The following is a 57214-nucleotide window of genomic DNA, read 5'->3' as shown; positions in this document are numbered from 1 at the left end:
GAGGCTCCGGCCAAGCTCTTCGTCACCGCGACGCCGGAGGTACGCGCGGCCCGACGCCACAAGGAACTGGCCGGGCGCGGCGAGCTTGCCACCTTCGAGGGCATCCTGGCCGATATCAGGCGCCGCGATGCCCGTGATTCCGGCCGCAGCGATGCGCCGCTGAAGGCGGCGGAGGATGCGGATATCCTCGACACCTCGGCGCTGACAGTCGAAGAGGCGGTCGCGGCCGCGATCGCCATCGTGGACGCCCGCCGCGCGGGCTGAGCCTGCCGATAAATCAATCTTGGCGAGAGCCGAAACGAGGTGCACACTTCCGCCGCGCCCTGATGGCGGAGGTGGCGATGCGGCACGTGCTGTTCGGTCTCTTGAGTCTTGCGGCGGCCGGCTTCTGGACGAGCACGGCGTCGAATGCGCAGCCGGCGGCCACCCCGCCCGACGAGGTCGATCTCGCCCTCGTGCTGGCGGTCGACATTTCCTACTCCATGGATCTCGACGAGCTCGCGCTGCAGCGCGGCGGCTATATCGAGGCCTTTCGCTCGAAACAGCTGCACGACGCCATCGCCAAAGGCGCGCTCGGCAAGATCGCCGTGACCTATTTCGAATGGGCCGGCGGCAATTTCCAGCATATCGTCAAGCCCTGGACAGTCATCGACACGCCGCAATCGGCCATCGCCTTTGCCGAGGAACTGGGCGAGGCCCAGACGCGGCGCGGCCGGCGGACGTCGATTTCGGGCGCGATCGATCTCGGCATGCAGTTGCTCGAGCAGGCCAATGTCACCGCGATGCGCCGTGTGATCGACATCTCGGGCGACGGCGCCAACAATGACGGGCGCCCCGTTACCGCCGCGCGCGACGATGCCCGCGACAAGGGCATCAGCATCAACGGCCTGCCGGTGATGCTGAAGCAGGCGAGCTATTTCGATATCGACAATCTCGACGTCTATTACGAGGATTGCGTGGTCACCGGCATCGGCGCCTTCGTGATCCCGATCCGCGAGCGTCACCAGTTCGTCGATGCGACCCGCACCAAGCTGGTGCGCGAGATTGCCGAAACTCAGGCTGCCGAGGCTACCATCCAGAAGGCGCAGTCCAAGGAGCCGCGCGTGTCCTGCCTCTCGGGCGAGAGACAATGGCGCGACCGGATGGGAAATTGAGGGGACCTCAGGTGCCGCGCGGCTTCGCTCGCGTCGTCGGCAAAGCTGCGGCCGGATCGTCCGGCCAGAGATGGCGGGGATATCGGCCCTTCATGTCGGCCTTCACTGCAGCCCAGGAGCCGCGCCAGAAGCCCGGCAGATCGCGGGTCACCTGGATCGGTCGATGCGCCGGCGACAGCAGCTCCAGAACGAGCGGCACGCGGCCGGCCGCGAGCGAGGGGTGCTGGGCGAGCCCGTAAAGCTCCTGCACGCGCACCGAGATAGTCGGCCCTGCCTCGGCCGCGTAGTCGACGGCGAGATGAGAGCCGGTCGGTGCGGCGAAATGCGTCGGCGCCTCGGCATCGAGCCGGCGTTTCAGATCCCAGGGCAGCAGGCTTCCCAGCGCCGCGTCCAGGTCAGCCGGCTCGATCGCGGCAAGCGAGGTTCGCCCCTCGATATGGGGCGCCAGCCAGAGTTCCGGCTCTGCCGCGAGCCCGGCATCGGACAGGTCTGGCCAGGGATTGTCGCCGGCAGAGCCGGCCGCGGCCTGCTGCAGGAAGGCAGTGCGTTCGCGCAATTGCTGCTGTGCCTTCGTCCATGGCAACAACCCGACGCCCAGCGTCGCGACGCCAACGGCCAGCACCGCAGCGTTCTCCGGCGTCCCCCCAACCGGAAGCGGGCGCTCGGACAGGCTGATCGCGCCATAGCGCCTGATCGCGCGCGCGCGCAGGGCGCGGGCATTGCGGTCGAAGATCGTTTCCGTCCGCTCCTCCAGGCCGAAGGACGCGAGGCCCTCGGCGGCCTGACGCAGGACTTCGTCTTCACCGATCGCGGCACCGCCGAGGATTCGGGCCTGCTGTGCCATGCCCGTCATGTCCGCCACGACGATCCAGGGCTCGCGGGCGAGGCGCTGTGTCGGCTCCAGCGCCGCACCACGGCCATTGGCCAGGAGATACTGACCCGAACCCGGTGTGCGAAGCCTGGCGATTCGATCGGGATAGGCGAGCGCGAGCAGGAAACCGATGGAGCCCGGGGCGTCGCGGCCCGGCGGGCTCGCCTTCTGCGCCAACCGGGCCCAGCCCTCCGCGAGGCGACGCATATCGGCGGCGCGACCACCGCGCTCCCGCCCGAAGCGCTCGGCCCGCTCGGCGAGATCCGTCGCATCCCCGCCGAGCCCCCGCTCGACCAGCAGCGCCGCCAGTTCCGCCGCTGCCCTGGCCTGGCCGAAACGCGCGGCGACGACGACCATACGGGCGAGGCGTGGCGGCAACGGCAAGGCCTGCAAGGCCCGGCCGTCGGCGGTGATGCGGCCATCCTCGGCGAGTGCGCCAAGATTGAGCAGCAGCGCCCGCGCCTCCTTCAGGGCAGGGGCTGGCGGCTGGTCGAGAAAGGCAAGCGATGTCGGATCGGCGACGCCCCAGGCCGCGCAATCAAGCAGCAGCGGCGCGAGATCCGCAGAGAGGATTTCGGGCCGGGCGAAGGCTTCCAGCGCGCCGGTGCCAGCCTCCTCCCAGAGGCGGTAGCACACGCCCGGTTCGGTGCGGCCGGCGCGGCCGCGGCGCTGGTCGGCGGCGGCGCGACTGACCCGGCGGGTCTCGAGACGGGTCACGCCGATATCCGGCTCGTAGACGGGGACGCGCGCGAGGCCGGAATCGACCACCACACGCACCCCCTCAATGGTGAGCGAGGTCTCGGCGATCGAGGTCGCCAGCACGATCTTGCGCCGTCCGGCCGGCGCCGGCAGCACGGCGCGATCCTGCTCGGCCTGATCGAGCGCGCCATAGAGCGGCGCGATCTCGACCGCAGGATCGCGCACCCGTTCGCGCAGCCGCTCCTCGACCCGCCTGATCTCACCCTGTCCTGGCAGGAAGACGAGGAGCGAACCCGGTTGCTCGTTCAGGGCCTGCTGCACGGCCTCGGTGACCTGGTCCTCGATCCGCTTCAATGGATCTCGGCCGCGATAGCGCGTCTCGACCGGATAGGCCCGGCCCTGCGATTCGATGACCGGCGCGGCACCGAGCAGATTTGCGACCCGCGCCCCGTCTAGCGTGGCCGACATCACCAGGATGCGCAGGTCCTCGCGCAACCCGCCTTGCACGTCGAGCGCCAGGGCGAGACCGAAATCGGCGTCGAGCGAGCGTTCGTGGAATTCGTCAAAGAGCACGGCGGCGATGCCGTCGAGCGCCGGATCGTCGAGAATCATCCGGGCGAAGACCCCCTCGGTGACGACCTCGATCCGCGTCTTCGGCCCAATCTTCGATCCGAGCCGGACACGCAAGCCAACCGTGTCGCCCACGCGCTCCCCCAGCGTCTGCGCCATGCGGCCGGCAGCGCCGCGAGCCGCGAGCCGGCGCGGTTCGAGGATGATCAGCTTGCCGCCAGCCGCCCAGGGCTCGTCGAGCAGGGCGAGTGGGACACGCGTGGTCTTGCCGGCGCCGGGAGGAGCGACCAGCACCGCATTCGGGCCAGCACGGAGCGCCGCGGCGAGATCGTTCAGGACGGCATCGATCGGAAGCGGGGTATCGAAATCGCGCATGGCGCGATGTGACGCAGCCGGCGCGCGGACGCAAGCGATGGTGGACTCAGGCTGCCTGCCGAAGCCCGACCTCGAAGGGGCTGACCGTGATCGCGCCTGATTTCACCGACACCATCGAGTTGCATCCGAGCGCCTGCCAGCAGTCGCGCGCGGCATCGACCGGCTCGGACGCGACGACGATGCTGTCGCTGCGGTTGCAGATATAGAGCGTCGGCGGACGCGTATCGGACGACCAGCGCACGGCATGGATCGTCTCGCCATCGGCGAGCGCGGCGGCACAGCGCAAGGGCTCGCGAATGCCGGCCGCCTGCATCAGGGCCAGCGCCTCGCCCAAGGTCCAGGCCAGCGCTTCGCTGGGCGAATAGCCGTCCGCCATGCGGGCGAGCGCCAGCAGGAAGATCGCTTCCGAATCCGTCGTGCCGACACGGGCGGCATAGAGCGAATCGGGAATCAGGCTCTCGAGCTTGCGGCGGATCAGGGCGTAGCCGCCGATCTGGCCATTATGCATGAAAAGATGCCGGCCATGGACGAAGGGATGGCAATTGGCCCGCGTCGTCGCCGTGCCAGTCGCAGCACGCACATGCGCGAAGAAGAGATGCGAGCGCACCTGACGGGCGATCGAGAGCAGGTTCTCGTCGGACCAGGCCGGCCGGACCTCGCGATACTGCCCGGGCTCCGGCTTCTCGCCATACCAGCCGACGCCAAACCCGTCGCCATTCGTGCCGGTCTTGGACTCTTCGGCATGGAGCGACTGGTGAATCAGGGAATGGCAGGGCGAGGCGACGAAATCCTCAAGAAAGACCGGAACGCCGGAATAGGCGAGGAAACGGCACATGGTCGGTCCCGAATCAGGCTGCGGGCGGGACGCCGCATCGAGGAGATTATTCCACGAGAATGAACCGTGACATAACAAATCTTCCCCGAGCTCTACTCGCTGCAGGAAAAATCCAGCTTCGCTTCCTTGCGGCTCCTGCCGACCTTCACCTCGATCTCGAGCGGAGCGCAGGTGGCGCTGTCGAGCAGGAAGGCCTTGTGGATGCGTCCCTCCTCGCCGAAGAGGAATCCGCCATAGACGCGCCGGAGCAGGATCTTCTCGCCGGTCTTCGCCTTCTGCCTGACGGTGAGCGAGGCGAGGTCGCGGGCGATCTTGTCCGAGGATTTGGTGTTCTTCGCGCCGGTGAAGGCGAGCGTCACCAGGAGCGCATCGGCCGGCTCGCCGACCTCGCCCTCACCGATCACGGTATTGTGGAGCGCCTTCTTCGTCCCGACCAGGTCGTCCGAGAGCCTGCCGGTGCGCTCGAGGAAGAGCTGGACCTTGATCCCCTCGACCGCAACCTGGGCGAAAGCCGAAGACGAAGACGCCGCCAGAAGGCCTAGGCCGAACAGTGCGGAGAAAGCCGGTTGCATCGTCGAGGCCCCATCTGAATCACGCCCTATCGGCAGGATTGCGCAGCTATGCCATTTCGCCGTGAGGTTGCTAGCCCTCCGATCAGCCTTTACGCGACAACACAACCGGGCGATGACGGAAACCGCTCGATATCCGGATGGGGGGAGCGGGTCCGTGAAGACAGTGATTTCGCTTGCGGGCGCAGCTTTGGTGCTGTGCCTCATCCCCAGCCTCGCATTCGCGGCGGGCGATATCGGCGGGGCGACGCTCGGCGCGGCCTGGGCGCTCCCCTTTGCCGGCATGCTGCTTTCGATCGCGCTGGGTCCAATCCTGTTTCCGCATTTCTGGGAACTCAATTACGGCAAGTTCGCAGCCTTCTGGGCAGCGCTCGTGCTGGTGCCCCTCGTCCTCTTCCGCGGCTTCGATCCGGCGCTCGGATCACTGCTTCACACCGCGCTGCTCGAATATATCCCGTTCATCATCCTGCTCTTCGCGCTCTTCACCATTGCCGGCGGCATCCTGGTCACCGGGAATCTTCATGGCACGCCAGCGACAAATACGGCTCTGCTGGCGATCGGGACCGCGATGGCGAGTGTGGTCGGCACGACGGGGGCCTCGATCATCATGATCCGGCCGCTGCTGCGCGCCAATGACGACCGCCGCCACAACGTCCATGTCGTCGTGTTCTTCATCTTCCTGGTCTCGAATATCGGCGGCTCGCTGACTCCGCTCGGAGATCCGCCGCTCTTTCTCGGCTTCCTGCGCGGCGTCAGCTTCTTCTGGACGACCCAGCACCTTCTGCCGGAGACCAGCTTTGCGGTCGCGGTGCTGCTGGCACTGTTCTTCGCGCTCGACAGCTATTTCTTCAGCAAGGAAAAGGGGGCTCCAGCCCTCAAGGATCCGACGCCGGACCGTGCCATCAAGCTCTTCGGCAAGGTCAATATCGCGCTGCTCGGCGGCGTCATCCTCGCCATCCTGATGTCGGCGAACTGGAAGCCCGGCACTGTCTTCGACATCCATGGCGTTCATGTCGAGCTGCAGAATGTGGTGCGCGACGCGATCCTGCTCGGCCTCGCGGGACTCTCGCTCGCATTGACCCCGAAGCCCGTGCGGGCCGGCAATGAATTCAGCTGGGGGCCGATCAAGGAGGTCGCCAAACTCTTTGCCGGCATCTTCGTCTGCATCATCCCGGTGCTGGCGATGCTGCAGGCCGGCAAGGACGGGGCGTTCGCATCGCTCGTCGCGCTGGTGACGCATGCGGACGGAACGCCGAACAACGTCGCCTTTTTCTGGCTGACCGGCCTCCTCTCGTCCTTCCTCGACAATGCCCCGACCTATCTGGTCTTCTTCGAACTTGCCGGCGGCGACGCGAAAGCCCTGATGACGACGGGCGCGTTGACGCTGACCGCGATCTCGGCCGGCGCGGTCTTCATGGGCGCCAACAGCTATATCGGCAACGCGCCGAACTTCATGGTCTACGCCATCGCCAAGGATCGGAAGGTCAATATGCCGAGCTTCTTCGGCTACATGATGTGGTCAGGCGCGATCCTGATCCCGCTCTTCCTGCTGCAGACGGTGATCTTCTTCAGGTAGCCCGCAGCCTTGTGCGGCAGCGCGGCCCCGTGCCGGGCGCCCGCCGTCCTATGACGCGTGTCGCCGGTCGGCCGGACGAGGTGAGAGGATCGCTCCGCGCGCCCCCGCCCCCATGGCTGCGAGGCGCTAGGGCCGTCCCGTCGGCACGCCGTCGCGAATCCTCTGCGAAAACGCGGGATCGTCGAGGGAAAGCGTGCGCGCCCGTTCGCTGATCCGCCCGCGTCGAATCAGCTCGTCCAGCGGCATGTCGGATCGAATCGCGCCGATGCGGGCGAGATAGCCCGGCAGGTAGCCCGAGAGCAGCACGCGCGGATCGAGCGGCAGCGAGAAGGTCCAGCCCGGCGCAACCGAACCGACGAGATGATAGACCACCGTCGTGCAATTGGTCGTCAGCGTGTTGTACCAGCGCGGCTTCTTCGCCAGCCGGTTGATGTCGGCGGCATAGGCCAGCAGCACGTCGCGGGCCTGGGTCGGGGTAGCGGCGAGCCGGAAGAGCCTCACATCCTCGCCGCGCGCATGGGTGCGCAGGCCGACGATGTCGCGCTCGTCGGCGGCGACATAGGCCATCTCATAGGTCCGGAAGAAACCGGCCAGCGACGACCATTCCTCACCCTTCTCGCGCCGAACCTCGATCGAGAAGGTCAGCGGCAGGGAATCCGAGAAGGTGAAGCTGACGAGCAGATGCGCGATCGCCTCGCCGGACCAGTAGGACAGGAAGAGATCGGCGCCCTCGATCTTCGACAGGTCGAAGCTGCGCGTTTCCCAGTGCTGATCGTAATCGGTTTCGGTGCGCCAGCGGAAATGACGCAGATTGGTGACGGAGATGCGGTCGCCCTCGCGCGCGATCTCCGGCAGGCGCGCAAGCTCGGGGATCCAGTCGCGATCATGGGATGGCGACATGCTGTTCCACCAGCCGAGCAGGCCGAGGAACACGACGGCGAAGCCCAGTGGCAACCGCAGCGCGCCGGTCCAGATGCCGATCAGCCCGGCCAGAGCGGCAAAGCCGAAGGCGATGGCACCCATGATGGCCAGCGCGCCATTGAGGCGGAACAGCAGGAGACCGATGCCCCAAAGCCCCGCCCCGACGATGACGAGGGTGGTGAGAAGCTTCAGCAGAATCAAAAAGAGGCGGCTCATCGCCGCCTCTCGTAACACATCAAACCGATTCGGGCGTCACGCCGCCAGCGAACTGGTCGGCGCCGCCGCCTTCACGGCATCGTCCACATGGCTCTCGAAGCGCTTGAAGTTCTCGCGGAACATGGCGACGAGCGTCTTGGCGGTTTCGGCGAACTCGGCCTTATCCTGCCAGGTCTTGACGGGATAAAGGATATGCGGCTCGACGCCCGGCACCGAGGTCGGCACTGCGAAGCCGAAATACGGATCGCGGCGGAAATCGGCACGGTTGAGCGAGCCGTCCAGCGCCGCCGACAGCAGGCGGCGGGTGACGCGGATCGGCATGCGCCGGCCGGTACCGTATTTGCCACCGGTCCAGCCGGTGTTCACCAGCCAGCAATCGACATGGTGCTTGGCGATGAAGTCGCGCAGCAGATTGGCGTATTCGGACGGGTGGCGCGGCAGGAAGGGCGAGCCGAAGCAGGTCGAGAATTCCGGCTCGACGCCGACAAGGCCGCGCTCCGTGCCGGCGACCTTGGCGGTGTAGCCGGAGAGGAAATGGTACATCGCCTCGGCCGGGGTCAGCTTGGCGATCGGCGGCATCACGCCGAACGCGTCCGCCGTCAGCATCACGATGTTCTTGGGCGTGCCGGCCCGGCCGGTGCGCGACGCATTCGGGATGAAATCGAGCGGATAGGCCGAGCGGGTGTTCTCGGTCTTGCTCTGGTCGTCGAAATCCACGACGCGGCTGATCGGGTCGAGCACGACGTTCTCGAGCACGGTGCCGAAACGCTGTGACGCGGCATAAATCTGCGGCTCGGCCTCGGCCGAGAGCTTGATCGTCTTGGCGTAGCAGCCACCCTCGAAATTGAAGATGCCGTCCTTCGACCAGCCATGCTCGTCATCGCCGATGAGCGTGCGGTCAGGGTCTGCCGACAGCGTGGTCTTGCCGGTGCCGGAGAGCCCGAAGAAGATCGCCGGGTCTTCATTGCGGCCGACATTCGCCGAGCAATGCATCGGCACGACACCCTTGGTCGGCAGGATGTAGTTCAGATAGGTGAAGACCGATTTCTTCATCTCGCCGGCATAGGCGGAGCCGCCGATCAGCACGATCTTGCGGGTGAAATCGATGGCGACGACGGTCTCGCTCCGGCAGCCGTGGCGCTTGGGATCGGCCTTGAAGCTCGGGAGATCGACAATCGTCATCTCCGGCACATAGCTCGGAATCTCCTCCGGAGCCGGGCGGATCAGCAGATTGCGGATGAAGAGCGAGTGCCAGGCGAACTCCGTGAAGACGCGAGCCTTGACGCGATGCACCGGGTCGGCACCGCCATAGAGGTCCTGTGCGAAGAGTTCCTTGCCTTCGGCATGGCTGATGAAATCAGCGAGCAGGATCTCGAACTGCGCCGGCGTGATCGCGCCGTTGTTCTCCCACCAGACGGTTCCTTCCGTCAGCGCGTCCTTGACGACGAACTTGTCCTTCGGAGACCGGCCGGTATGGCTGCCGGTATCGGCGCAGAGCGCACCACCATGGGCGATCTCCGACTCGCCGCGCCGCAGCGACTCCTCGTAAAGGCGCGCCGCTTCGAAGTTCCAGCGCACCGCCTTGAGCTTACGGAAACCGAATGTGTCGGCGCCGCAGGCGGTGTTGAAGTGACCAATGGTCTCCACAGGCATTCTCCCGAACGGCGCCCTTCGACGCCTTGTTTCGACATGGCGGACTGTGCTTCCGCCACCGTGGGCGAGATCAAGTGCGGCGCTCTTTAAGCGCATGACGACGCCGGCTCAAGTCACCGACGAAACTTGAGCAGGCACAAACTTCCCTAAATCGATTGAATGAACCGAGCCCCCCGGCACAGCGTCATCAGGCCGCAGCACGGGCCTTCTGGGCCAATGCCACCAGGGCGGCACGCAGCGCACCGGGGCTGGTGACGCGCTCGGGAAAGACAAGGCGCGCCGCCGCATCGCCGCAGACGAGATCGAGTCCTTCGGGATCGAGACCGGTCGCCCGCCAGCGTCCCTCCGGCTCGCCCAGCAGCCGCGTCGCATAGAGTGCGAGTGCCTCGGCATGGTCTTCGTTCATATGCGCGACGGCGCCCTCCTCGGCCTCGATCAGCGCATCGCACCCCGTCAGGTCGAGCAGGACGTCACCAGTCGCGATTTCGGCTGCGCGGGCAAACCCGCCATTGGGATGGAGCCCGGAGACCTCGAGCCGGAAGAGCGAGAAATCGGGGAAATCGATGTAGAGCTTCGACTTGGGGTGACGCGCCAGGAACCGGCGGCGTGCGCGCGAATCGTCGGTGCGCAGGGCACGGCCGGCCACGCTCACGCGCTTCGAGTTGGCCATGGGGTCGCCCTTCCCCAGCGCAAAGCACAGGATCGAGCAGCGCGGATCGGCATCGAGATTGCGCGTGTGCAATGCGAGCTTCGAGAGCAGAAGCAGCGGCGTTCCATCGACATCGGTCGCGACATTCACCAGAGTCGACAACGGAAATCCGCTTGCCGGGTCGAGGGTCGCCAGCGGTGCCGTGCGAGCAATGCGCAGCAGCTCGCGCGCCATCGCGACCGCATCGAAGGAATCCGGTGCCGTGCCCCCGAGTTCGACACCGCGCGGCGTGATCGCCTGTCCCTCAACCTCAGACATCGCACGCTCCTCACTCTCAAAATCGGCCTTGGCGAACCGCGCCGGCCGAAGCCGCCAACAGCCGCTCGGGACCCTTTCGGCATAACAACGCGTTAGGCTGTAGCGAAACCGTCACGGCACCGCTAGATTGCAGCCACGGTTTGGCCGCTCTCTCGCGAGAGTGGACCCGTCATTGCAACGCGGCCAAGAGACGTAAAGCCCATGCCAACCATTGCGCTGGTCGATGACGACCGCAACATCCTGACCTCGGTCTCCATCGCGCTCGAGGCGGAGGGATACCGGATCATGACCTATACGGACGGGGCATCGGCGCTCGATGGGCTGAAGCAGAACCCGCCGGATCTGGCGATCTTCGATATCAAGATGCCGCGCATGGACGGGATGGAGCTGCTTCGGCGGCTCAGGCAGAAATCCGACCTGCCGGTGATCTTCCTGACGTCGAAGGACGAGGAGATCGACGAACTCTTCGGCCTGAAGATGGGGGCGGACGACTTCATCCGGAAGCCCTTCTCGCAGCGGCTGCTGGTCGAGCGCGTCAAGGCGATCCTGCGCCGCGCCGGTGCCAAGGATGTCAGCGCGCCAGCGCGGCCGGAAGATGCCAAGGCCCTGGAGCGTGGGCAGTTGCGCATGGACCCGGAGCGTCATACCTGCACCTGGAAGGGCGAGCCGGTCACGCTGACCGTCACCGAATTCCTGATCTTGCAGTCGCTGGCGCAGCGTCCTGGCGTGGTGAAAAGCCGCAACGCCCTGATGGACGCCGCCTATGACGACGAGGTCTATGTCGACGACCGCACCATCGACAGCCACATCAAGCGGCTGCGCAAGAAGTTCAATCAGGTCGACGCCGAGTTCGACATGATCGAGACGCTGTACGGTGTCGGTTATCGCTTCAAGGAGATGTGAGAATAGCGATCGATGCCTTGACCTGCTCCGAGGGACACTTAACCGCCTTCGTGGAATTGGAACGCATCACGCATGGCGACGATTGAACAGGACAGACCCCGCGCCGAAGGCAGCCGAAGCCGTCCGGCGCTGCGGCGGCGCGTAGCGCTGGCGGGACGGCATGCCTGGCGCGCCATCTCGTCACGCGCCGCCTCCAGCCTGACGCGTCGCATCGTCGTCCTCAATCTCGCCGGGCTCGTGGCACTGCTGCTCGGCTTTCTCTACCTCAATCAGTTCCGCGAAGGGTTGATCGAGTCCCGGGTGCAAAGCCTGCTGACGCAGGGCGAGATCATCGCGGCCTCGATTGCGGCCTCCGCGACGGTCGAGACCGACGCGATCACCATCGACGCCGATAAGCTGCTGCAGCTGCAAGCAGGTGAAAGCGCAGGCATTGCCGATGATCCGCTCGATTTCTCGATCAACCCCGAGAAAGTGGCGCCGCTGCTCAGGCGCCTGGTGACGCCGACCAAGACCCGTGCCCGCGTCTATGACAAGGACGGGATGCTGACGCTCGACTCGCGCAATCTCTATTCGCGCGGAGACGTGCTCCGGCTCGACTTGCCGCGCCTCGGCGAGCCGGACGAGGCGCCCTTGCTCGAGCGCACCTGGAACATGCTGCGCAACCGGCTCGGGCGTGCCGACGTGCCGGCCTATGACGATTTCGCCAATGCCAATGGCAAGTCCTATCCGGAGGTGGCACGCGCCTTGAGCGGCGTTCCAGCCAGTGTCGTGCGCGTCAATACGCGCGGGCAGACCATCGTCTCCGTCGCCGTGCCGGTCCAGCGCTTCCGGACCGTACGCGGAGCGCTTCTGCTCTCGACCCAAGGCGGCGATATCGACGGCATCATCGCCGGCGAGCGCTATGCCATCATCCAGGTTTTTGCGGTCGCTGCGGGCGTGATGATCGTGCTCTCGGTGCTTCTGGCCGGCACGATCGCGGAGCCCATCCGCAAGCTCGCCGACGCCGCGCAGCGCGTACGCAAGGGCGTGAAGTCGCGCGAGGAAATTCCCGATTTCACCAATCGCCATGACGAGATCGGACACCTGTCGGGCTCGCTGCGCGACATGACAAAGGCGCTCTACAACCGCATCGAAGCGATCGAAAGTTTCGCCGCCGATGTCGCCCATGAGCTCAAGAACCCGCTCACCTCACTGCGCAGCGCCGTGGAAACGCTGCCGCGCGTGAAGAACGACGATTCCCGCGGCCGGCTGCTCGCCGTGATCCAGCATGATGTCCGGCGCCTCGACCGCTTGATCTCGGATATTTCGGATGCATCTCGGCTCGACGCGGAGCTGGCGCGCAACGATGCCGCTCCCGTCGACATGGCCCAGGTCCTGGAAGCGGTGGTCGGCTTGCAGAACCAGACGCGCCGGGATGGCCAGCCCGGGATCGAACTTTCGGTCGAGCGGCGCGGGCAGCGCCCTGGCGGGCGTCAGGACTTCCTGGTGATGGGCCATGATTCCCGGCTCGGCCAGGTCATGGTCAACCTCATCGACAACGCCCGTTCCTTCTCGCAGCCCGACAAGCCCGTGCGCGTCATACTGTCGCGCGTCGGGCCCGATGTCCTGATCAGCGTCGAGGATGACGGGCCGGGCATCCCGCCCCACGCCATCGAGCGCATCTTCGAGCGCTTCTATACCGACCGACCGGACGAGGGCTTTGGGCAGAATTCCGGACTCGGCCTCTCGATCTCACGCCAGATCGTCGAAGCCCATCGCGGCAGCATCCGCGCCGAGAACCGGCTCGACCGCTCGACGGGAGCGGAAGACCCGCCGCGGCTCGGTGCCCGCTTCGTCGTGAGGCTGCCCGCCGTTCAGCACATCGCCTGAGTTGCCTGCATGGACAAAGCCAAGAAGGCCGGAACCAGCGAGCGCGTGCATGCCAGCACGATTGCGATTGGCGAGGCAGGAATCATCATCCGCGGCCCATCCGGCGCCGGAAAATCAGTTCTGGCTCTGGCCTTGATTGCCCTCGCCAGGCAGGACGGCCTGTTCGCGCGGCTGGTCGCCGACGACCGGACCGAGCTCAAGGCAATTGGCGGCAGGCTGGTCGGCCACCCGGTCTCCCCGCTCGAGGGACTGGTCGAACGACGCGGTCTCGGCCTCACTCCCGAGCCCCACTTGCCCGGCGTCGTGATCCGGCTGATTGTCGATTGCAGCGGCGAGGAGCCGGAGCGCATGCCTGAGCCGGAAGCCCTGGTGGAACGCCTGGCAGGTATCGACCTGCCGCGGCTGACCGTAGAGGGCCGGGCCGGCGACGAGCGGCTTGTCCTCACTGCCCTGCGCCTGTTCATGGGAGATACGTGAGCCTTGTTTTCGACAAGATTCCATCCAGCTGTCTTGCCTAACCCGCGCGCCTGCCGCATAAACCGCGACCTTGTCCGGGCGCCTGCAAGCGCTCTCCGGTGCGATAGTGAATGATCGGACTCGTCCTTGTGACGCATGGGCATCTGGCGACCGAGTTCCGCTCAGCGCTCGAACATGTCGTCGGCCCCCAGCAAAGCCTCGCCACCATCGCCATCGCCCCCGATGACGACATGGAGGCCCGTCGACGCGACATCATCGCGGCGGTCGAAGCCGTCGAGAACGGCAAGGGTGTGATCGTTCTCACCGACATGTTCGGTGGCACGCCCTCGAATCTGGCCATCTCGGTGATGGAACCCGGGCGGATCGACGTCGTGGCCGGGATCAACCTGCCGATGCTGATCAAGCTCGCCAGCGTGCGCGAGGAGAAGACCCTCGACGAGGCCGTAACCAGCGCGCAGGATGCCGGCCGAAAATACATCACCGTAGCCAGCCGGGTTCTGGCGGGAAAATAGGATGAGCGGCCAGGTGAGCAGCAGCGAAGACGATTGTGATTGCCCGGAGACGGCGATCCCGAACGGCGCGCTTTATTGCGAACTGCCGATCGTCAACAAGAAGGGCCTGCACGCCCGCGCCACCGCGAAATTCGTGCAGTGCGCCTCGAATTTCGACGCGGACATTACTGTGACCCGCTGCGGCGAGACCGTCGGCGCGACCTCGATCATGGGCATCCTGACGCTTGGTGCCGGCATCGGCTCGACCATCACCGTCGTCGCCAAGGGCCGCGACGCCCAGGAGGCGCTGAAGGCGCTCGAAGCCCTGGTCGCCGACAAGTTCGGCGAAGGCGAATAGGCTGAAGCGCCGACAGCGCTTTCCTTGCAGGCATCTTGAGGTCAGATTTCGCTGCGCCCAGTCTGAGGTACGCAGGGGCAAACCGGCCGCATCGTCTGTTCCCGGCTGTGCGACAACTCCCAAGGGGTCGCCTGATAGGTGAGGTTCGCGCCTGCCGCGCCGCGCTCCTTCCCGACGCATATAAAGACATCTTTATATCTTTGATTGCGTTCTGACGCCGTCACTGCTAGAGAGCCGCGCGTCATTCAAGATCAAGCCATTGGAGCAGCCCCGTGTCGAAGCACGATTACGTCGTCAAGGACATCAGCCTCGCGGATTACGGCCGCAAGGAAATCAACATGGCCCAGGACGAGATGCCGGGCCTGATGGCGATCCGCGCCGAGCATAAGGGCAAGGCCCCGCTCAAGGGCGCCCGCATCGCCGGCTGCCTGCACATGACCATTCAGACCGCCGTGCTGATCGAGACGCTGAAGGAACTCGGCGCCGACGTGCGCTGGTCGTCCTGCAACATCTTCTCGACCCAGGACCATGCCGCCGCCGCGATCGCCGCGACCGGCACCCCGGTCTTCGCCATCAAGGGCGAGACGCTGGAGGAGTATTGGGAATACGTCCTGCGCACCGCGACCTGGGGTGACGGCGGCACGCCAAACATGATCCTCGACGATGGCGGCGACCTGACCATGCTGATCATCCTCGGCGCCGAAGCCGAGGCCGGCAAGGCCGAGTTCCTGGACAAGCCGGGCAACGAGGAAGAGACGATCTTCTTCAAGCTGATCAAGCGGGAGCTCAAGGCCAATCCGGGCTGGTTCACCAAGACCCGGGCCGCGATCAAGGGCGTCTCGGAAGAGACCACCACCGGCGTGCACCGCCTCTACGAACTGGCCAAGGCCGGCCGCATGCCCTTCCCGGCGATCAACGTCAACGACTCCGTCACCAAGTCGAAGTTCGACAACCTCTATGGCTGCCGTGAATCGCTGGTCGACGCCATCCGCCGCGGCACCGACGTGATGATGTCCGGCAAGGTCGCGGTCGTCGCCGGCTATGGCGACGTCGGCAAGGGCTCGGCCGCTTCGCTGCGCCAAGCCGGCTGCCGCGTGCTCGTCACCGAGATCGATCCGATCTGCGCGCTGCAGGCGGCGATGGAAGGCTACGAGGTCGTGACCATGGAAGATGCTGCGCCCCGCGCCGACATCTTCGTGACCGCCACCGGCAATCTCGACGTCATCACCGTCGAGCACATGCGCGCCATGAAGCACCGCGCCATTGTCTGCAATATCGGCCATTTCGACTCGGAGATTCAGGTCGCCGGCCTGAAGAACTTCAAGTGGGACAACGTCAAGCCGCAGGTCGACGAGGTCGAGTTCCCGGACGGCAAGCGCATCATCCTGCTCTCGGAAGGTCGCCTGGTGAATCTCGGCAACGCCACCGGCCACCCGTCCTTCGTGATGTCCTGCTCGTTCTCGAACCAGACGCTGGCCCAGATCGAGCTCTGGAACCACCACGCCAAGTACGAGAACAAGGTCTACACGCTGCCGAAGCATCTCGACGAGAAGGTCGCAGCCCTCCACCTCGCCAAGGTCGGCGCCAAGCTGACCGTGCTCAACGACGCGCAGGCGAAGTATCTGGGCCTGGCGCCGACCGGCCCGTTCAAGCCCGAGCTTTACCGCTACTGACACGCCAACAGGCGTAAGGTTGAAGAAGCCCGGCGTTCGCGCCGGGCTTTTTTGTAACCGACTGGCCTCTCATCTTCGCAAGAAGACACCACTAATAGACATCTTCGCACGACCGGGCTCAATTTGTTGATTTCTTAACCTGGGGCGGCACTCGGTCGCGATTTTCCCCGCATTTACCAGCCATTAAGCACTTCCTGCCGGACTCCACCGGTGATTAGAGTGGAGCTGATTCGGGCCCGCTGCGTTCGCGCGAGGTCGAGCAAGCTCAAACGGGTTGGTGTGGTGGTGTGCGTGCGTCCGGTCCGGGCTGCGGCGCCTCGATCGGCTTTCGACCTTGGTGGTTCAACGCCAAGGTCGGGTTCAGACTAAGTGACGGAAGCAGAATGAGACGAGCGGGGCAAAAGAGACGGAACGGAGATGCGGGGCGCCACAGCGCACTGCTCCCAGGCCTCGCCGTCGGCAGCATCCCGCTTCCTGTGCTCGCACAGACCGAGATCATGGCGCCGCTGCCGGCAGGCGCGCTTGGCGCAGGCAGCCTTTCGGTCGTCCTGGCCGGGCTTGTGGTCTTCGCGGCAACAACCTCGATCATCTATGTGCGCGAGCGAGGACGCTGGCAGCGCCGCGAAGGAGAGCTCGCGAGCGAGCTGGAAGCGGCCCGCAGCCACCAGGAACGCCTGGCCGCGCTGCTCGCCTCGGACGCCCAGGTCGTGGTGAGCTGGAATGGAAAGAATGCCGAGCCGATCTTCGAGGGCGACAGCGGCTTTCTCGGCGCGCCCGGCGCCGCCCTGGCCCTTGCCTATGGCAGCTGGGCCCCGCCGGCCGACTCCAAGCGTCTGGAACTCGCCACCGACGCATTGAAGGAGCGCGGCGAAGCCTTCGGCTTCACCCTGAGGAGCCGCTCCGGCCCGTTCATCGATGTCGAAGGCCGCCCTGTCGCAGGGCGCGCGGTGATCCGTTTCCGCGAGGTCAGCGGCGAGCGGGCCCGGGTCATGGCGCTGCAAAGCGAGCTTGAGCACGTCACCGCCGATCATGCCGCGCTCTCGACCTTGCTCGCAGGCCTGCCGCAACCGGTCTGGACGCGTAGCGCCGACGGACGTCTGAGCTGGGCCAACACCGCCTATGCCCGTGCGGTCGAAGCTGCGGGCGGCAGCGAGGCGGTCAAGGGCGGCCTCGAACTGCTCGACCGCAATGAACGGGAAAATGCGGCGAAGGCGCGCAACGAAGGGCGTCCGTTTGCAACGCGCGCTCCGGCTGTGGTGGCTGGGCAGCGGCATACGCTCGACATCCTGGAAATGCCGACGCCGGCGGGCTTTGCCGGCATCGCGACCGACATGAGCGAGCTTGAGGCCGTTCGTGCCGACCTGCAGCGCCAGATGGATGCGCATGTGCGCACGCTCGACCGGCTGAAGACGGCGGTAGCCGTGTTCGATGCGTCACAGCGGCTGGTCTACAGCAATTCCGGGTTCGAGACGCTCTGGTCGCTCGACTCCGCCTTCCTCGAAGGCAAGCCGAGCGATAGCGAAATTCTCGACCGGCTGAGGGCCGAACGCCGCCTGCCTGAACTCGGCGACTACCGCAGCTGGAAGGCTGCGGTGCAGGCCACCTATACAAGCCCGCGTGCGAACGAGGACTGGTGGTATCTGCCCGACGGCCGGACGATCCATGTCGTCTCGAGCCCCAACCCGCAAGGTGGCGTCACCTATCTCTTCGACGACGTGACTGAACGGTTCACGCTCGAATCCCGCTTCAACGCGCTGTCGCGCACGCAACGAGAAACGCTCGACTCGCTGCGCGAGGGCGTCGCGGTGTTCGGTTCGGACGGCCGGCTCAAGCTCTCCAACCCGGCTTTCGCCCAAGCCTGGAAGATCCATGGCGATCTGGCCGGAGCCACACCGCATATCGACGAGGTGGTCCGGCTCTGCCGGCCGCTCTATCCGCATGACGATGTCTGGACCGAGCTGCAGAGTGTCATCACCGGCGTGCGCGACGCGCGGGAGGACTATGGCTGCCGGATGGAGCGTCGTGACGGCTCCGTGCTCGATTGCGCCGCCGCTCCGCTACCGGACGGAGCGACGCTGATCACCTTCGCCGACGTCACCGCAAGCGTGAATGTCGAACGTGCCCTGACCGAGAAAAACGAAGCCCTGGAGAAGGTCTCGCGGCTGCGCGAGGATTTCGTCCACCACGTCTCCTACGAACTGCGCTCGCCGCTGACCAACATTATCGGCTTCGCGCAATTGCTCGGCGCCGAGACGATCGGTGCGCTCAACGAGAAGCAACGCGATTATACCGGCCATATCGTGCGCTCGTCCGGCGCACTGCTCGCGATCATCAATGATATTCTCGACCTCGCTTCGATCGACAATGGCGCTTTGGCGCTCGAATTTCAGGAAGTCGATGTCGCCGAGACCATTGCCCAGGCGACGGCCGGGCTGCACGACCGCCTGATCGACAGCAAGCTGACACTCAAGATCGATATCGCGCCGCAAACCGGCCCCTTGCGCGCCGATGGCCGTAGATTGCGGCAGGTGCTGTTCAATCTGATCTCGAATGCGATCGGCTTCTCCGCTGCCGGCCAGACCATCGGGGTCACGGCCGGGCGCATCGGCGGCGATGTGCGCATCACCGTGATCGACGAAGGCCGCGGCATCCCGGCCGAGGTCAAGGACAAGGTGTTTGACCGCTTCGAGAGCCATTCTCTCGGCTCCAAGCATCGCGGCGTCGGACTTGGTCTCTCCATCGTGCGTTCGATCGTCGAGCTGCATGGAGGCCATGTCGAACTCGATTCCGCGCCCGGGCAGGGCACGCGGGTCACCGCGGTGTTTCCCTCGGAAGGCATCCCGCTCTCGGATGCCGCTGAATGACAGAGGATACCGTGAAGACAGGCGGGCATCGGCTGACGCTAGCCGGTGAAGCCGCCACGGTGCGGCTCGGCCGCGATCTCGCCGCCATCCTCAAGCCCGGCGATATCGTGGCGATCTCCGGCCATCTCGGCGCCGGCAAGTCGCTGCTGGCGCGCGCCATCCTGCGCGAGCTTGCCGACAATCCGGACCTGGAGGCCCCGAGCCCGACCTTTACCCTGGTGCAGAGCTACGACACGCTGCGCGGCAGCGTGATCCATGCCGATCTCTACCGGGTGCGGTCCCCTGACGAGCTCGATGATATCGGGCTGATCGAGGATCTCGACCGCATCATCACGCTGGTCGAATGGCCGGACCGAGCCGGTACGCGTCTGCCCGCAGGCCGGCGGCTCGACATCGTGCTCGACGTCGACCCAAAGGCGCCCGAGACCGGGCGGATCGCCAGTCTCGCGGGCGGTGTGCTCTGGCGCTCGCGCCTTGCCATCGCGATCGCGGCGCGGCGACTGATCGACGCCGCCGGATGGGGAGGGGCCAAGCGCGACTTCATGCTCGGCGACGCCTCGACCCGCGCCTATGAGCGGCTGACGCGTCCGGATGGACAAACCGCCATCCTGATGATTTCGCCGCCGCGCGCGGACGGCCCTGCGATCCGCCTGGGCAAGCCTTACAGCGCCATTGCGCATCTGGCGGAATCGGTCGATGCCTTCGTCGGCATGGATCGCGGCCTGCGTTCGCTGACCTATTCGGCTCCCGACATCTTTGCCCAGGACCTCGAGACCGGCCTCCTGCTGATCGAGGACCTCGGCGATGAAGGCGTGCTCGACGAGAGCGGACCGATTCCCGAACGCTATGAGGCCGCCGCACGACTGCTGGCCGACATGCATCGCCATACCCTGCCGGCGATCCTGCCAGTCGCCGATGGGCGCGACTATATCGTGCCGGACTATGATCGGGGTGCGCTCTCGATCGAGACCGAACTCGTGCTCGAATGGTACGCCCCGCATATTGCCGGCGTGACCTTGCCCGCGGTGACACATGCCGAGTTCCACCGCATCTGGGGCAAGCTGTTCGACGAAATCCTCGCTGCGCCATCGACCTGGACGCTCCGCGATTTCCACTCCCCGAACCTGATCTGGCTGCCGAAGCGTGAGGGGCACGCCAAGCTCGGGCTGATCGATTTCCAGGACGCCGTGCTCGGCCATCCCGCCTATGACCTGGTCTCGCTGGGGCAGGACGCGCGCGTGGATGTTCCGGCAGCGCTCGAACTCAAGCTGCTCGCCGCCTATGGCTCGGCGCGGCGGGCGGCGGACGAAAGCTTCGATCTCGCCGGCTTCGCCCGCGCCTATGCGATCCTGGGCGCGCAGCGCAACACCAAGATCGCCGGCATCTTCGCGCGCCTCGACAAGCGCGACGGCAAGCCGGCCTATCTCAAGCACCTGCCGCGAATCGAAGCTTACTTGCGGCGCAACCTCGAGCACCCTGCACTCGAAGAGCTGAAGACCTGGTATCTGGCCCATCTGCCGAAGCTGTTCGAGGCAGCCGAGAGCCCCTGAGAGGTCGCCCGCGACAAGCGCAACCTCGACGCGCTAAGGAACGCGCAGATTCATCACGATCAGGAGATTCGCGTGACTGAGACGGGTTCGCGGCCGATCCGCCGGGCCATGGTGCTGGCGGCAGGCATTGGCCAGCGCATGCGCCCGATCACCGACAGCCTGCCGAAGCCCCTGGTCCGGATCGGCGGCAAGGCCATGCTCGATCACGCACTCGACCGGCTATCCGAAGCCGGCATCACCGAGGCGGTCGTCAACGTCCACCATCTCGCCGAACAGATCGAGGCTCACCTCGCCGGGCGCACGCATCCCCGGATCGTCATCTCGGACGAGCGGGACGCTTTGCTCGAAACCGGCGGTGGTGTGAAGAAGGCTCTCCCCCTGCTCGGCAGCGCGCCCTTCTTCCACGTCAATTCCGACTCGCTCTGGAGCGAGGCCGGCATCTCCAACGTTGCGGCCATGGCCGAGGCCTGGATGCCGGCGGAGATGGACATGCTGATGCTTCTGGCCCGGCGCGAGGATAGTGTCGGCTTCGATGGCGCCGGCGATTTCTTCCAGGATGCGGACGGCCGGCTGACACGGCGCGGACAGGCGCCAACGGCACCCGTCGTCTATGCCGGGGTGATCATCATGAAACCCGAGATCTTTGCCGATACTCCCGAGGGTTCGTTCTCGCTCAACCTGCTCTTCGACCGGCTCATCGCACGAAAGCGCCTGTTCGGGCATGTTCTGCAGGGCCAGTGGCTGCATGTCGGCACGCCGGAAGCGATAGCGCCGGCAGAAGCCGCATTCGCGGCCGCCCAGAGCTTCCATGGCTGAGCTCAACCTGTTCACCATCCCCGCCGGCACAGCATTTCTCGACGTGCTGGCGCAGGCGATGCTGGACGGACGTTTCGGTCAAGTCTACGTGCCGGATGATCCGGCGGCAATGGCTCGCGCGACGCTTTATCTCCCGACGCGCCGGGCAGCGCGGGCCCTCGTCGCCGGCCTTTCCACGAGGCTCGGCGGCAAGCCGCTGCTGCTGCCGCGCATCGTGCCGCTCGGCGATGTCGACGAGGCCGAGACCGCGCTGATCGGCGCAGGCGGCTGGGATGGCGCGCGCGTCGGGCCAATCGACCCGCTGGCGCGGCGCATGCTGCTGGCGCGGCTGGTCGATAGCTGGGGACGCACGGCGAACCGCAGCCACCTGAAGCTCGACCCGTCAGAGCCCTCGCTCGTGCCTTCGACGCTGGCCGAGGCCTGGGGGCTGGCTGGCGACCTCGCCGCCCTGCTCGACCAGATGCAGACCGAAGGCGTGCCGGTCGAGCGGCTGGCGACGCTTGACGCCGCTCGTTTCGACAAGGTCTGGCAGCTCAATGCGAGCTTCCTGGCCATCCTCGGCGAGGCCTGGCCGACAATCCTCGAAAGCCGCGATGCCTGCGATCCTGTCGATTTTCGCAACCGAATGCTTGAGGCCGAACGCCAACGCCTGCTTTCCGGCAGCGTGACCGGGCCCATCATTGCCGCGGGCTCCACCGGCACGATTCCGGCCACGGCGCGGCTTCTCGCAGCGATCGCGCGGATGCCCAATGGCGCGGTCGTACTGCCCGATCTGGACCTCGATCTGGCTCAGCTCGCCTGGGAGGCGGTCGAGAAGGAGCCTGCGCCGTCCCATCCGCAAGCCGCGTTGTATCGGCTGCTCCAGACATTGAAAGCCGGCCGTGACGACGCCCGGCCGCTGGCCAGGCCGGAACCGGGCCTCGCCGCCCGGGCCGCGCTGCTGCGCGAGGCCATGCTTCCGGCATCGGTCACTGAATTCTGGGCCAACCTCGCGACACGCGTTTCCCCAGGCGAAGCCGAAGCAGCCTTCGATGGCATCAGCATTGTCGAGACAGCCGACGAGCGCGAGGAGGCGCTGGCCGTCGCGATCGCGCTCCGTGAAACACTGGAAGAGGACGGCAAGCAAGCCGCGCTGATCACTCCCGATCGCGGTCTCGCCGAGCGAGTCGTCGTGGAACTCCGGCGCTGGGGCATCGAAGCCGATGATTCCGCTGGCCTGCCGCTGGCGCGCTGGCCGGCAGGCGCCCTGCTGCGCCTCCTGCTGGAGGCTGCACGAGCCCAGATGATGCCGGCCAGCCTCGTTCCCTTGCTGGCTCATCCGCTATGCCGGCTTGGATTGTCGCGACAGATTGTGGCGCAGGGCGCGGCGGCACTCGAGATCGGCGCCTGGCGGGGCGAGGCCGTCACAAAGGGATTTGCGGGTCTGCGCAACAGTTTTGCGGCGGTTCCGGGACTGATGCAGGATCGGCATGCGCCTGCACCGCGCAGGCGGCTGAACAGTGCGGATCTCGCCGCCGCAGGCCTGGTTCTCGATGCGCTCGAGGCCGCCATGGCGCCGCTGCTCGCAGCGCTGGCCGCCCCCTTGCCTGCCTTCGCCACTGTCGTGACGGCGAGCCGCGATGCACTGGTCGCGCTCAGCCGGACAGAGAGTGGTGCCACGCTCGCCTTCGTCGGGCCGGACGGCGAGGCCCTTGCAGGATTGTTCGACCAGATCGACGGTGCTCTTCCCGATGCACCCGAGGCTGGCCATCCCCGCGACGTCGTTGCGATCCTCGACAGTCTGCTGGCCGAGACCTCGGTCCGGCGCAGCGGGACGGGCCATCCTCGCGTCAAGATCTGGGGCTTGCTGGAAGCGCGCCTGCTGGAAGCCGACCATGTCGTGCTGGGCGGTCTCGTCGAGTCCGTCTGGCCCCCCGAGGCCAAGACTGATTCCTTCCTGAACCGGCCGATGCGGGCCGAACTGGGCCTGAGCCCTCCCGAACGGCGCATCGGCCAGACCGCGCATGATTTCATTCAGGGCGCGACGGCGCAGCGGGTGACCCTGACCCGCGCGCGCAAGGCCGGCGAGGCCGAGACCATCGCCTCGCGCTTCTGGCAACGGCTGAAGGCAGTGACCCCGCAGGACGTCTGGAACGCCGCTTCCGCCAGGGGAGCGCGCCTGACGGGGCTTGCTTCACTGCTGAGCAAACCCGCCGACGCCAAACCAATCGGCCGCCCTGCTCCGCGGCCCGCACGCCAGCTCCAGCCTGTCGCGCTCAGCGTGACCGAGGTCGAGACGCTCTACCGCGACCCCTACCAGATCTTTGCCCGCAAGATCCTGAAGCTCGACGCCCTTCCCGAGCTTGTTGGCGACCCTGGCGCCAGCGATCGGGGCAATCTGCTGCATGATATTGTCGGGAGCTTCGCGGAGACCTATCCGGAGCAATTGCCGGCCGACTCGCTCAACCACCTGATCGCGATCGGCGCGCGCCTGTTCCAGGCATTTGACGATACACCCGAGGTCCGCGCCTTCTGGTGGCCGCGCTTCCTGCTGACCGCCGGTCATTTCATCGACTGGGAGGGGCGCCGGCGCGGCGATCTGGCGCGGGTTGCAGTCGAACGCAGCACCGCGGCGACGTTCAAGCTGCCGGACGGCGCGGAGTTCCGGCTGAGCGGGCGGGCCGACCGCATCGAGATCACGCGGCAGCCCTCGCTGCGGATCATCGACTTCAAGACCGGAGCTCCACCCAGCAAGGCGCAGGTCGAGAAGGGCTTTGCGCCGCAATTGACGCTGGAAGCCGAGCTCGCGGTGCGAGCCGGATTTCGCGAGGATATTGCTCCGGCACCGGTCGACGCGCTGCTCTATCTCAAGCTCCATCACGATCCGAAGGGCTGGGCCAAGGACAAGCCGCTCGAGTTCGATGGCGAGCCGCTGGCCGATGTCGCCGCGCGCCATCTCGAACGGCTGATCGAGCACCTCCATGCGCTCCGTAGCGGACGCGAAGCCTATGTCTCGCGGCGCGCGCCCGACTACATCAAATATGCCAGCCCCTACGACCAGCTCGCGCGGGTCAAGGAGTGGTCGGCCGCGCCGGGTGGTGACGAGTCCGGAGGCGAAGCATGAAGCCCGGCTGGATCGTCCCCCCGCAGACCAACCTGCGCCAGGCCCTTGCCGCCCGGCCCGATCTCAGCGCCTGGGTCTCGGCCAATGCCGGTTCGGGCAAGACGCATGTGCTGGTCAACCGCGTGTTGCGGTTGCTGCTCGACGGTGTCGCGCCGGCCCGGATGCTCTGCATCACCTACACCAAGGCAGCGGCGGCCAATATGGCGAACCGCGTGTTCAAGGCGCTCGGCGCCTGGGCGACCATGCCGGATGAGGCACTTTCCGCAGCGCTGGAAGGCCTGACCGGCGAGCGAGCAACGGCGGGGCAGCGGGCAAGCGCTCGCCGGCTGTTCGCGGAGGCGTTGGAGACGCCGGGCGGGCTCAGGATCGAAACCATTCACGCCTTCTGCACGCGCGTGCTGCAGTCTGCCCCCTTCGAGGCGAACGTACCGCCGCGCTTCGAGGTTGCCGACGATCTCGCGCAGGCCGAACTGCTGCACGACGCAAGGCGCGAATTGCTCGCCGCCATTGCCGCCGATCCTGCCGGCGCGGAGGCACAGGCGCTGGACCTGCTGGCCAGGCAGGCGGCGCAGGACACCTTTGACGCGATGATGCAGGAGGCCTTGCGCCAGCGCACCCTGTTCAGCGACGCAGAGGGTCGCGCGCGCTCGGCGCAGGAGATGCGCGAGGGCATTTCGGGTTTCCTCGGAATTGCACCGGATCTGACGAATGACGAGGTGCTGGGCGATTTCCGGCACCGCCTTGCTTCCGTTCCGGGTCTTGCCGCTCTTGTCTCGGCGCTGGAAGCCGGCAGCGCGACCCGGCAAAAATTTGCGGCCGCGCTGCGCACCCTGACGGCCCAGCAGTTCGAAGGCGACCCGATCGCGACCTGCCGTTCCGGCTTCATCACGGCCGAAGGCACGGTCAATGCGCATATCAGGGGCAAGGGAAAATCCGAGCTCGAGCCGGCGCTGATGGCCGTGCTCGACGTTCTCGCCGATCTCCTGCTCGGCGCAGTCGACCAGCTCAACGCAATCGCCATCCGCGACCGCAGCCACGCGCTCGCGCTGCTGGTGACAAGGATGCTCGCCTCCTATCAGCGGCTGAAGAGCGAGCGCTCGCTGCTCGATTATGACGACCTGATCGCCAAGACGCGTTCCCTGCTCTCGCGCGTGGAGGCCGCCTGGGTGCTCTACAAGCTCGATGCCGGCATCGATCACATCCTGCTCGACGAGGCGCAGGACACCAGCGAGGCGCAATGGGCGATCCTAGGCGCGCTCGCCGACGAGTTCACAGGCGGACGGGATACGCGGGCAGAGAGCCCAAAACCCCGGACGATCTTCGTCGTCGGCGATGAGAAACAGTCGATCTACGGCTTCCAGGGGGCCGCGCCGAGCGCCTTCGGCGAGCAGCGGACCCGGCTCGGGCTGAATATCCGGCAGGCGCAGCTCGCATTCGAGGCGGTGAGCCTCAATACCTCTTTCCGTTCGGCGCCCGACATCATGCGGGCAGTGGACATCGTCTTCGCGGTGGCGGAGCACGCGCGCGGGCTGGTCTTCGACGGCAGTGCCCGGCCGGAGGTACATGACACCGTGCGGCAGGGCGACCCGGGCTCTGTCGATCTCTGGCCGCTATCCGCCGACGACCAGAGCGAGCCGCCGGATGCCTGGACGACCCCGGTCGACGCGCCGGAGCAGCGCAGCGGCACCGTGAAGCTCGCAACGCGCATCGCCGACGTGCTGGCGCGCTGGACGCGCAGCGGACACGACGATCTCGGGCACGGCTTCAAGCCCGGCGACGTCATGATCCTGCTGCGTCAACGCGGGCCGCTGTTCGAGGCGATCGTCAAGGCCCTGAAGGATGCGGGCGTGCCGGTGACCGGCCGCGATCGCTTGAGCCTCGCGACACATCCCGCGGTCGAAGATCTCGTTGCACTCGGCCGGGCGCTGCTCCTGCCCGATGACGACCTGTCGCTGGCCATCGCGCTGAAGACGCCGCTGCTTGGCCTCGACGACGACGATCTGATGCGCTTCGCGCCGGAGCGAAAGGGTTCGCTGCGCGGTGCCCTGCACGGCATCGGCGAAAGCGAGCCGCGTTTTGCCGCCATCGAAGCACGACTCTCCCAACTCGGTGACGACGCACGGCGCCTCGGGCCCTTCCGCTTCTTTGCGCAGCTGCTCGGGCCGGAAGGCGGGCGCAATCTCGCTCTGGCCCGGCTTGGCGCCGAGGCCGGCGATGCGCTCGACGCCTTCCTCAATGCAGCGCTCGACTACGAGCGTCGGCACGGCCCATCCCTCGCCGGCTTCCTGCACCACATCACCCAGGCCGGGACGGAAGTTAAGCGCGACCTGTCCAGTAGTGCAGGCGAAGTGCGCGTCATGACCGTGCACGGGTCGAAGGGATTGGAGGCGAAGATCGTGATCCTCGCCGATCTCGCTCCCGAGCCCGGGGCCAAGCGCTTGCCGAAGATTCTCGCGGTGGAACCTCCCAGGGGCAAGCTCGTGCCGATCTGGCCGCCGGCCAGGGCCGACGATGCGGAGGCGACCCGCAGGGCGAAGGCGCAGGTCGTCGACCAGCTTGCCGAGGAGCATCATCGCCTCCTCTATGTCGCGATGACCCGGGCCGAGGACCGACTGATTGTCTGCGGAGCACAGGCGAAAGGCGAGGCGCCGCCCGGAAGCTGGTATGCGATGATCGAAAGCGGCCTTTCACTCGCGACATCGGGCCTGCAGGAGGTCTCCGCACCGGACGGAGTCGGCATGATCCGGCGCTTCATGGTCTCGGCACCAAAACCCACCGCTCCCGTGGAGGAGGCGCAATCCAAGCCGGTGCTCGCCGAACCCGGCTGGCTCCGCGCCTCCGCGCCCGCCGAACATGAACCGCTACCGCCGCTCAAGCCGTCGAATGCGATCAGCGCCGCCGACGCGGCCGAGCGGCCGGGCGACGGCCCATTCCTTGCCGAGGCAGCACAAGCCGGCCGGCTGGCGCATCTGCTCCTGCAGATCCTGCCTGATGTCGACGAGCCGGGCCGCAACGCGACCGCACAGGCGCTCGCCGCCCTGCGCGGAGCCGGTTTGCCTGAAGCACGTCGGCAGGCGGTCATCGGCCAGACGCTGGCCTTGCTTCGCGACCCCGCGCTTTCCGCCCTGTTTTCATCCGGATCGCTGGCTGAGGTTCCGATTGCCGGCGAGATCACGCTTGCGAATGGTGCAGTGCGCGCTGTCTCGGGCCAGATCGACCGGCTCGCCGTCACGGAGAACGAGGTGCTGATCGCCGATTTCAAGACGGCGTCGCGCCCGCCGGGCGATGAATCGGCGATCCCACCCGCGACGCAAGCCCAGCTTGCCGTCTATCGCGCCCTGATCGGGCAGGTCTATCCAGGGCGGCAGGTGCGGACCCTGGTGATCTACACGGCGACGCTCGCGATACTGGAGCCGCGAGCCGCCGCGCTCGATGCCGTTCTGGCGAATTTGGCAGGGTAGCCCTGCTTCAATGCAAGGCCGACGAAACTTGACCCGGGCTGCCCGCGTTCATAGCTTCGGTGACGAATGCAGCAGTGCTGCGAACTGCTTTTGAAAGGCGATGAAGCCATGGCGACGAACAAGGTAACCGATGCGAGCTTCGAGGCGGATGTCCTCAAGTCGAGCGAGCCGGTCGTGGTCGATTTCTGGGCCGAGTGGTGCGGCCCCTGCCGAATGATCGGCCCGGCGCTCGAGGAGATCGCCGGTGAAATGGCAGGCAAGGTCAAGATCGTGAAGATGAATGTCGATGAGAATCAGGCCATTCCCGCCCAGTTCGGCATCCGCTCGATCCCGACCCTGATGCTGTTCAAGGACGGCAAGCTGGCCTCGCAGAAGGTCGGCGCGGCCCCGAAGAGCGATCTTTCGCGCTGGATTTCGGCCTCGGTCTGAGTTCTGCCGGCCCCTCGGGCCAAAAAATCAGCCCGCCTTCCCTGGGGGAGGCGGGCTTTCCTTTGGGCGAATAGCGCCCGTTCCGTCGAAGGATCAGCCCTTCGAGCGGGAATCGACACTCCAGGCACCGGCACCCGCGAAGACCAGATAAAGGAAGATGAAGCAGTAGAGGATCGCCGCATCGCCGCCATTCAGCAGCGGGTAGATGCTGCGCGGGGCATGGAACATCCAGTAGGCATAGGCCATTTCGCCGGCCAGCACGAAGGCGACGGGGCGAGTCCACAAGCCGATCAGGATCAGGAAGCCGCCCAAGGCCTCGAGAATGGCGCCGAACCAGAACAGCGTGAAGGCGGCGGGCAGGCCGCTGGCGGGCGCGGCTGGGAAACCGAAGAGCTTCTGGGTGCCGTGGATGATGAAGATCAGCGCGGTCACGATGCGCAGAACGGCGAGAGCCTGCGGGGCATAGCGGCTCAGGGGGTTGGAGGCTTGCATTCGGACATAACCTTCTAGGTCGCGGAGGCTCGAGGACGTCGGAACAGGCTGGATTCGTGCCTAATTGCGGCATTGCATCTGGGCTGCGCGGCGAAGTTGTCGGGTTTCACGCGATTTTCAATTCACAAGAACGTTTGCACTGCAGCATTCCCCGGGGAAGTGCCATGGCTGGCGCATTTGCCACAAATCCGATTCATCGCGGCTCCTGGCCCGTGCTGGAATCTGGTTTCCCTTAACCGGCCCTTAAAAGCGCCATGTTTGACTCCTGTGTGAAGTTCGCGCGTTTTCGGTGCAAAGGGCGCGGTTTCACGGGGCTGAACGGGGCAGAATGAACGATCGTGCGAGACGAGGCGGCGAGCGGCGCGAGCCGTCCTTCGAGAGCGGGCGGAGCGAGAGCTCCGACGCCTTCGACATGCGCCTCTCCGCCGATGATCGCTCGAGCCGCAGCCATCGCGGCGCCGCACGTCAGGAGCCGAGAGAAGAGATGCCGAAGATCCGCAAGGGCGGAGGCGGAAATGGCGGGGGCCGGCGGCGTGGCCGCAAGCGCCGCTCCTTCCTCGGCCGGATGATGTACTGGACGCTGGTCCTCGGGCTCTGGTGCGTCATCGGTGTCGGCGGGCTGGTGGCCTATCACGCGGCGCAATTGCCGCCGATCAACCAGCTCACCGTGCCAAAGCGCCCGCCGAACGTCGCGATCCTCGCCGCCGACGGCTCGCTGCTCGCCAATCGCGGCGAGACTGGCGGCCGCACCGTGACGCTTGGCGAGATTCCGCCCTATCTGCCCAAGGCCTTCGTCGCGATCGAGGATCGCCGCTTCTACGAGCATTTCGGCATCGACCCGATCGGTATCGCCCGCGCCATGGTGCGCAACGTCACCAATCGCGGTGGCGGCGTCCAGGGTGGCTCTACCCTGACGCAGCAACTCGCCAAGAACCTGTTCCTGACGCAGGACCGCACCGCCGCGCGCAAGATCCAGGAGGCGATCCTCGCGCTGTGGCTGGAGCAGACCTATAGCAAGGACCAGATCCTCGAGCTCTATCTCAACCGCGTCTATTTCGGCTCCGGCGCCTATGGCGTCGAGGCGGCGGCGCAGCGCTATTTCAACAAATCCGCCCGCTCTGTCACCGTCCCCGAAGCCGCCATGCTGGCGGGCCTGGTACAGGCACCGTCGCGGCTCGCTCCCAACCGCAATCCCGATGCCGCCGAGAAACGGGCACAGCTCGTGATCGCCGCCATGGCCGAGCAGGGCTTTGTCTCGCAGGCCGCGGCGAAATCGGCATTGGTCGCCCCGGCGGAAGCGGCTGAACGCGTCGGCGCCGGCTCGGTGAATTACGCGGCCGATTACGTCATGGACGTGCTCGACGACTTCATCGGCGCGGTCGAGGGGGACGTCAGCGTGCTGACGACGATCGACCCGAAGCTGCAGGCGGCGGCAGAAACGACTCTTGTCGAGGCGCTCGCGGCCCAGGGCGGGAAGCTGAATGCCAGCCAGGGTGCCGTGGTTTCCATGGCGCCGGACGGGGCCTTGCGCGCGCTGATCGGCGGGCGTGACTACACCAAGAGCCAGTTCAACCGCGCAACCGCCGCCAAACGCCAGCCGGGCTCATCCTTCAAGCCCTTCGTCTACCTGACTGCGATCGAGCATGGCCTGACGCCGGACACGATCCGCGACGATTCCCCGGTCTCGATCAAGGGCTGGCAGCCGGAGAACAACAGCCGCACCTATCGCGGCCCGGTGACGCTGCAGACCGCTTTCGCCCACTCGATCAACACGGTCGCGGTGAAGCTGAATCAGGAGGTGACGCCGAAGGAAGTCGTGCGTGCTGCACAACGGCTCGGCATTTCCTCGGGTCTTCAGGCCAATCCCTCCCTGGCCCTCGGCACCTCGGAAGTGACGCCGATCGAGCTCACCACGGCCTATGCCAGCTTCGCCAATGGCGGGCAGTCGGTGCTGCCCTATGTCATCCGCGAGGTGAAGTCGGTCTCGGGCAAGGTGATCTACGCCCGCAAGGCCACGAATTTCGGAACGGTGGTGCAGCCGCAGGTGCTGCCCATGGTCAACGCCATGTTCCACGAGACCATGACGAGCGGCTCGGGCAGCAAGGGCAATCTCGCGGGCTGGGAAGTCGGTGGCAAGTCGGGCACCACGCAGGATTTCCGCGATGCCTGGTTCGTCGGCTTCACCTCCAAGCTGGTGACCGCCGTCTGGGTCGGCAATGACGACAACAGCGCCATGAAGCGGGTCTATGGCAGCGGATTGCCGCTCGAAGTCTGGGGCAAATACATGAAGGCCGCTCATGTCGGCCTGCAGCCTTCGCCGCTGCCCGGCGGGTTGTGGCGCGCAGGGCCGAAATCGATCTTCGATGGCGGTGCGCCAGTGGCAGGCATGCAGCCACCTGCGCAGACCCAGACCGCGGGCTCGGACCGTGCCTGGGTGCCGCCAGCGCCGCAGGAGAAGAACTTCCTCGAGCGGCTGTTCGGCGGCTGAGCCTTTCAGGCCTTGGCCGCTCGCAGCTTGCGCGAGGCGTGAAACAGGACCAGAGCCGACACGCCGAGCAGCGACATCATCGCCGGCAGCGGCAGCGCCGAGTCCTTGAGCAGCTTGCCGACGACAAGACCGACACAGGCAGAGAACAGCATCTGGCAGAGTCCGACGAAGGATGATGCCGCTCCGGCGCGATCCGGAAAGGGCATCAGCGCTGAGGCCTGCGCCTGCGGCATGCTGAGCCCGATGCCGATCGAATAGATCGCCCAGGGTATCGTGACACCAAGCGCGCCGCCGAAGCCGGCGGTGAGGCAGAGCAGCATGCTCAGCCCGCCCGCCGCCAAGAAGCCCACGCCGATCGCAATGACGCCATCGAGGCCACGCCTGCCGACGAGACGCTGGGCGATGATCGTGCCCAGGATGAAGCCGAGCACCCCGAACCCGAACGACAGCCCGTAATCGCGCGGCGACAGGCCGTAGATGCTGATCAGCACGAAGGACGAGCCGGAGATGAAGGCGAAAAGTCCGCCATAGGCCAAGGCCGTGATCGCGACATAGACGCGATAGGGACGGTTCCTGAGCAACACGCCGAAGCTGCGGAAGATCGCCAGCAGCGACAGTCGCTCCGATGAACGCGCACGGATGGTCTCCGGCAGGAACAGGATGATCACGACCGCCAGCAGCAGCGCCAGGGCCAGCGTCGCGACGAAGGTCGAGCGCCAGCCAAAGGCCGCCTGCAGGATGCCGCCCACCGCCGGGGCAACGGCCGGGACCAACCCCATGATCATGCCCATGCGGGCGAATTCCCTGCCGGCGCGCGGCCCCTCATAGAGATCCCTGACCATGGCACGGCCGAGCACGATCGGTCCGGACGCGCCCAATGCCTGCAAGACCCGGCCTGCCACCAGCCACTCGATCGAAGGCGCAAGCGCGCAGAGCAGGGTCGCGACCAGGAAGAGCGCCAGACCGGTGAGAAGCACCGGTTTGCGCCCCAACCGGTCCGAGAGGGGGCCCCAGACGATCTGGCCTCCCGCGAAGCCGAACAGAAAGGCGGAGAGCGTTGCCTGCGCCCCTGCAACGTCGGTGTCCATGACCCGAACGATCTCGGGCAGGGACGGCAGATAGAAATCGGTCGAGAGCGGCCCAAGGGCCGTCAGCATGGCAAGCACCGCAGTCATTGCCAGCGTGTCGGGGCGCAACTTCACGGAACCATCCCTGTTTCGGCTGATGCCGGGTTAGGGGAGGTTGCGCCTCAAGTCGAGCCGAACGCCCGCCGCATCGGCGACCTCACCCGTAGCCGTGCAGCCCGGCGCCGTGGCGCTTCAGCCAGGCTTCCGCTTCCTCGGTCCGTGGGCAGAGCTTATGCGTCAACGCCCAGAAGCGGTGAGAATGGTTCATCTCCTTGAGATGCGCGACTTCATGGGCCGCGAGATAGTCCAGCACCAGTGGCGGGGCGAGGATCAGGCGCCAGGAGAAATTCAGGTGCCCCCTCGACGAACAGGAGCCCCAGCGGCTCGTGGTGTCGCGGATGGTGATCTTGCGGGCGGGGATGCCGAGCGTTGCCGTGTGGTGCCTGACCGCACGCTCGAGATCATCGAGCGCGGTGCGGCGCAGGAAATCCTTGACCCGACGCGCGACATGGGCGGCTTCGCCGGCCACCGCAATGATGGCAGTGCCATCCTTGTCGATTGTGGCGTGGGTGATGCCGCGCACCTTCGACCAATGCACGATCCGGTGGGGGGAGCCGCGAAAGGGCACGACCTGTCCCGGTTCGAAGGGCACCGAAAGCGGACGCTTGGCGAGCTTTGCCGCGATCCAGCCGCCGTGATTCTCGGCAAAGACCTTGCCGGTGAGGAAATCTGCGCGTTCCGGCAGCGTCAGTGTGATCTCGCCGGTCGCCTGCGAGACACGCAATGTCATCCGCCGCGCGGCTGCGCGCCGCTTCACCGCAACGGAGAACAGCGTACCGCCATGAGCAACCTCGATCCGATCCGGATCAGGCTGACGCTTGAACAGGGAGAGCCGCATCGCCGGCAATTGTGCTGGATTCGCGGGTGATGCGGAAGGGCTTCAGTTCGCGATCTTCAGCGCCTTGCGCGCGACGGCCGCGCTGTCGTCCCGGCGCGCCTTGGCCGCCTCCATGTCGAGGCTGACCATGAAGTCGGAAATGCGCGGGGCGATTTCGGCGCGGAAGCGCGAACCGTTGAAGACGCCGTAATGGCCAACGCCCTTCTGGAGATAGTGGACGCGCTTGTCGGAAGGGATATTGGCGCAGAGATCATGGGCAGCCTGGGTCTGGCCGACACCCGAGATATCGTCATTCTCGCCCTCGACCGTCATCAGCGCGACACGACGAATGGCCTTCAGATCAACCGGCTTGTCGCGATGCATCATCGTGCCCTTGGGCAGGGCATGCTGAACGAATACGGTATCGACCGTCTGGAGATAGAACTCCGCCGTCAGGTCCATGACCGCGAGATACTCGTCATAGAAATCGCGGTGCTTCTCGGCCGAATCGCCGTCCCCGGCGATGAGGTGCTTGTACATCTCGTAGTGAGCCGAGACATGCCGGTCGATATTCATGGCCATGAAGCCCGATAGCTGCATGAAGCCGGGATAGACCTCCCGGAAGGCGCCCATATGCGGGAACGGTACCATGGTGATGCAATTGCGGCGGAACCATTCGGTACCGCGCTCCATGGCAAGCTGGTTGACCGCGGTCGGCGAGCGGCGGGTATCGATCGGACCACCCATCAGGGTCATCGACCGCGGCGCATTGGGATCATTCTCGGCTTCCATCCGCGCGATCGCGGCAATCACCGGAACTGCAGGTTGGCAGACGGCCATGACATGGGTGTCGGGGCCGAGCGTCTGGAGCATGCCGACGACGTAGTCGATATAATCGTCGAGATCGAAGCGACCAGCGGCGAGCGGCACCAGGCGAGCATCGGTCCAGTCGGTGATGTAGACCTCATGGCCAGGCAGGAAGGCCTCGACCGTGCCTCTCAGCAGCGTGGCATAGTGGCCCGACATCGGCGCAACCAGCAGCACCTTGGGCTGCGGCTTGCGACGCCCGGCGATCTTGCGGTCGAAATAGACCAGCTTGCAGAAGGGCCGCTCCCAGACGACGCGCTCCTCGACGGCGACCTTGACGCCGCCGATCGTGGTCTCGTTCAGGTCGAAGGCGGGCTTCCCATAGCGGCGCGTCATCCGTTCGAACAGTTCACAGGACGCAGCGACCGTGCGGCCGAGCGGCGTGTAGGTCAGCGGATTGGCTGGGTTCTTGAACGCCAGCTGCAGCGCATCCGACATGCCACGAACGGGCGCGACCATCGTATGAACCGCTTCGTAGGCGTGATAAGCGAACGACATGGCAGCTCCATACATGCAGCGACGTCTCCCGGGTGCCGGATGCACCTGATGATGCGCCGCAACAAACAGCGCAGCCTAGATTGTTTCTGCTCTCATTCAATCCGGCAAAAGGCTAAGATTTTCCTTCAATGCCAAAATGCCACAGTTTTGCACTGCAAAACCCCGGGCCGCCATCGGATGCATGGGCGCCATGACGGTCCCTGATGCCGATCTCCCGCCGCTGGCGCGATCCAGCCGTCATTTGCGCCTCGACACCCTCGTGCGGTTGCGCTGGCTGGCCATCGCCGGCCAGAGCCTCGCGGTCGCCGGCGTGCATTTCGGCCTTGGCTTCACCCTGCCGTTCGGCTGGTGTTTCCTGGCCATCGCCATCTCCGCCTGGCTGAACATTGCGCTGCGCATTCGCTTTCCGCTCAGCCACAGGCTGCGCGAGGATGCGGCGACCGCGCTATTGGCCTTCGACATCATTCAGCTCGCAGCCCTGCTTTACCTGACCGGCGGCCTGCAAAATCCCTTCGCCATTCTGTTCCTGGCGCCGGTGATGATTTCGGCCACCGCCTTGCCTCCGCAGCGCACCATGCTGCTTGGGCTTCTGGCCGTCGTGCTGGCGAGCGTGCTCAACTTCACGCATCTGCCCCTGCCCTGGGCCGGGCCCAACCGGCCGGTCCTGCCGCCGTTCTACCAGGCGGGGACCTGGATCGCGCTCGTACTCGGACTGGGCTTCACCGGCATTTATGCTTGGCGCGTCGCCAAGGAAGCGCGCGACCTCTCGGAGGCTCTGGCTGCGACCGAGCTGGTCCTGGCACGCGAACAGCACCTTTCACAGCTCGACGGCCTCGCCGCAGCAGCAGCGCATGAACTCGGCACGCCGCTCGCCACAATCGCTCTGGTGGCACGTGAGTTGTCACGGCTAGCCCCGCCGGAAGGCGAGATGGCAGAGGATATCACGCTGCTGCGCGAGCAGGTTGAGCGCTGCCGCGGCATCCTCGGCAAGCTCACCTCGCTTCAGGACGACGATGCCGGCCCGCTCGACCAACTCTCGCTGCGCCTACTGATCGAAGAGACGGCAGGCCCGCAGCGGCCGTTCGGCGTGCCGTTCCGCATCGAGATGATCGGCGACAAGCCGGAACCCGTCTGCCGACGCAATCCCGGCATGATCTACGGCCTCGGCAACATCGTCGACAACGCCGTCGACTTCGCCCGCTCCGAGGTGGCGATCATTGCACAATGGACCGATATGCATGTCATGCTCACCATCGCCGATGATGGCCCGGGATTTCCGCCCGACGTCCTGATGCGCGCCGGCGAGCCCTATCTCTCGCGCGCAGCGGCAGAAAGTCGCGCCGGCGGCGGTTTGGGTCTGGGACTTTTCATTGCAAAAACGCTGCTTGAACGCGGCGGCGCAGCGCTCGAATTTTCGAACCTGCCATCGCCGGCGAGCGGCGCGTCCGTCCGTATGGTCTGGCCGAGGGCGGTGTTCGAGGCCGACGCAAAACCTTCCGGGTCTTCAAAACGGGAGGAAATGCCACTACCTGAGGGTGACGGCCCCTTCTCGCCGTCCTGATGCGCGAACCCCATGATCGCGCTACAATTTCGCCGGCTCGAACCGGTGGCAGGAGAGTTGAGATGCAACAGGCGCTGAACGACGCCGCCCAATCGGACATGACCCTGCTGCTCGTCGACGACGACAAGCCGTTCTTGACCCGACTCGCGCGGGCCATGGAAGGGCGGGGTTACTCCGTACGCATCGCCGAAAGTGTCTCGGCCGGTCTTGCTGCTGTCGAGGAAGAGGCCCCGGCCTTTGCCGTCATCGATCTGCGCCTTGCCGATGGCAACGGGCTCGATGTCATCGCCCGCTTGAAGGAGCGACGCCCCGACGCGCGCGGCATCGTGCTGACTGGTTACGGCAACATCGCGACCGCCGTCAGTGCCGTGAAGCTCGGTGCCTTCGATTTCCTTGCAAAACCCGCCGATGCCGACGAAATCCATTCCGCCCTCGCTGCCGCGCGCGATTCGCGGCCGATGCCGCCGGAAAACCCGATGTCGGCCGATCGTGTCCGCTGGGAACATATTCAACGTGTCTACGAGCTGTGCAGCCGCAATGTCTCAGAGACGGCGAGGCGGCTCGGCATGCACCGGCGCACCCTGCAGCGCATCCTGGCAAAACGCGCCCCGCGCTAAGCATCGACCCGAAAAGGGGATCGCGGTTTTCAGGAACGCCAATGCAGACACTGAAGATTAGATCATCGGACCGGATATCCAGTCCGATGATCTAAAGCGGCGGGTCCTCGATCAAGGCAAGGCGCTGGGCAGACAGTCTGGCGAAGGCGATCGTGAGCGCCTTGCGTCGCGCAGCCACGAGCGGATGGCGCGGGGCATCGCGCAGCAATTCGCCGCCATAGCTATCGGCGATGATCAGCCCGACATCGTCGGGCAGGATTTCGCGCGGGAATTCCGGTGCGACCGCGAAGAGAAAGCCATCGCAATAATCGCGATAATCCGGCCATTTGCCATCGACGCGATAGTCCTCGATGCCCGACTTGACCTCGATGACCAGGAGCTCGCCGGTCGGCGACAAGGCGACGATATCGCCGCGTCGGCCATTGGCGAAGGTCATTTCCTTGACGATGGCATAGCCGCGCTCACGCAAATGCCTGGTTGCGCCGCGGCAGACGGCACGGGTGATGTCGGGGCGGGCAGGTGGCGGGTTCAGCACGGAATCGGGAAGCAGCATATCGCATGTTCACTCTTTGTGCGCCTCAACGCAAGCCGAAGACGCTTGCAGGCCCGCGCCGTCCCGCTATGGTCCCGGCGCTTTGAACTCCCATCTTGCTCTCCTGCTGATCATCATTCCGGCTGCCGCGGCCTCGGCGGCGCTCTGCGTGCTGTTGCGGCCCCTGCTGCTCCGCTATGCGCTGGCGCGGCCGAATGCCCGCTCCAGCCATACGCAGCCGACGCCACAGGGCGGCGGCATCGCTGTTCTTGCCGGGGCCTTTCTCGCGCTGATCCTGGCTCTGCTGCTCCTTCCCCTTCCAACGGCGGCGCGCGCGGATCTGGTCTGGGTCATGGCGGCGGCAACGGCACTGGCGGTCGTCGGAGCCTGGGATGACATCCGCCCGCTTCCGGCCGCGACACGGCTCGTCCTGCAGGCGGTTTGCGTCGGGATCGTGCTGTTCTGCGCCGCTCCCGAACTCAGGCTGTTCCCGGACCTTTTGCCGCTCGGGCTCGAGCGCGGTCTCGCGCTCATCGCCGGGCTCTGGTTCGTCAATCTCGCCAATTTCATGGACGGCATCGACTGGATCACCGTTGCCGGCATCGCACCGCTCGCCGGTGCGCTTGCCCTGGCCGGCGCCAGCGGGGTGCTCGATCCCGCCAGCGGCCTGCTCGCCGCCGCCTTGTTCGGCGGACTCCTCGGCTTCGCGCCGTTCAACAAGCCCGTGGCGCGGCTCTTTCTCGGCGATGTCGGCTCGCTGCCGCTGGGTCTGCTCAGCGCCTATCTGCTTTACCGCCTGGCGGGAACCGGCGCACTGACCGCTGCACTGATCCTGCCGCTCTATCATGTCGCGGATTCGACGATCACGCTTTTCAGGCGGCTGGCGCGTGGCGAGAAGGTCTGGGAGGCGCATCGCAGCCATTTTTACCAGCAGGCGACCGTCAACGGCTTCAGCGTTCGGGAGGTCGTGATACAGGTCGCGCTGCTCAATCTTGCCCTGATCGCGCTTGCAGCGCTCAGCATCGCCCTTCCCGCGCTTTGGCAACAGCTCATCTGTCTCGCGCTTGCGGCGATGCTGACCGGGTTGCTGCTGCGGCGCTTCGCCAGCAAGCGGATCCGGCCGTGAGCGAACGCGTTCTCGTTACGGGAGCAAGCGGCTTCATCGGCCCACATGTCGTCGCCGGCCTTCATGCGAAGGGATACAGCGTCCGGGTCGCCCAGCGGCGCGAGAGCCCCGTAGATGAGGGCATCGAGCGCGTGGTGATCGGCGATCTCTCCGAACCGGTGGATTGGCGCCCGGCTGTGGCAGGCGTCCGCCATGTCGTCCATCTCGCCGGCCTCGCCCATGCCGGGCCGGGTCTCGATGAATCGCTCTGCCGGCGAATCAACACCGAGGCGACGCTCGCGCTGGCCGAAGCAACTCAGTCGGCAGGCGCCGAACGATTTATCTATATCTCTTCCATCAAGGCTCTCACGGGAGCCTTTGACGGCCATTTTCGCGAGAGCGACCCGCCAGCCCCGGACGATGCCTATGGCCGCTCCAAGCTGGCAGCGGAGCAGGGACTCGCGGCGCTCGGTCTCGACTGGATCTCGCTGAGGCCGGTTCTGGTCTATGGGCCCGGCGTCAAAGCGAATATGGCGTCGCTCCTGAAGCTGGCGCGTCTGCCGATACCCTTGCCCCTCGGCGGTCTCGATGCCCCGCGCTCTCTGCTCGCCATCGAGAATCTCGTCGACGCGATCCTCTTCGCGCTGACACCCGCCTGCCCGGCACGGCGTAGCTATACAGTTGCCGACCCCGAGCCCGTCAGCGTGGCCGAGATGATGGCAGCGATGCGCTCCGGCCTCGGGCGCAAGCCGAGCCTCCTGCCCATTCCAGCGGCTCTCCTGAAGCAAGCGGCGCGGCTGGCCGGGAAGGAACAGGCCTTCGCCAAGCTCAGTGGCGGGCTCGTCGCGCGCCCCGAGGGGCTGATCAGGGCCGGTTGGCGGCCACCGGCAGCGACGCTTCCGGCACTGGCGCAGTTGGCTGCGGCTGCTGACGCAGCTTGAAATCCGGAATTGCCTCCTCCAGCACGGCCTCGGCCGCAAGGCGATCCTCCGCCTTGATGGCGGCTTCCAGGCGCGAGAACCAGCCCTGCATGCGGGCGCGCCCCGCGAAGCTCGGCTTCGCCGCCATGACGCCGTCGAGCCCGGTCTCGGCCATCGGCTCGTCATGCGCGAAGAGAATCTCGTTCAGGCGCTCGCCCGGGCGGACACCGGTGATCGCGATTTCGATATCGACGCCCGGCTCATAGCCAGCGAGCCGAATCATGCGCTCGGCCAGATCCATGATCCTGACCGGCTGGCCCATCTTGAGCACATAGACGGCCGCGCGCTCGGTTTCTGGCCCTGCGGCGCGGGCATGCGACGCGGCGGTCAGGACGAGATCGCACGCTTCGCGGATCGTCATGAAGTAGCGGATCATCTCCGGGCTGGTCACAGTCAGCGGACCGCCGCGCTTGATCTGCGCCTTGAACTTCGGAACCACCGAGCCGACCGAGCCCAGCACGTTGCCGAAGCGCACCGCAACAAGGCGCATGCCGGAGGCTGCTGCGACGAACTCGGCATCGCGCGACTGGGCATACATCTCGGCGAAACGCTTGGTCGCTCCCAGCATCGAGACGGGCTCGATCGCCTTGTCGGTCGAGATCATCACGAAAATCTTCGCGTCGGCCGCGATTGCCGCATCGATGACATGCATCGAGCCGAAAACATTGGTCTTGATGCCCTCCGCCCAGTCGGCCTCGAGATAAGGCACATGTTTCAACGCCGCGGCGTGGATCACGATGTCGGGGGCAAACGCCGTGAAGAGCGGTGTGATCCGGGCGCGATCGCGCACATCGGCAAGCGCTCCCGAGATCGTCGTCTCCAGCCGATGCGCCGCGAGTTCCTCCGTGATCTGGAACAGCGCCGGCTCCGAGCTCTCGACCACCAGGAGTTCCGAAGCGCCAAAGGCTGCGCAGCGCAGGCAGATCTCCGAACCGATCGAGCCACCGCCACCCGTGACGATAACGCGCTTGCCCTTCAGGAAGGCACCCAGACGGTCGCGATCGATCTTGACCGAGGGGCGGACGAGCAGGTCCTCGATCTCCAGCGGAGCAAGCTCGGTCTCGCTCCCGCCTTCGCCGAAGGAATCGAGCCGCGAGATCGGCAAGGCGAGCCTGCGCGTCCGAGCGAGCCATTTGTCCGGCTCGGCTTCGGGCGCCAAGGCGCTCGAGGTGGCGACGATACGACGGAATGGCTCACCGCGTTCGGCCGCGTCACCAGCGACCGTCTCGATCTGAGACAGCAGACCCAGCACGGGAACGCCGCGGATCGACTGGCCGAGATCATCGGCGCGCGGGGACAGAATGCCCGCAGGCTTCAATTTGCGCATGGTCCCGGCTTCCATGGCGCGAATGACCATCTCAACCTCGACGCCACGGCCGAGCAGCAGCGCGGGCAGCGCCGCGTCGCGCACGGCATGCTGCTTGGAACGGGAATATTTAAGGTAGCGATAGGCGAGGCGCGGGCCGCCGAGCAGCGCGTTCTGCACAAGCCAGTAGAGTGCGATGGTGATCTTGCCGAAATAGAAGGCGCCGTAGAGGCTCGGCGACAGCAGGAGATAGTCGATCACCAGCAGCGACAGCGACAGGACGGTAACCGCCTTGACGATGTTCGACAGGTCCGGAAGCGAGGCGAAACGCCATTTCGAGCGGTAAAGCGAGAAAAACCAGTAAACTGCGCCGGCATAGGCGACGAAAAACGGCAGGAAGCTCGGCAGATAGCGCAGATGCTCATCGAGCTGCCAGCCCTCGAATCGCACCACGAAAACGGAGACGATCGCCAGCGCCGTGACCAGAAGATCATGGACGATGACGGCGAGCTTCTTGGTATTCTGCTTGGTGAATAGGGCCATGGCCGGCGGGGTATCCCGCTCCCGTGCCGCCTTGTCAACGCGAAGCGGCAGGCAAGGAGCGCAGTGCGCGCGAAATCAGGCCTCCGCGTGCGAGACCTTGGCGCGCGAATAGCCGAGGCCAGCGAGAATAAAATCGACCATCTCCTCGATGCTCGGCCCCGGCAGGCTCAGGCATTGCGAGATCAGCATCGGATGGCAGAAGGGCGTCATCGCAAAACGCACGCAGGCGGTGGCGACTTGCGGGTCCATCGGTCGGAATTCGCCCGAGTCGATGCCTTCCGCGACGACACCGCGCAGGATGCCGTCATAGCGCCCGATATGGGCCTGGACGACCTCCCAGCTCTCCTCCATCGCAGCGGCGACCATCTCGTGCACCTTGTGGTGGTCGAGATAACGCAGGGAGTTGATGCGGTTGTTGGTGATCAGGATATCCCGAAGCCGCTCGGCCGCGGAACGCTTTTCCCGCGCGATCGCCGTAACGGCCGCTTCCATCTCGCCCATATAGCGCTCGGCGACGGCCTCATTGATGGATTTCTTGGAGTCGAAGAACCGATAGACATTGGCGGGACTCATCCGCAGTGCCTTGGCGATGTCCGCCACCGTGGTCTTCTGGTAGCCGATGTCACGAAAGAAGCGCTCCGCCGTATCGACGATGCACTGCCTCGTATCCCGCTCAAGATGACTCAACTCGGTTTCTCGTTCAGTTGCTCGGCGATTTCGGGTGGGAATTGTTCATTATGATGAATTTCGTCATTCGTCAACTCCATGACGAATAAAGACTTTAGCCAAATCTTCCTGACATCTCTGACCGGTAGACGGCAAAACTGACCAGTTTGTCAATCCGCCCCGGGGCCGGTAGACCGGGGTGCGGTGAAAGTGTCGCAGGCCAAGCTGCGCGCGTTCGGTCCGCTTCCATCAGGTCGACCGCACCCGCTCCTGCGCGAGAGCCCAGATCGCGTCGATGTCGAGATGCCGGGCCAGATGTTGGGCCAGACGGTCGAGCACCAGCTCGACTTCATCCTCGTAATTCAGCGTCGAAGACAGCGTTCTGCCTGCGAGACTGGCAAGAACGGCGGCGCGGACGGCATCAGAGGCAAAGGCGCCATGCAGATAGGTCCCGATCACACGCCCGTCGGACGAGGCTGCTCCTTCCCGGCGGTCACCGACCCGAAAGGGCGCGCGCTGCGTATCGGGCCCGTCGGTGCGGCCAAGATGAATCTCGTAAGCGCGACCTGACGATGCGCTGGGCGCATGGGTGAAATCGACTTCGCGCACCGTCTTGCCAGGCTCCAGCACGGTCTCGACCTCGAGCATGCCGAGACCTGGAGCCTCACCTGACGGCCCCTCCAGACCATGAGGATCCCGCACGGTACGCCCAAGCATCTGGTAGCCGCCGCAGAGGCCGATGACATGCCCTCCGCGCCGGCGATGGCCGGCGAGATCGACATCCCAGCCCTCCTCACGCAGCGCCGCGAGATCACGGAGCGTCGTCTTGGAGCCTGGCAGGATGACAAGATCGGCGTCGGCTGGCAGCGGCGTGCCGCGGGTCACCATGACCAGTTCGACGGCAGCCTCCAGTTTCAGCGGGTCGAGATCGTCGAAATTGGCGATTCCCGGCAGCACCGGCACGGCGACCTTGAGCGTGGCTCCGGCCTTGCGCGCGCCGGAAGTCAGATCGAGCCCGTCCTCGGCCGGCAGGCGAGACGCTTCAGCGAACCAGGGCACAATGCCGAGGCAAGGCCAGCTCGTCGCTTGCGAAATCGTGGTGATGCCGTCCTTGAAGAGCGCGGCGTCGCCGCGAAAGCGGTTGATGGCAAAGGCCCGAATCATGTCGCGGTCGGCCATATCGAGCACGGCATGGGTGCCGACGAGACTGGCGATCACACCGCCGCGATCAATGTCGCCGATCAGCAGCGCGGGAACGCCGGCCGCGCGCGCAAAACCGAGATTGGCGATGTCTCGCGCACGCAGATTGGTCTCGGCTGGCGACCCGGCTCCCTCGACGAGAACGAGATCGGCCCCGGCGCTGAGGCGCTCAAAACTCTCCAGCACTTTCGGCAGGAAATCGCCGCGCCTCGCAAAATCGCCGGACGCGAGGTGGCCTGCGACTCGGCCCTGCAGCACGATCTGGCTGCCTGTATCGCTCTCCGGCTTGAGAAGCACCGGGTTCATGTCGACATGCGGTGGCACGCGGGCGGCGCGGGCCTGAAGGGCCTGGGCGCGGCCGATCTCGCCTGAAGCGGTCGCCGCGGCATTGTTCGACATGTTCTGTGGCTTGAACGGCCGCACCCTGAGGCCGCGATCGGCAAAGAGGCGACATAGTCCAGCGACGAGCAGCGACTTCCCGACATTCGAGCCAGTGCCGAGAACCATCAGGGCGGGGGTGGATTTGGGCGCTGCCATGGCACTTGCTTAGGCGGCGCTCAGGGCGCGGGCAAGCAGGCGGCGATGGAGAGGGAGGGTCACCGGTTCACGCCAATATCCCGCAGCTCCAAAGGGGCGAAGAAACCGCGGGCGCCCGTCGTGAACCGGCGAAACGGAGATAAGCATTGACCGCTGATGAATGTCAACATTCATCATTCCATATTCTGTCAGGAGCATGAGGCCTTGGCTGAGCCGGTGCACAGGGCAGCGGGACATGGTAGAGGCCCAAGCTCTCTCGCACCCAAACCCGACAAGATTGCGATGAACCCGATCTTCTCCGCCCTTCAGACCAGCGTCTTTGAAGTGATGTCGCGTCTCGCGCGCGAGACCGGCGCCGTGAATCTCGGCCAGGGCTTTCCCGACGATCCGGGCCCCGAGGATGTGCGGCGAAAAGCCGCCGAGGCAGTGATGACCGGCTGGAATCAATACCCGCCGATGATGGGCCTGCCGGAGCTGCGTCAGGCCTGCGCCACGCATTACAAGCGCTGGCAGGACCTCGATCTCGATCCCGACAGCGAAGTGATGATCACTTCGGGGGCAACCGAGGCGATCGCCGGCGCCCTGATGGCGCTGATCACGCCCGGTGACGAGGTCGTGCTGTTCGAGCCGATGTACGACGCCTATGTGCCACTGGTGCGGCGGGCGGGCGGCATTCCGAAATTCGTGACCCTGACTCCGCCGGCTTTCGGTCTGAGCGAGGAGGCGTTGGCCCAGGCCTTTTCCCCAAAGACCCGGGTCGTGCTGTTCAACAACCCGCTGAATCCGACCGCGACGATCTTCAGTGCTGCCGATCTCGATCTGCTCGCCGATTTCTGCATCCGGCATGACGCCATCGCGATCTGCGACGAGGTCTGGGAGCATGTCGTCTTCGACGGTCGCAGGCACGCACCGCTGATGGCGCGGCCGGGCATGCGCGAGCGCACAGTGAAGATTTCATCGGCCGGGAAGATCTTCTCGCTGACCGGATGGAAGGTCGGGATGGTGATGGCGGCGCCCAATCTGATGCGCGTGCTCGCCAAGGCACATCAATACATCACGTTTACCACCCCGCCGAACCTGCAGGTCGCGGTCGCCTATGGGCTCGGCAAGGACGACGCCTATTTCGATGGGATGCGCGCCGATTTCCAGCGCTCGCGCGATCGCTTCGCCAGCGGGCTGCAGGGTCTCGGCTTCAGCGTGCTGCCGAGCGTCGGCACCTATTTTCTCAATGTCGACATCGCCCCGCTCGGCGAGAGCGACGACACGGCGTTCTGTCAGAGACTGGTCACGGAGAACGGGGTCGCGGCGATCCCGGTCAGCGCCTTCTATGCGGAGGGCGCAGTCAAGACCGTGGTGCGCTTCTGCTTTGCCAAGCATGACGCGACACTCGATGCGGCGCTGGAGCGGCTTGCGGCCTGGAGGAAGGCAGCCTGAGCTGCGGCCGCTCTCAGCCCTTGCGCAGTATCTCGACCAGCCTGCCGGCCTTGATCAGCGGCGCCTCGAGGCCTTTGGCGTTCGCGGCGTGTCCACTGGCCCGCAAGGCTTCGATCGCCGACATGATCTGAGCGAGGGCCTGCTCGGCCAAGCCTCGATCACGGCGGCGTTCGGCGAGATGCAGGGAAGCCTGTCCGTGACTGGCCATGGTTGCCGCCCAAAGGGAGGGTACTGTCTCGCGCCGGCGCTCCTCAAGCGCGGCAGAGAACAAGGCGATGGCCTCTTCGAGCACGACGGGCTCGCTATAGCGCTCGCCCATGGCCGCTAGCACCCCACCCATCTGATGCTGCAACTCGGCCCAGCGCAGAGGCTCCCGCGCCCTGTCGACGGTCTTGGCAACCCTGTTGAAGCCGTTGAAAGCCCGCTCGAGCAGGGCGAGGTCCTTCCGGCGCGAACCGAGATCGGCGCGCGCGCGAGAAATCAAGTGCTCGGCCTCGAGCCAGCGCGCCTCATCGCGACTTCGATCCCAGCGAGCAAGGACATCGGCGAACGCTGCAACCGCTTCTTCCAGCAGATCATCGTCCGCGCTGGCCTCGCCCAGCATCGAGGCAAGTCGGCCAAAGCGGACCTTCAATCCATGCCAGAGGGCCGGCGCCTCATCCCGGCGGAGGTCCTCTAATGCCGCCCGGCAACGGCCGAGCGCCTCGACGCGTAGTTTGCCATCGCCGGACATCTCCGCGAGGCCCTCGAGCGCGGCGGCGAATGCGTCCTGGGCCCCGGCGAAGGCGACCGTATCCTCGAGGCTGTCGACCCCCTCGAGCACACGGCGCAGCAAGCCAGTGGCCGCGTCATAGCCGTCTCGCCCACCGAAATCCTCGCTGATCCGCGCCAGCGCTTTCGCCTGGGAGAGAGCCAGGTCCCGACTGCGATCGAGATCGGCCAGACCGATGAGGGCGGACGCTTCGCCATAGCGGGCAGCGGCCTCGCGATAGGCCTCCGACGTCATGCGCAGAAAGCTGATCGCCGCCCGGTCGGTGCGGTTCCCGCCGGCCGTGAGCCGCTGGGCGACCGTCAGTGCCGAGAGGTCGGTCGAGCCGCCGATCACATGGAGCTCGGCCTGCGCCAAGGCCTTGTCCGCTTCTGCGAAGCGGCCGGCGGCAAGCGCTGCCGCCGCCTCGCTTCGCAGATGCCGGGTGGCCTCGTCGCCAAGTGGATCGCCGAGTCGACCTGCCACTGCGAGGAAATCCTGCGCCTTGCGGTCAAGCAGCGCTTCCTCAGGAAGCGCTGCGCCGGGTCGGCGCAGCCAATCCGCAACCATGGCCGGCAGCGCCACTGGCGGCAGGCCGTAGCGCACGGTGACGCGCACTAGAAGCGGCGCGATCTCCTCCGACCCGCTGATGGCATCCTCCCGTTCCGGATCAGCCCTGGCGTCTCACTTCGCGGCGATGACCGCGATCTCGACCGTGAACTGCGGCGCGGCAAGCTTGGCCTCGACGGTGGCGCGACCGGGAGTCTGACCAGCGACGACCCACTTGTCCCAGACGCCGTTCATCTCGGCGAAGGTCGACATGTCGGAGAGCCAGATATTGACCATCAGCAGCTTGGTCTTGTCGGTGCCGGCTTCGGCCAGCAGGCCGTCAATGATGCCGAGGATGTCGGCGGTCTGCTCGGCAACGCTCTTGCCGGCAGCCTTATCGGCAACCTGACCGGCGAGATAGACGGTGTTGCCATGCACGACGGCCTTGGACATGCGGGGGCCGATACCGATGCGCTGGATGCTCATGATCAGATCTCCTGAAGTAAGGGGCTTGCTGGTAGCCCGAGACATCCGCACACGCAAATCTCTAAAGCCAAAAAGCTGAAGCAGCTTTCGCGCAAAAGCCGGTACGCGCGTTGCCTTAAGCCAAAGGCTATGACGCTGCGACCCAGCCGGCCCAGAGCGCAGCGTAGCGCGCCGCCTTGCCGATGAACACGAGCAGGGTGAAGCGGCCGAGCGGATAGTTCATCGTTCCGGCGACGACCGTCAGCGGGTCGCCGACAATCGGCAGCCAGGCAAGAAGCAAGGACGGCCAGCCAAAACGGCCGAACCAGGCCTGGGCGCGGCCGAGCTTCGCAGGGTCCGGACGCAGCCTGGCGGGCAATCTCTCCAGCCCACCTTGCGTGATCAGCCGGCCGATCCACCAGTTGAGGACCGAGCCCGCAGTGTTCGCGAGGCTCGCGACCACGAACAGCGCCAGCGGTTCGGCGCTCCGTGCGGCGAGCAGGCCGACAAAGACCGCCTCCGACTGCGCCGGCAGGATCGAGGCCGCGACGAAGGCGGCGCCCGCCATCGCCGCGAGCGCGGACAAAGCCTCCATGCCGGTTTCTCAGAGGCGGCGCAGCGCGACCTGCTGGATGCGATGGCTCGCGCCCTTGGTCAGGATCAGGCTGGCGCGCTGGCGCGTCGGCAGGATGTTCTCCTGCAGGTTCGGCATGTTGATCCCGGTCCACAAACTCTCGGCGATCGACAGGGCCTCCTCCTCGCCGATCTCGGCATATTTGCGGAAGAAGGAGCGTGGATCGCGGAAGGCGGTCTGGCGCAGCGTCATGAAGCGGTTGACGTACCAGCGGTGCAGGTCGTCCTCATGCGCGTCGAGATAGACCGAGAAATCGAAATAGTCGGAGACGAAGGGGATGACCTTGCCGTCCTTCGGCATCCGGCTCGGTTGCAGGACGTTGAGGCCTTCGAGGATCAGGATATCGGGCCGCTCGACGGTGACCTGCTCACCGGGAACGACGTCGTAGACAAGGTGCGAATAGACCGGCGCCAAGACCGCAGGCCTGCCTGCTTTCACATCGGAGAGGAAACGCAGGATGGCCGAGCTGTCATAGCTTTCCGGAAAGCCCTTGCGCTGCATCAACCCGCGCCGCTCGAGTTCGGCATTGGGCAGCAGGAAGCCGTCGGTGGTGACGAGTTCGACCTTGGGCGTGTTCGGCCAGCGCGAGAGCAGCGCCTTCAACACGCGCGCCGTGGTCGACTTGCCGACCGCGACCGAGCCGGCGACCCCGATGATATAGGGCACCTTGACCTCGGCTTCCGCCAGCAGAAAGCGCTGCGTCGCCTTGAACAGGCCCTGCGTGGCGGCAACGTAAAGCGACAGCAGCCGCGACAGCGGCAGGTAGATCGCGACGATCTCGTCCAGCGAGATCGGATCATTGATCGATTGCAGCTTGGTCAGGTCGTCGACCGAGAGGGTCAGCGGCGTGTCGGCACGCAAATGCGCCCACTCGTCCCGTGTGAAGGTCCGATAGGGTGAAACCAGATCGGGATCGGCCGCGGCCGGGATCAGACGTTGGTCCATGCTACCGCGATCCGCATTCCAGACTTCGAGATTCAAGGCTCGGACATCCTCGACTGGACACTAAGCATGCTGCCTTCCGAAAGCCGGCTCCGGCCTTCGGCACCATGTCTCAGGGTTTCCTCGCCGCCTTTTCAGCCAGACCGGACCGGGCGGTACGGGCCTCAAGCTGGCTCAACACATCTTGCAATGCAACATCGCGCGACGAAAGCACGACCAAGAGATGATAAAGCAAATCGGCACTTTCGGCGATCAAAGCCTGCTTGTCGCCTTGCACAGCTGCAATCACGGTTTCGACAGCCTCTTCGCCGAGCTTCTTGGCAGCGCGCTCCGGCCCGGCAGCCAGGAGCTTGGCGGTCCAGGACTCCTCGGGGGAGGCCCTTCCACGCTCGGCGACGATCTTTTCGAGGTCGGACAGTGTAAAGCCGCTCATCGCTCAATCCAGCCGCATCGCCAGCCCTGCCGCCGCCATATGGGCTTTGGCCTGGGGGATGGTGAAAGTACCGAAGTGGAAGATCGAGGCCGCCAGCACGGCACTGGCATGGCCCTCCCGCACGCCATCGACGAGATGGTCGAGCGTGCCGACACCGCCGGACGCGATGACGGGCACGGAAACCGCATCGGCAATCCTGCTGGTCAGGTCGAGGTCGAAGCCGGCCCCGGTGCCGTCGCGGTCCATCGAGGTCAGCAGCAACTCGCCGGCGCCGAGCGAGACGACCTCACGGGCATAGGCGACGGCATCGAGCCCAGTCGCATTGCGGCCGCCATGGGTGAAGATCTCCCAGCGCTCCGGTGCCACCTTCTTGGCGTCGATCGCGACGACGATGCACTGGTCGCCGAACTTCTCCGCCGCTTCCTTGACGAAGGCGCGCCGCTGCACGGCCGCCGTCATGATCGCGACCTTGTCGGCCCCGGCCAAGAGCAGCTTGCGGATATCGTCGACCGTGCGGACGCCGCCGCCCACGGTGAGCGGCATGAAGCAGGCCTCTGCGGTGCGCGTCACCACATCGAACAGGATGCCGCGATCCTCATGGCTCGCCGTGATGTCGAGGAAGCAGAGTTCGTCCGCGCCGGCCGCGTCATAGGCCTTGGCGGCCTCGACCGGATCACCGGCATCGACGAGATCGACGAATTTCACGCCCTTGACGACACGGCCGTCCTTGACGTCGAGGCAGGGGATGATGCGGGTTTTCAGGCTCATGCCGCCTTCCCCTTGTCCGCCTGCGCGATCCGCGCCAGCGCCGCAGCCGGATCGAGGCGCCCGTCATAGAGCGCGCGGCCCGTGATCGCACCTTCCAGGATGGCGGCGTCCGGCGCGCAGAGGCGCTCGATATCGGCCATGGAGGCGAGCCCGCCCGACGCGATCACCGGAATGGTCAGTGCCCCGGCGAGCGCGATCGTGCCGTTCCAGTTGATGCCCTGGAGCATCCCGTCGCGCGCGATGTCGGTGTAGATGATCGCAGCGACGCCTGCATCCTCGAAGCGGCGGCCAAGATCCACCGCGGCGAGCGAAGAGGTTTCGGCCCAGCCTTCGACCGCGACGAAACCGTCGCGCGCATCGATGCCGACTGCGACCTGGCCCGGAAAGGCCCTCGCCGCCTCGCGCACGAATGCCGGATCGCGCACCGCGGCCGTGCCGATGATGACGCGGCGCACGCCCTTGCCGAGCCAGCCCTCGACGGTCGCGATGTCGCGAATGCCGCCGCCGAGCTGCACCGGAAACGCGACCCGGCCGAGGATGGCCTCGACAGCTCCAGCATTCATCGGCTTGCCGGCAAAGGCGCCGTCGAGATCGACGACATGGAGCCATTCGAAACCCTGCGCCTCGAATTCCGCGGCTTGCGCGGCCGGATCGTCATTGAAGACGGTCGCCTGGGCCATGTCGCCCTGCTTCAGGCGGACGCAGCGTCCGTCCTTGAGATCGATGGCGGGGAACAGAATCACGGTGTCCATCCCAAGAAATTGCTAATCAGCTTCAGTCCGAGCTTCTGACTCTTCTCGGGGTGGAACTGCGTGCCGGCGATGTTGCCGCGCGCTACCATTGCCGTGACGGGTCCGCCATACTCGGTCAGCGCCAGCACGTCCTCGGCCCGCTCCGGCGTCAGCGCGTAGGAATGCACGAAATAGGCATGCAGGCCGCCCGGGCCGGTCTCGATGCCAGCGAGCAACGGATGCTCGTCCTGCGCGTGCAGATTGTTCCAGCCCATATGCGGGATCTTGAGGCTCTCGTCGGTCGGCCTGATCAGGGCGACATCGCCCGGAATCCAGCCGAGGCCGTCCGTCACCGTATATTCGAGCCCTCGGCTTGCGAGGAGCTGCATGCCGACGCAGATGCCGAGAAAGGGGCGCTGCTTGCCGCGGACGACGTCCTCGAGAACTTCGACCATGCCGGAGACGGCATCGAGCCCGCAGCGACAATCGGCGAAGGCGCCGACACCCGGCAGGACGATGCGATCGGCCGCACGCACGACCGCGGGATCACTGGTGACGCGAATAGTAGCGGCAATGCCGGACTCGGCTGCCGCGCGCTCAAAGGCCTTGGCGGCCGAGTGCAGGTTGCCGGATCCGTAATCGATGATGGCGACGGATTGGGTCATCGGCCTTGCGCCTCAGGAAAGAGTCCGATCACCGGAACGGCGCTTGAGGACTGGAAACGCGGAGGAACCGGCGCGGCTTCGCGCGGAGCCGGCGCAGGCAGGCTTTCGAGAGCCCGCTCGAAATAGCGTCGTTCGGCGCTCGCGAGATCGGGAGCCTCGATCACATCGGCAAGCCGCCAGCCTTTCCGCAGCAGCTTGCGCGCGATCAGGTTCCGGCCTTCAAGCCCGAGGAAGAGTCCGATGACGAATTGCGCCAGCAGGGCCGCACCGCTGGCGAGCCCGAGATCGCTCTGCGCGTAATACACGGCAGCCCAGACCAGCGCGAAGAGGAGCGTCGCCAGCCAGAGCCGCTTCGCCAGCAGCCAGAAGCCCGTGAAGAGGAAGGCTGCCCAGGAGAATGTCTCGGGCAGGAGCCGCGCCTGCTCGATATCGTCGCGCTCGCTGCCGGAACCGGGCGGCGGAATCAGGACCGTATAGAACGCCATGTCATGGCCCCTTATAACGCGCCCTTGGTGGACGGCACGCGGCCACCTTCCCGCGGATCGACTTCCAGCGCGTGGCGCAGCGCCCGCGCCAACCCCTTGAAGCAGCTCTCGGCGATATGATGAGCATTGTCGCCGTAGAGTGTCTCGACATGCAGGGTCAGGCCCGCATTGATCGCAAAGGCCTGGAAGAACTCGCGCACCAGCTCGGTATCGAACGTGCCGATCTTCTCGGCCTTGAAGCTCGTGCGGAACACCAGAAAAGGCCGGCCGGAGACATCGACGGCGACGCGGGTCAGCGTCTCGTCCATCGGCAGATGCACGTCGGCGTAGCGGCGGATGCCCTTCTTGTCGCCGAGCGCCTGCTTTACCGCCTCGCCGAGCGCGATGCCCGCATCCTCGACCGAATGGTGATCATCGATATGGGTGTCGCCTTTCACCGTGACCGCAAGATCGATCAGCGAATGGCGGGCAAAGAGATCGAGCATATGGTCGAAGAAGCCGACGCCCGTCGCGATCTCGGCCTTGCCCGTGCCGTCGAGCGAGAGCTTGACCGAGATATCGGTTTCATTGGTGCGGCGCTTCACTTCGCCCGAACGCATTTGAAAAGCCCTTGTGACCTTGCTGGCCGGTGCTTTAGCGCGCTTTCCGCTCGACTGAAATCAGCCGAGCGACAAGAATTCGCGCCAAAGTGGCTGCTGAAGCATGTTCTCGTGGCAAAAGTGCATCCCACTTCTGCGGGACATGCTCTAGCAGCGCGTTGACGCTCACGCCACCCGGCCGATTGTGCAGCGCCTGAAAAGCCCTACATCTGGCGGACGGCCGGAAACACTGGAAGACGCTCTGATGGATAACGACAATAAGGCCCCCGTGATGCATGCCACCACCATCCTGATGGTGCGCAAGGGCGGGCGCGTGGTGATCGGCGGCGACGGGCAGGTCTCGCTCGGCCCGACCATCATGAAGGGTAACGCCAAGAAGGTGCGCCGCCTCGCCAAGGGTGCGGTGATCGCCGGCTTCGCGGGCGCAACAGCCGATGCCTTCACCCTGTTCGAACGGCTGGAGACCAAGCTCGAGCAATACCCGACGCAATTGCTGCGCGCATGCGTCGAGCTCGCCAAGGATTGGCGCACCGACCGCTATCTGCGCCGGCTGGAAGCGATGCTGCTGGTCGCCGACAAGGAGGTCAGCCTGCTGATCTCCGGCACGGGCGACGTGCTGGAGCCGGAAGCGGGCGAACATGGCTCGGTGATGGCCATCGGCTCCGGCGGCAATTTCGCCCTGGCAGCAGCGCGCGCACTGGTCGATGTCGAGCCCGACGCCGAGACGATCGTGCGTAAGGCGATGAAGATCGCCGGAGACATCTGCGTCTACACCAACCACAGCCTCGTCATCGAGAGCCTCGACATCGCCTGATGTCCGCTGACGCCCAATCGGAAGTATCCATGACCTCTTTTTCCCCCCGCGAGATCGTCTCAGAGCTCGACCGCTTCATCGTCGGCCAGAAGGATGCCAAGCGCGCCGTCGCCATCGCATTGCGCAACCGCTGGCGCCGTCAGCAGCTTGAAGGGCCGCTGCGCGAAGAGGTCGCGCCCAAGAACATCCTGATGATCGGGCCGACCGGCTGCGGCAAGACCGAGATCGCGCGTCGGCTGGCGCGCCTCGCCAATGCACCCTTCCTCAAGGTCGAGGCGACCAAGTTCACCGAGGTCGGCTATGTCGGCCGCGACGTCGAATCGATCATTCGCGATCTCGTCGAGATCGGCATCAGCCTCGTCCGCGAGGCACGGCGCAAGGATGTCCAGGCCAAGGCGCATCTTGCGGCCGAGGAGCGCGTGCTCGACGCGCTGGTGGGGTCGACGGCCAGTCCGGCGACCCGCGATTCCTTCCGTCGCAAGCTGCGCGCGAACGAACTCGACGAGAAGGAGATCGAGGTCGAGATCGCCTCTGGCGCCAGCTCGACCCCGATGTTCGAATTGCCCGGCATGCCCGGCGCCTCGATCGGAGCGATCTCGCTCGGGGACATGTTCGGCAAGGCTTTCGGCCAGAAGGGCAAACCGCGGCGCGTCCTCGTCAAGGATGCCTATGGCCCGCTGATCGCCGAGGAGAGCGACAAGCTGATCGACCAGGATGCAATCGTCCAGGATGCGATCCGGGAGGTCGAGAATAACGGCATCGTCTTCCTCGACGAGATCGACAAGATCTGCGCTAGGGAAGGCCGAGGCGGCGCAGATGTCTCGCGTGAAGGCGTGCAGCGCGACCTGCTGCCGCTGATCGAGGGCACCACGGTTGCAACCAAGCACGGGCCGGTGAAGAGCGACCACATCCTGTTCATCGCGTCAGGCGCCTTCCATGTCTCCCGCCCGTCCGACCTGCTGCCCGAGTTGCAGGGGCGCCTGCCGATCCGCGTCGAATTGCAGCCCCTCGATGTCGAGGATTTCAAGCGCATCCTGACCGAGACCGAGGCGAGCCTGATCAAGCAGACGGTGGCGCTGATGGCGACGGAGGAGGTCACCGTCGGCTTCACCCCGGACGCGATCGACGCCATTGCCCGCATCGCGGTGGCGGTGAACTCCACGGTCGAGAATATCGGGGCGCGCCGGCTCCAGACCGTGATCGAGCGGATTCTGGACGAGATTTCCTTCACGGCCACAGATCGCTCGGGCGAGACCGTGACGATCGACGCTCCTTATGTCGAAGCGCGGATCGGTGATCTCGCCAAGAATGCGGATCTGAGCCGGTTCATCCTGTGACGCAGCCTCCGGCGGAGCCGAGCCCTGCCAGGCGGCGCCTTGCGCGCGATTCGGCAGTGGTCGGCGCTGCCACGGTGCTGTCGCGCCTGCTCGGCTTCGCCAGAGATGTGCTGATCGCGCGACTGCTCGGTGCCGGCCCGGTCGCGGATGCCTTCCTGGCAGCCCTGCGCCTGCCCAATCTGGTCCGGCGCGTGCTCGGCGAAGGCGGGCTGAACGCGCCCTTCGTACCGCTCTATCTCGACATCAAAGCTTCGCGCGGCGAAGCGGCGGCTCGTGGCTTCGCCGGAGAGGCCACGGCGCATCTCGGCCTGCTGCTGCTGGTCCTGATCGCATTCGGCGAGATTTTCACGCCCTGGCTGGTGCTGGGGCTGGCCGGCGGCTTTGCGAACGAGCCCGAAACGCTTGCGCTGGCCACCCATTTCACCCGGCTGATGCTGCCCTTCCTGCTGCTGACGACGCTCGCGGCATTGCTGGCGGCGCTGCTCAATGCCGAGCGCCGGTTCACCACGGCGGCTCTCGCGCCGGCATTGATGAACGCCGTCCTGCTCGGCGTGCTGCTGGTCCAGCTCTCGCGCGGCGCGGAGGCCATGGCGAGCGCGAGCCTGCTCGCCATATTCGTCAGCCTGACCGGTTTCGCCCATCTCGGCCTGATCCTGCTCCGATTGCGCAAGATCGGACTGCCGCGAGCGAGCCTGCGCTGGTCGCCTGACATGAGCCGCCTCATGCGCACGGGCGGTGCGACGCTGCTCGCGGCTTCGAGCGCGCAACTCGTCCTGCTCGTCGCGACCCAGATCGCCTCGACAGAGAGCGGAGCGGTGGCGGCCCTCTATTACGCCGACCGTATCTTCCAGCTGCCGCTTGGCTTCGTCGGAGTCGCGATGGGCACCGTGGTGCTCTCCGAAATGGCGGCGAGTCGTGAGAATGCGCAGGACGATGCCACGCTCGGTCGCGCGCTGGCGCTCGGTCTCGCACTTGCCGTGCCGGCGGCCGTCGCGTTGGCGGCGCTGGCCGAGCCGATCGTATCGGTGCTGTTCGAGCATGGCCGCTTCGGCGCCGACGATCGGGCGCGCACAGCGGGAGCGCTGGCAGCTTTCGCGCTCGGTCTTCCCTTCGCGGTGATGGCAAAGGTCTTCGCTCAGGTCTATTTCGTCCGGCGCATGCCGCGTGTCCCGCTGCTCGCCGGGGTGGCTGCCGTCCTGGTGGCCGTTTTCTCCGGCTACGGCGCCGAGCGCGGCCAGGATGCCGCGACTGTCGCCGCGCTCGCAGCAAGCCTTGCCTTTGTGGCCCAGGCCGTTCTGCTGTCGCTCCATCTGCGGCGCCAGGGCCTATGGCAGCCGAGCCTTGCAAGCCTGCGGCCGATTATCGCCATACTGGGCGCCAGCGCCCTCATGCTGGGCGCGCTCCTCCTGCTTCTGCCGGCGTTGACGGCCTCGCTCGCCCCAGGCGAGCCCATGCTGTTGCGCGTTGCGTCCCTGGCCGCGCTCTGTCTTGGCGGCCTTGCGACCTACGGCCTTGCTGGCGCCCTCTTGGGCGCTTTCGGCCTGCCGCACTTGCGCCTGGCCCGCGCTTCCGCCAGAACGCCGCGTTCGTGACACCCGCTCGCGACAATGGAGCGCCTGATGGCCGAATTTCCCCAGCGCGTCTTTTCCGGCATGCAGCCGACCTCGACGCTTCACCTCGGCAATTATCTCGGCGCGCTCACGAACTGGGTCGCGATGCAGGAGAGCTATGACTGCGTCTATTGCGTGGTTGATATGCACGCCATCACGGTCTGGCAGGACCCTGCCGAGCTGACGCGCGCCATCCGCGAGGTCACCGCGGCCTATCTCGCCGCCGGAGTCGACCCGAAGAAGAGCATCATCTTCAACCAGAGCCAGGTCGCGCAGCACGCCGAACTCGCCTGGGTGTTCAACTGCGTTGCCCGCCTCGGCTGGCTCAATCGCATGACCCAGTTCAAGGAGAAGGCCGGCAAGGACCGCGAGAACGCCTCGGTCGGGCTCTACGCCTATCCGAATCTGATGGCGGCCGACATCCTGCTCTACAAGGCGACGCATGTACCGGTAGGCGAGGACCAGAAGCAGCATCTCGAACTGGCGCGCGATATCGCGCAAAAATTCAACAATGACTTCGCCGAGCAGATCGCCGCTCGCAGCCTCGGCACAGGCGAGCTCGGCTTCTTCCCGCTGCCCGAGCCGATGATCCAGGGCCCGGCGCCACGCGTGATGAGCCTGCGCGACGGCACCAAGAAGATGTCCAAGTCGGACGCATCCGACTATTCCCGCATCAATCTGACCGATGACGCCGAGACCATTGCGCAGAAGGTGCGCAAGGCGAAGACCGATCCCGAGGCATTGCCGTCCGAGGAGAAGGGCCTTGAAGGCCGGCCCGAGGCCGAGAATCTCGTCGGCATCTATGCCGGCCTGAGCGGTGAAAGCAGGGCGCAGGTGCTCGGGCAGTTTGGCGGCGGACAGTTCTCGGCCTTCAAGGCGGCGCTTGTCGATCTCGCCGTGACGAAGCTGGCGCCGATCGCCGGCGAGATGCGGCACCTGCTCGCTGACCCCTCCCATATCGATGATATTCTTGGGCAAGGCGCCGAGCGGGCAGCAGAAATTGCCGCCCCGATCATGCGCGACGTCAAGGACGTGGTCGGCTTCGTCCGCGGGCGGTGACGCGCCTGGGCTTGCGCTGACGTTGCGGCGCAGGCCACCATGGGCTCTCCCGAAGCGGCGGCAGGTTTGAATCGATGGTGACGCGACGGCGGTCCTATGAAACGGGCCATCGCCCGAAATTCCTCGCGGTGGTCGACGATAGCGA

49 protein-coding genes and 1 pseudogene (2 of these 50 running past the window's edge) are annotated in these 57214 nt (G+C 65.8%); 26 read left to right on the top strand and 24 right to left on the bottom strand.

The window, feature by feature from the left end; genetic code table 11:
• Together cmk and AB4099_RS13985 are read left to right on the top strand one after the other, a co-directional pair.
• A protein-coding gene (gene cmk / locus AB4099_RS13990) for a (d)CMP kinase (protein WP_441478747.1) crosses the window boundary here: on the top strand, window positions 1-264 show its end. The gene continues 363 nt to the left of window position 1, outside the view; 264 of the gene's 627 nt are visible here — the last part of the coding sequence; its start codon lies beyond the left edge, outside the window; its stop codon occupies window positions 262-264.
• 77 nt (window positions 265-341) lie between these two features.
• Window positions 342-1154 (top strand): DUF1194 domain-containing protein, encoded by an 813-nt coding sequence (locus AB4099_RS13985; RefSeq protein WP_441478508.1) that lies wholly within the window; start codon window positions 342-344, stop codon window positions 1152-1154.
• 7 nt (window positions 1155-1161) lie between these two features.
• Here AB4099_RS13985 and hrpB read toward each other — a convergent pair whose 3' ends face one another.
• From hrpB to AB4099_RS13970, 3 genes are all read right to left on the bottom strand, one after another.
• Entirely contained in the window at window positions 1162-3669 is a 2508-nt protein-coding gene (gene hrpB / locus AB4099_RS13980; RefSeq protein WP_441478507.1) for an ATP-dependent helicase HrpB, read from the bottom strand.
• 46 nt (window positions 3670-3715) lie between these two features.
• A complete protein-coding gene (locus tag AB4099_RS13975) occupies window positions 3716-4504 on the bottom strand; it encodes a class II glutamine amidotransferase (RefSeq protein WP_441478506.1) in 789 nt (262 codons plus the stop codon).
• 92 nt (window positions 4505-4596) lie between these two features.
• The gene (locus AB4099_RS13970) at window positions 4597-5076 is read right to left on the bottom strand and encodes a hypothetical protein (RefSeq protein ID WP_441478505.1); all 480 of its coding nucleotides are present in this window, start codon (window positions 5074-5076) and stop codon (window positions 4597-4599) included.
• A gap of 112 nt (window positions 5077-5188) precedes the next feature.
• Between AB4099_RS13970 and AB4099_RS13965 the strand changes: the two genes are divergently transcribed.
• Entirely contained in the window at window positions 5189-6649 is a 1461-nt protein-coding gene (locus AB4099_RS13965; protein ID WP_441478504.1) for a sodium:proton antiporter, read from the top strand.
• Window positions 6650-6775: 126 nt separating this feature from the next.
• On the opposite strand, the gene AB4099_RS13960 is transcribed toward AB4099_RS13965, so the two are convergent.
• The 3 genes from AB4099_RS13960 to AB4099_RS13950 form a co-directional block, all read right to left on the bottom strand.
• Window positions 6776-7786 (bottom strand): Lnb N-terminal periplasmic domain-containing protein, encoded by a 1011-nt coding sequence (locus tag AB4099_RS13960; RefSeq protein ID WP_441478503.1) that lies wholly within the window; start codon window positions 7784-7786, stop codon window positions 6776-6778.
• 36 nt (window positions 7787-7822) lie between these two features.
• Window positions 7823-9433: a phosphoenolpyruvate carboxykinase gene (locus AB4099_RS13955; RefSeq protein ID WP_441478502.1), complete on the bottom strand. Its 1611-nt coding sequence runs from the start codon at window positions 9431-9433 to the stop codon at window positions 7823-7825.
• Between the two features lie 193 nt (window positions 9434-9626).
• Window positions 9627-10406 (bottom strand): HugZ family pyridoxamine 5'-phosphate oxidase, encoded by a 780-nt coding sequence (locus tag AB4099_RS13950; protein WP_113515656.1) that lies wholly within the window; start codon window positions 10404-10406, stop codon window positions 9627-9629.
• 201 nt (window positions 10407-10607) lie between these two features.
• On the opposite strand from AB4099_RS13950, the gene AB4099_RS13945 reads away from it, so the two are divergent.
• The 12 genes from AB4099_RS13945 (at window position 10608) to trxA (ending at window position 28400) form a co-directional block, all read left to right on the top strand.
• Window positions 10608-11309 carry a response regulator transcription factor gene (locus tag AB4099_RS13945; protein WP_113515657.1) on the top strand — a complete coding sequence of 234 codons (702 nt, stop codon included), beginning with the start codon at window positions 10608-10610 and terminating at the stop codon, window positions 11307-11309.
• 72 nt (window positions 11310-11381) lie between these two features.
• Entirely contained in the window at window positions 11382-13178 is a 1797-nt protein-coding gene (locus tag AB4099_RS13940; RefSeq protein ID WP_113515658.1) for a stimulus-sensing domain-containing protein, read from the top strand.
• 9 nt (window positions 13179-13187) lie between these two features.
• A complete protein-coding gene (locus AB4099_RS13935) occupies window positions 13188-13655 on the top strand; it encodes an HPr kinase/phosphorylase (protein ID WP_441478501.1) in 468 nt (155 codons plus the stop codon).
• Window positions 13656-13765: 110 nt separating this feature from the next.
• Entirely contained in the window at window positions 13766-14167 is a 402-nt protein-coding gene (locus tag AB4099_RS13930; RefSeq protein ID WP_113515660.1) for a PTS sugar transporter subunit IIA, read from the top strand.
• A gap of 1 nt (window position 14168) precedes the next feature.
• Window positions 14169-14504: an HPr family phosphocarrier protein gene (locus AB4099_RS13925; protein WP_069878534.1), complete on the top strand. Its 336-nt coding sequence runs from the start codon at window positions 14169-14171 to the stop codon at window positions 14502-14504.
• 272 nt (window positions 14505-14776) lie between these two features.
• On the top strand, window positions 14777-16177 hold the full coding sequence (gene ahcY / locus AB4099_RS13920) for an adenosylhomocysteinase (RefSeq protein WP_113515661.1): 1401 nt from the start codon (window positions 14777-14779) through the stop codon (window positions 16175-16177).
• 476 nt (window positions 16178-16653) lie between these two features.
• Window positions 16654-19041, top strand: a complete 2388-nt coding sequence (locus tag AB4099_RS13915; RefSeq protein ID WP_441478500.1) for a sensor histidine kinase — start codon at window positions 16654-16656, stop codon at window positions 19039-19041.
• A complete protein-coding gene (gene tsaE / locus AB4099_RS13910; protein WP_113515663.1) occupies window positions 19038-20591 on the top strand; it encodes a tRNA (adenosine(37)-N6)-threonylcarbamoyltransferase complex ATPase subunit type 1 TsaE in 1554 nt (517 codons plus the stop codon). Before AB4099_RS13915 ends, tsaE begins: the two co-directional genes overlap by 4 nt.
• A 108-nt stretch (window positions 20592-20699) precedes the next feature.
• A complete protein-coding gene (locus tag AB4099_RS13905; RefSeq protein WP_113515664.1) occupies window positions 20700-21407 on the top strand; it encodes a nucleotidyltransferase family protein in 708 nt (235 codons plus the stop codon).
• Window positions 21400-24510: a double-strand break repair protein AddB gene (gene addB, locus AB4099_RS13900; protein WP_441478499.1), complete on the top strand. Its 3111-nt coding sequence runs from the start codon at window positions 21400-21402 to the stop codon at window positions 24508-24510. Before AB4099_RS13905 ends, addB begins: the two co-directional genes overlap by 8 nt.
• The gene (gene addA / locus AB4099_RS13895; RefSeq protein WP_441478498.1) at window positions 24507-27971 is read left to right on the top strand and encodes a double-strand break repair helicase AddA; all 3465 of its coding nucleotides are present in this window, start codon (window positions 24507-24509) and stop codon (window positions 27969-27971) included. The genes addB and addA overlap by 4 nt, the downstream gene beginning before the upstream one ends.
• Window positions 27972-28079: 108 nt before the next feature.
• On the top strand, window positions 28080-28400 hold the full coding sequence (gene trxA, locus AB4099_RS13890) for a thioredoxin (protein WP_043235061.1): 321 nt from the start codon (window positions 28080-28082) through the stop codon (window positions 28398-28400).
• Between the two features lie 93 nt (window positions 28401-28493).
• On the opposite strand, the gene AB4099_RS13885 is transcribed toward trxA, so the two are convergent.
• On the bottom strand, window positions 28494-28892 hold the full coding sequence (locus AB4099_RS13885) for a DoxX family protein (RefSeq protein WP_113515667.1): 399 nt from the start codon (window positions 28890-28892) through the stop codon (window positions 28494-28496).
• 328 nt (window positions 28893-29220) lie between these two features.
• On the opposite strand from AB4099_RS13885, the gene AB4099_RS13880 reads away from it, so the two are divergent.
• Window positions 29221-31380 (top strand): transglycosylase domain-containing protein, encoded by a 2160-nt coding sequence (locus AB4099_RS13880; protein WP_113515668.1) that lies wholly within the window; start codon window positions 29221-29223, stop codon window positions 31378-31380.
• Window positions 31381-31385: 5 nt separating this feature from the next.
• Here AB4099_RS13880 and AB4099_RS13875 read toward each other — a convergent pair whose 3' ends face one another.
• The 3 genes from AB4099_RS13875 to AB4099_RS13865 form a co-directional block, all read right to left on the bottom strand.
• Window positions 31386-32582, bottom strand: coding sequence for a multidrug effflux MFS transporter (locus AB4099_RS13875; RefSeq protein WP_441478497.1), 1197 nt, complete (start codon window positions 32580-32582; stop codon window positions 31386-31388).
• Window positions 32583-32664: 82 nt separating this feature from the next.
• On the bottom strand, window positions 32665-33405 hold the full coding sequence (locus AB4099_RS13870; RefSeq protein WP_113515669.1) for a M48 family metallopeptidase: 741 nt from the start codon (window positions 33403-33405) through the stop codon (window positions 32665-32667).
• 42 nt (window positions 33406-33447) lie between these two features.
• Window positions 33448-34749: a polyhydroxyalkanoate depolymerase gene (locus AB4099_RS13865; RefSeq protein ID WP_113515735.1), complete on the bottom strand. Its 1302-nt coding sequence runs from the start codon at window positions 34747-34749 to the stop codon at window positions 33448-33450.
• A gap of 190 nt (window positions 34750-34939) precedes the next feature.
• On the opposite strand from AB4099_RS13865, the gene AB4099_RS13860 reads away from it, so the two are divergent.
• Together AB4099_RS13860 and AB4099_RS13855 are read left to right on the top strand one after the other, a co-directional pair.
• Complete coding sequence (locus AB4099_RS13860; RefSeq protein WP_113515736.1) at window positions 34940-36310, top strand: ActS/PrrB/RegB family redox-sensitive histidine kinase; 1371 nt, start codon at window positions 34940-34942, stop codon at window positions 36308-36310.
• Between the two features lie 62 nt (window positions 36311-36372).
• A complete protein-coding gene (locus tag AB4099_RS13855; RefSeq protein WP_043234810.1) occupies window positions 36373-36927 on the top strand; it encodes an ActR/PrrA/RegA family redox response regulator transcription factor in 555 nt (184 codons plus the stop codon).
• Between the two features lie 91 nt (window positions 36928-37018).
• Here the strand turns inward: AB4099_RS13855 and AB4099_RS13850 are convergent, their stop codons facing one another.
• Complete coding sequence (locus tag AB4099_RS13850; RefSeq protein WP_113515670.1) at window positions 37019-37480, bottom strand: MmcB family DNA repair protein; 462 nt, start codon at window positions 37478-37480, stop codon at window positions 37019-37021.
• An 82-nt stretch (window positions 37481-37562) separates the two neighbouring features.
• On the opposite strand from AB4099_RS13850, the gene AB4099_RS13845 reads away from it, so the two are divergent.
• Both AB4099_RS13845 and AB4099_RS13840 read left to right on the top strand, forming a co-directional pair.
• A complete protein-coding gene (locus tag AB4099_RS13845) occupies window positions 37563-38585 on the top strand; it encodes an MraY family glycosyltransferase (RefSeq protein WP_441478496.1) in 1023 nt (340 codons plus the stop codon).
• Complete coding sequence (locus AB4099_RS13840) at window positions 38582-39505, top strand: NAD-dependent epimerase/dehydratase family protein (protein WP_441478495.1); 924 nt, start codon at window positions 38582-38584, stop codon at window positions 39503-39505. Before AB4099_RS13845 ends, AB4099_RS13840 begins: the two co-directional genes overlap by 4 nt.
• Here AB4099_RS13840 and AB4099_RS13835 read toward each other — a convergent pair.
• The 3 genes from AB4099_RS13835 to AB4099_RS13825 all read right to left on the bottom strand — a co-directional run bounded on the left by AB4099_RS13835 (window position 39429) and on the right by AB4099_RS13825 (window position 43796).
• On the bottom strand, window positions 39429-41393 hold the full coding sequence (locus tag AB4099_RS13835; protein ID WP_441478494.1) for an SDR family NAD(P)-dependent oxidoreductase: 1965 nt from the start codon (window positions 41391-41393) through the stop codon (window positions 39429-39431). The genes AB4099_RS13840 and AB4099_RS13835 overlap by 77 nt on opposite strands.
• 75 nt (window positions 41394-41468) lie before the next feature.
• Entirely contained in the window at window positions 41469-42080 is a 612-nt protein-coding gene (locus tag AB4099_RS13830) for a TetR/AcrR family transcriptional regulator (protein ID WP_441478493.1), read from the bottom strand.
• Window positions 42081-42308: 228 nt separating this feature from the next.
• Window positions 42309-43796, bottom strand: coding sequence for a cobyric acid synthase (locus AB4099_RS13825; RefSeq protein WP_113515675.1), 1488 nt, complete (start codon window positions 43794-43796; stop codon window positions 42309-42311).
• 282 nt (window positions 43797-44078) lie between these two features.
• Here AB4099_RS13825 and AB4099_RS13820 point away from each other — a divergent pair, with 282 nt between their 5' ends.
• Complete coding sequence (locus tag AB4099_RS13820; protein WP_113515676.1) at window positions 44079-45230, top strand: aminotransferase; 1152 nt, start codon at window positions 44079-44081, stop codon at window positions 45228-45230.
• A 13-nt stretch (window positions 45231-45243) separates the two neighbouring features.
• Here AB4099_RS13820 and AB4099_RS13815 read toward each other — a convergent pair whose 3' ends face one another.
• From AB4099_RS13815 to hisB, 10 genes and pseudogenes are all read right to left on the bottom strand, one after another.
• Window positions 45244-46596, bottom strand: a complete 1353-nt coding sequence (locus tag AB4099_RS13815) for a hypothetical protein (protein WP_441478492.1) — start codon at window positions 46594-46596, stop codon at window positions 45244-45246.
• Between the two features lie 66 nt (window positions 46597-46662).
• Entirely contained in the window at window positions 46663-47013 is a 351-nt protein-coding gene (locus AB4099_RS13810; RefSeq protein ID WP_069878549.1) for a RidA family protein, read from the bottom strand.
• A gap of 127 nt (window positions 47014-47140) precedes the next feature.
• The gene (locus AB4099_RS13805; RefSeq protein WP_113515678.1) at window positions 47141-47587 is read right to left on the bottom strand and encodes a YqaA family protein; all 447 of its coding nucleotides are present in this window, start codon (window positions 47585-47587) and stop codon (window positions 47141-47143) included.
• Window positions 47588-47596: 9 nt separating this feature from the next.
• Window positions 47597-48571, bottom strand: a complete 975-nt coding sequence (gene coaA, locus AB4099_RS13800; RefSeq protein ID WP_113515737.1) for a type I pantothenate kinase — start codon at window positions 48569-48571, stop codon at window positions 47597-47599.
• 109 nt (window positions 48572-48680) lie between these two features.
• Complete coding sequence (locus AB4099_RS13795; RefSeq protein ID WP_069878551.1) at window positions 48681-49001, bottom strand: phosphoribosyl-ATP diphosphatase; 321 nt, start codon at window positions 48999-49001, stop codon at window positions 48681-48683.
• Window positions 49002-49004: 3 nt separating this feature from the next.
• Complete coding sequence (gene hisF, locus AB4099_RS13790; RefSeq protein ID WP_113515679.1) at window positions 49005-49769, bottom strand: imidazole glycerol phosphate synthase subunit HisF; 765 nt, start codon at window positions 49767-49769, stop codon at window positions 49005-49007.
• Window positions 49766-50521, bottom strand: coding sequence for a 1-(5-phosphoribosyl)-5-[(5-phosphoribosylamino)methylideneamino]imidazole-4-carboxamide isomerase (hisA, locus tag AB4099_RS13785; protein WP_113515680.1), 756 nt, complete (start codon window positions 50519-50521; stop codon window positions 49766-49768). The genes hisF and hisA overlap by 4 nt, the downstream gene beginning before the upstream one ends.
• A complete protein-coding gene (gene hisH, locus AB4099_RS13780; RefSeq protein ID WP_441478491.1) occupies window positions 50509-51165 on the bottom strand; it encodes an imidazole glycerol phosphate synthase subunit HisH in 657 nt (218 codons plus the stop codon). Before hisH ends, hisA begins: the two co-directional genes overlap by 13 nt.
• A 197-nt stretch (window positions 51166-51362) precedes the next feature.
• Window positions 51363-51650: pseudogene (locus AB4099_RS13775) on the bottom strand (DUF2628 domain-containing protein); the annotation flags it as partial.
• Between the two features lie 11 nt (window positions 51651-51661).
• The gene (gene hisB, locus AB4099_RS13770; protein ID WP_113515683.1) at window positions 51662-52249 is read right to left on the bottom strand and encodes an imidazoleglycerol-phosphate dehydratase HisB; all 588 of its coding nucleotides are present in this window, start codon (window positions 52247-52249) and stop codon (window positions 51662-51664) included.
• Between the two features lie 244 nt (window positions 52250-52493).
• Between hisB and hslV the strand changes: the two genes are divergently transcribed.
• From hslV to AB4099_RS13745, 5 genes are all read left to right on the top strand, one after another.
• Window positions 52494-53063, top strand: coding sequence for an ATP-dependent protease subunit HslV (gene hslV / locus AB4099_RS13765; protein WP_113515684.1), 570 nt, complete (start codon window positions 52494-52496; stop codon window positions 53061-53063).
• Window positions 53064-53092: 29 nt separating this feature from the next.
• Window positions 53093-54400, top strand: coding sequence for an ATP-dependent protease ATPase subunit HslU (gene hslU, locus AB4099_RS13760; RefSeq protein ID WP_113515685.1), 1308 nt, complete (start codon window positions 53093-53095; stop codon window positions 54398-54400).
• A complete protein-coding gene (murJ, locus tag AB4099_RS13755) occupies window positions 54397-55992 on the top strand; it encodes a murein biosynthesis integral membrane protein MurJ (RefSeq protein ID WP_441478490.1) in 1596 nt (531 codons plus the stop codon). Before hslU ends, murJ begins: the two co-directional genes overlap by 4 nt.
• A gap of 27 nt (window positions 55993-56019) precedes the next feature.
• Complete coding sequence (gene trpS, locus AB4099_RS13750; protein WP_441478489.1) at window positions 56020-57069, top strand: tryptophan--tRNA ligase; 1050 nt, start codon at window positions 56020-56022, stop codon at window positions 57067-57069.
• A 74-nt stretch (window positions 57070-57143) separates the two neighbouring features.
• Window positions 57144-57214, top strand: partial view of a universal stress protein gene (locus AB4099_RS13745; RefSeq protein WP_043239063.1) — the start only. The gene runs 424 nt beyond the window's last position; only the first 71 of its 495 coding nucleotides appear in the window; it begins with the start codon at window positions 57144-57146; the stop codon falls past the right edge of the window.

The organism is Allobosea sp. 2KB_26 (genome assembly GCF_052115715.1).
Taxonomy (GTDB): Bacteria; Pseudomonadota; Alphaproteobacteria; order Rhizobiales; family Beijerinckiaceae; genus Allobosea.
The sequence above is the reverse complement of the archived record's forward strand: the minus strand, read 5'-3'. Positions and strand labels throughout refer to the sequence as shown.

Bases quoted from the DNA above. Each gene is read 5' to 3' on its own strand.
- AB4099_RS13985 (WP_441478508.1), top strand. From the start codon at position 342: ATGCGGCACGTGCTGTTCGGTCTCTTGAGTCTTGCGGCGGCCGGCTTC.
- hrpB (WP_441478507.1), bottom strand. From the start codon at position 3,669: ATGCGCGATTTCGATACCCCGCTTCCGATCGATGCCGTCCTGAACGAT.
- AB4099_RS13975 (WP_441478506.1), bottom strand. From the start codon at position 4,504: ATGTGCCGTTTCCTCGCCTATTCCGGCGTTCCGGTCTTTCTTGAGGAT.
- AB4099_RS13970 (WP_441478505.1), bottom strand. From the start codon at position 5,076: ATGCAACCGGCTTTCTCCGCACTGTTCGGCCTAGGCCTTCTGGCGGCG.
- AB4099_RS13965 (WP_441478504.1), top strand. From the start codon at position 5,189: ATGACGGAAACCGCTCGATATCCGGATGGGGGGAGCGGGTCCGTGAAG.
- AB4099_RS13960 (WP_441478503.1), bottom strand. From the start codon at position 7,786: ATGAGCCGCCTCTTTTTGATTCTGCTGAAGCTTCTCACCACCCTCGTC.
- AB4099_RS13950 (WP_113515656.1), bottom strand. From the start codon at position 10,406: ATGTCTGAGGTTGAGGGACAGGCGATCACGCCGCGCGGTGTCGAACTC.
- AB4099_RS13945 (WP_113515657.1), top strand. From the start codon at position 10,608: ATGCCAACCATTGCGCTGGTCGATGACGACCGCAACATCCTGACCTCG.
- AB4099_RS13940 (WP_113515658.1), top strand. From the start codon at position 11,382: ATGGCGACGATTGAACAGGACAGACCCCGCGCCGAAGGCAGCCGAAGC.
- AB4099_RS13935 (WP_441478501.1), top strand. From the start codon at position 13,188: ATGGACAAAGCCAAGAAGGCCGGAACCAGCGAGCGCGTGCATGCCAGC.
- AB4099_RS13930 (WP_113515660.1), top strand. From the start codon at position 13,766: ATGATCGGACTCGTCCTTGTGACGCATGGGCATCTGGCGACCGAGTTC.
- AB4099_RS13925 (WP_069878534.1), top strand. From the start codon at position 14,169: ATGAGCGGCCAGGTGAGCAGCAGCGAAGACGATTGTGATTGCCCGGAG.
- tsaE (WP_113515663.1), top strand. From the start codon at position 19,038: ATGACAGAGGATACCGTGAAGACAGGCGGGCATCGGCTGACGCTAGCC.
- AB4099_RS13905 (WP_113515664.1), top strand. From the start codon at position 20,700: ATGGTGCTGGCGGCAGGCATTGGCCAGCGCATGCGCCCGATCACCGAC.
- addB (WP_441478499.1), top strand. From the start codon at position 21,400: ATGGCTGAGCTCAACCTGTTCACCATCCCCGCCGGCACAGCATTTCTC.
- addA (WP_441478498.1), top strand. From the start codon at position 24,507: ATGAAGCCCGGCTGGATCGTCCCCCCGCAGACCAACCTGCGCCAGGCC.
- trxA (WP_043235061.1), top strand. From the start codon at position 28,080: ATGGCGACGAACAAGGTAACCGATGCGAGCTTCGAGGCGGATGTCCTC.
- AB4099_RS13885 (WP_113515667.1), bottom strand. From the start codon at position 28,892: ATGCAAGCCTCCAACCCCCTGAGCCGCTATGCCCCGCAGGCTCTCGCC.
- AB4099_RS13880 (WP_113515668.1), top strand. From the start codon at position 29,221: ATGAACGATCGTGCGAGACGAGGCGGCGAGCGGCGCGAGCCGTCCTTC.
- AB4099_RS13870 (WP_113515669.1), bottom strand. From the start codon at position 33,405: ATGCGGCTCTCCCTGTTCAAGCGTCAGCCTGATCCGGATCGGATCGAG.
- AB4099_RS13865 (WP_113515735.1), bottom strand. From the start codon at position 34,749: ATGTCGTTCGCTTATCACGCCTACGAAGCGGTTCATACGATGGTCGCG.
- AB4099_RS13860 (WP_113515736.1), top strand. From the start codon at position 34,940: ATGACGGTCCCTGATGCCGATCTCCCGCCGCTGGCGCGATCCAGCCGT.
- AB4099_RS13855 (WP_043234810.1), top strand. From the start codon at position 36,373: ATGCAACAGGCGCTGAACGACGCCGCCCAATCGGACATGACCCTGCTG.
- AB4099_RS13850 (WP_113515670.1), bottom strand. From the start codon at position 37,480: ATGCTGCTTCCCGATTCCGTGCTGAACCCGCCACCTGCCCGCCCCGAC.
- AB4099_RS13835 (WP_441478494.1), bottom strand. From the start codon at position 41,393: ATGGCCCTATTCACCAAGCAGAATACCAAGAAGCTCGCCGTCATCGTC.
- AB4099_RS13825 (WP_113515675.1), bottom strand. From the start codon at position 43,796: ATGGCAGCGCCCAAATCCACCCCCGCCCTGATGGTTCTCGGCACTGGC.
- AB4099_RS13820 (WP_113515676.1), top strand. From the start codon at position 44,079: ATGAACCCGATCTTCTCCGCCCTTCAGACCAGCGTCTTTGAAGTGATG.
- AB4099_RS13810 (WP_069878549.1), bottom strand. From the start codon at position 47,013: ATGAGCATCCAGCGCATCGGTATCGGCCCCCGCATGTCCAAGGCCGTC.
- AB4099_RS13805 (WP_113515678.1), bottom strand. From the start codon at position 47,587: ATGGAGGCTTTGTCCGCGCTCGCGGCGATGGCGGGCGCCGCCTTCGTC.
- coaA (WP_113515737.1), bottom strand. From the start codon at position 48,571: ATGGACCAACGTCTGATCCCGGCCGCGGCCGATCCCGATCTGGTTTCA.
- AB4099_RS13795 (WP_069878551.1), bottom strand. From the start codon at position 49,001: ATGAGCGGCTTTACACTGTCCGACCTCGAAAAGATCGTCGCCGAGCGT.
- hisF (WP_113515679.1), bottom strand. From the start codon at position 49,769: ATGAGCCTGAAAACCCGCATCATCCCCTGCCTCGACGTCAAGGACGGC.
- hisA (WP_113515680.1), bottom strand. From the start codon at position 50,521: ATGGACACCGTGATTCTGTTCCCCGCCATCGATCTCAAGGACGGACGC.
- hisH (WP_441478491.1), bottom strand. From the start codon at position 51,165: ATGACCCAATCCGTCGCCATCATCGATTACGGATCCGGCAACCTGCAC.
- hisB (WP_113515683.1), bottom strand. From the start codon at position 52,249: ATGCGTTCGGGCGAAGTGAAGCGCCGCACCAATGAAACCGATATCTCG.
- hslV (WP_113515684.1), top strand. From the start codon at position 52,494: ATGGATAACGACAATAAGGCCCCCGTGATGCATGCCACCACCATCCTG.
- hslU (WP_113515685.1), top strand. From the start codon at position 53,093: ATGACCTCTTTTTCCCCCCGCGAGATCGTCTCAGAGCTCGACCGCTTC.
- trpS (WP_441478489.1), top strand. From the start codon at position 56,020: ATGGCCGAATTTCCCCAGCGCGTCTTTTCCGGCATGCAGCCGACCTCG.